General features: G+C 66.0%; 61 protein-coding genes (1 of these 61 running past the window's edge). 42 read left to right on the forward strand and 19 right to left on the reverse strand.

The features are described from left to right. A partial coding sequence (locus ACH49N_RS00005) for a carboxyl transferase domain-containing protein (protein WP_358270721.1) occupies window positions 1-797 on the reverse strand: 797 nt, incomplete at its 3' end. A 104-nt stretch (window positions 798-901) separates the two neighbouring features. On the opposite strand from ACH49N_RS00005, the gene ACH49N_RS00010 reads away from it, so the two are divergent. The 5 genes from ACH49N_RS00010 to ACH49N_RS00030 are packed head-to-tail and all read left to right on the forward strand — an operon-like array spanning window position 902 to window position 4973. Further along, on the forward strand, window positions 902-1762 hold the full coding sequence (locus ACH49N_RS00010; RefSeq protein WP_159925841.1) for a biotin--[acetyl-CoA-carboxylase] ligase: 861 nt from the start codon (window positions 902-904) through the stop codon (window positions 1760-1762). A 16-nt stretch (window positions 1763-1778) separates the two neighbouring features. After that, entirely contained in the window at window positions 1779-2336 is a 558-nt protein-coding gene (locus tag ACH49N_RS00015; RefSeq protein ID WP_250764961.1) for an HdeD family acid-resistance protein, read from the forward strand. Window positions 2337-2352: 16 nt separating this feature from the next. After that, window positions 2353-2910, forward strand: coding sequence for a PH domain-containing protein (locus ACH49N_RS00020; RefSeq protein ID WP_358270719.1), 558 nt, complete (start codon window positions 2353-2355; stop codon window positions 2908-2910). Between the two features lie 39 nt (window positions 2911-2949). After that, a complete protein-coding gene (locus tag ACH49N_RS00025) occupies window positions 2950-3630 on the forward strand; it encodes a response regulator transcription factor (protein WP_109331309.1) in 681 nt (226 codons plus the stop codon). A gap of 8 nt (window positions 3631-3638) precedes the next feature. Next, window positions 3639-4973, forward strand: coding sequence for a HAMP domain-containing sensor histidine kinase (locus ACH49N_RS00030; RefSeq protein WP_358270718.1), 1335 nt, complete (start codon window positions 3639-3641; stop codon window positions 4971-4973). A gap of 15 nt (window positions 4974-4988) precedes the next feature. Here the strand turns inward: ACH49N_RS00030 and ACH49N_RS00035 are convergent, their stop codons facing one another. Next, the gene (locus ACH49N_RS00035) at window positions 4989-5531 is read right to left on the reverse strand and encodes a GtrA family protein (RefSeq protein WP_109331307.1); all 543 of its coding nucleotides are present in this window, start codon (window positions 5529-5531) and stop codon (window positions 4989-4991) included. Between the two features lie 131 nt (window positions 5532-5662). Between ACH49N_RS00035 and ACH49N_RS00040 the strand changes: the two genes are divergently transcribed. Continuing rightward, window positions 5663-6922 (forward strand): 5-(carboxyamino)imidazole ribonucleotide synthase, encoded by a 1260-nt coding sequence (locus tag ACH49N_RS00040; RefSeq protein ID WP_358270716.1) that lies wholly within the window; start codon window positions 5663-5665, stop codon window positions 6920-6922. Beyond that, window positions 6906-7433, forward strand: coding sequence for a 5-(carboxyamino)imidazole ribonucleotide mutase (gene purE / locus ACH49N_RS00045; protein ID WP_159925851.1), 528 nt, complete (start codon window positions 6906-6908; stop codon window positions 7431-7433). The genes ACH49N_RS00040 and purE overlap by 17 nt, the downstream gene beginning before the upstream one ends. Before the next feature lie 81 nt (window positions 7434-7514). Here purE and ACH49N_RS00050 read toward each other — a convergent pair whose 3' ends face one another. Beyond that, window positions 7515-7976 (reverse strand): DUF559 domain-containing protein, encoded by a 462-nt coding sequence (locus ACH49N_RS00050; RefSeq protein WP_358270715.1) that lies wholly within the window; start codon window positions 7974-7976, stop codon window positions 7515-7517. Window positions 7977-8480: 504 nt separating this feature from the next. Here ACH49N_RS00050 and ACH49N_RS00055 point away from each other — a divergent pair. Continuing rightward, window positions 8481-8861, forward strand: coding sequence for a hypothetical protein (locus ACH49N_RS00055; RefSeq protein WP_201453458.1), 381 nt, complete (start codon window positions 8481-8483; stop codon window positions 8859-8861). Here ACH49N_RS00055 and ACH49N_RS00060 read toward each other — a convergent pair. Together ACH49N_RS00060 and ACH49N_RS00065 are read right to left on the reverse strand one after the other, a co-directional pair. Continuing rightward, window positions 8846-9565, reverse strand: a complete 720-nt coding sequence (locus ACH49N_RS00060) for a TIGR03089 family protein (protein ID WP_358270713.1) — start codon at window positions 9563-9565, stop codon at window positions 8846-8848. The genes ACH49N_RS00055 and ACH49N_RS00060 overlap by 16 nt on opposite strands. A 23-nt stretch (window positions 9566-9588) precedes the next feature. Beyond that, complete coding sequence (locus tag ACH49N_RS00065; protein ID WP_358270778.1) at window positions 9589-11043, reverse strand: LCP family protein; 1455 nt, start codon at window positions 11041-11043, stop codon at window positions 9589-9591. A gap of 126 nt (window positions 11044-11169) precedes the next feature. On the opposite strand from ACH49N_RS00065, the gene rfbD reads away from it, so the two are divergent. Genes rfbD through ACH49N_RS00080 form a run of 3 tightly spaced genes read left to right on the forward strand, consistent with a single transcriptional unit; the run spans window position 11170 to window position 14022 of the window. Further along, window positions 11170-12018 carry a dTDP-4-dehydrorhamnose reductase gene (gene rfbD, locus ACH49N_RS00070; RefSeq protein ID WP_358270711.1) on the forward strand — a complete coding sequence of 283 codons (849 nt, stop codon included), beginning with the start codon at window positions 11170-11172 and terminating at the stop codon, window positions 12016-12018. Window positions 12019-12052: 34 nt separating this feature from the next. Next, on the forward strand, window positions 12053-12946 hold the full coding sequence (locus tag ACH49N_RS00075; protein ID WP_109331288.1) for a glycosyltransferase family 2 protein: 894 nt from the start codon (window positions 12053-12055) through the stop codon (window positions 12944-12946). Then, on the forward strand, window positions 12943-14022 hold the full coding sequence (locus tag ACH49N_RS00080) for a sugar phosphate nucleotidyltransferase (protein WP_159925857.1): 1080 nt from the start codon (window positions 12943-12945) through the stop codon (window positions 14020-14022). Before ACH49N_RS00075 ends, ACH49N_RS00080 begins: the two co-directional genes overlap by 4 nt. A 50-nt stretch (window positions 14023-14072) precedes the next feature. On the opposite strand, the gene ACH49N_RS00085 is transcribed toward ACH49N_RS00080, so the two are convergent. From ACH49N_RS00085 to cofD, 3 genes are read right to left on the reverse strand one after another with little or no spacing between them, the layout of a single operon-like run. Next, window positions 14073-14621 (reverse strand): NUDIX domain-containing protein, encoded by a 549-nt coding sequence (locus ACH49N_RS00085; protein WP_317764665.1) that lies wholly within the window; start codon window positions 14619-14621, stop codon window positions 14073-14075. Between the two features lie 10 nt (window positions 14622-14631). Further along, entirely contained in the window at window positions 14632-15972 is a 1341-nt protein-coding gene (locus ACH49N_RS00090; RefSeq protein WP_358270709.1) for a coenzyme F420-0:L-glutamate ligase, read from the reverse strand. After that, the gene (gene cofD, locus ACH49N_RS00095) at window positions 15969-16955 is read right to left on the reverse strand and encodes a 2-phospho-L-lactate transferase (protein ID WP_358270708.1); all 987 of its coding nucleotides are present in this window, start codon (window positions 16953-16955) and stop codon (window positions 15969-15971) included. The genes ACH49N_RS00090 and cofD overlap by 4 nt, the downstream gene beginning before the upstream one ends. A gap of 466 nt (window positions 16956-17421) precedes the next feature. On the opposite strand from cofD, the gene ACH49N_RS00100 reads away from it, so the two are divergent. Continuing rightward, window positions 17422-17682 carry a WhiB family transcriptional regulator gene (locus tag ACH49N_RS00100; protein WP_201453656.1) on the forward strand — a complete coding sequence of 87 codons (261 nt, stop codon included), beginning with the start codon at window positions 17422-17424 and terminating at the stop codon, window positions 17680-17682. Here the strand turns inward: ACH49N_RS00100 and ACH49N_RS00105 are convergent, their stop codons facing one another. Continuing rightward, entirely contained in the window at window positions 17683-18174 is a 492-nt protein-coding gene (locus ACH49N_RS00105; RefSeq protein WP_358270706.1) for a metallopeptidase family protein, read from the reverse strand. 80 nt (window positions 18175-18254) lie between these two features. Between ACH49N_RS00105 and ACH49N_RS00110 the strand changes: the two genes are divergently transcribed. From ACH49N_RS00110 to secA, 17 genes are all read left to right on the forward strand, one after another. Further along, window positions 18255-18650, forward strand: a complete 396-nt coding sequence (locus ACH49N_RS00110) for a DUF3499 domain-containing protein (protein WP_109331273.1) — start codon at window positions 18255-18257, stop codon at window positions 18648-18650. Between the two features lie 115 nt (window positions 18651-18765). Continuing rightward, on the forward strand, window positions 18766-20133 hold the full coding sequence (locus ACH49N_RS00115) for a phosphomannomutase/phosphoglucomutase (protein WP_358270705.1): 1368 nt from the start codon (window positions 18766-18768) through the stop codon (window positions 20131-20133). 85 nt (window positions 20134-20218) lie between these two features. Next, window positions 20219-21292, forward strand: coding sequence for a tobH protein (locus ACH49N_RS00120; RefSeq protein WP_358270704.1), 1074 nt, complete (start codon window positions 20219-20221; stop codon window positions 21290-21292). Continuing rightward, window positions 21292-22524: a mannose-6-phosphate isomerase, class I gene (manA, locus tag ACH49N_RS00125; protein WP_317764662.1), complete on the forward strand. Its 1233-nt coding sequence runs from the start codon at window positions 21292-21294 to the stop codon at window positions 22522-22524. Before ACH49N_RS00120 ends, manA begins: the two co-directional genes overlap by 1 nt. Window positions 22525-22660: 136 nt before the next feature. Beyond that, window positions 22661-24169 carry an amino acid permease gene (locus ACH49N_RS00130; protein ID WP_358270702.1) on the forward strand — a complete coding sequence of 503 codons (1509 nt, stop codon included), beginning with the start codon at window positions 22661-22663 and terminating at the stop codon, window positions 24167-24169. 197 nt (window positions 24170-24366) lie between these two features. Continuing rightward, window positions 24367-25590: an alkane 1-monooxygenase gene (locus ACH49N_RS00135; protein WP_358270701.1), complete on the forward strand. Its 1224-nt coding sequence runs from the start codon at window positions 24367-24369 to the stop codon at window positions 25588-25590. Next, a complete protein-coding gene (locus ACH49N_RS00140; protein ID WP_159925871.1) occupies window positions 25587-25772 on the forward strand; it encodes a rubredoxin in 186 nt (61 codons plus the stop codon). Before ACH49N_RS00135 ends, ACH49N_RS00140 begins: the two co-directional genes overlap by 4 nt. Beyond that, window positions 25769-25951, forward strand: coding sequence for a rubredoxin (locus ACH49N_RS00145; protein WP_109331265.1), 183 nt, complete (start codon window positions 25769-25771; stop codon window positions 25949-25951). Before ACH49N_RS00140 ends, ACH49N_RS00145 begins: the two co-directional genes overlap by 4 nt. Before the next feature lie 76 nt (window positions 25952-26027). Then, a complete protein-coding gene (locus ACH49N_RS00150) occupies window positions 26028-26654 on the forward strand; it encodes a TetR/AcrR family transcriptional regulator (RefSeq protein ID WP_109335204.1) in 627 nt (208 codons plus the stop codon). 84 nt (window positions 26655-26738) lie between these two features. Next, on the forward strand, window positions 26739-28223 hold the full coding sequence (gene ahcY / locus ACH49N_RS00155) for an adenosylhomocysteinase (protein ID WP_250764877.1): 1485 nt from the start codon (window positions 26739-26741) through the stop codon (window positions 28221-28223). Between the two features lie 56 nt (window positions 28224-28279). After that, window positions 28280-28978, forward strand: coding sequence for a dTMP kinase (locus ACH49N_RS00160; RefSeq protein WP_250764874.1), 699 nt, complete (start codon window positions 28280-28282; stop codon window positions 28976-28978). A gap of 45 nt (window positions 28979-29023) precedes the next feature. Continuing rightward, window positions 29024-29701, forward strand: a complete 678-nt coding sequence (gene mtrA, locus ACH49N_RS00165) for an MtrAB system response regulator MtrA (protein WP_005240059.1) — start codon at window positions 29024-29026, stop codon at window positions 29699-29701. Continuing rightward, complete coding sequence (gene mtrB / locus ACH49N_RS00170) at window positions 29698-31512, forward strand: MtrAB system histidine kinase MtrB (RefSeq protein WP_358270698.1); 1815 nt, start codon at window positions 29698-29700, stop codon at window positions 31510-31512. The genes mtrA and mtrB overlap by 4 nt, the downstream gene beginning before the upstream one ends. Next, window positions 31509-33299, forward strand: a complete 1791-nt coding sequence (gene lpqB / locus ACH49N_RS00175; RefSeq protein WP_358270697.1) for an MtrAB system accessory lipoprotein LpqB — start codon at window positions 31509-31511, stop codon at window positions 33297-33299. Before mtrB ends, lpqB begins: the two co-directional genes overlap by 4 nt. A gap of 45 nt (window positions 33300-33344) precedes the next feature. After that, complete coding sequence (locus tag ACH49N_RS00180) at window positions 33345-34043, forward strand: ComF family protein (RefSeq protein ID WP_159925879.1); 699 nt, start codon at window positions 33345-33347, stop codon at window positions 34041-34043. A 212-nt stretch (window positions 34044-34255) separates the two neighbouring features. Beyond that, entirely contained in the window at window positions 34256-34939 is a 684-nt protein-coding gene (hpf, locus tag ACH49N_RS00185; protein ID WP_159925881.1) for a ribosome hibernation-promoting factor, HPF/YfiA family, read from the forward strand. 151 nt (window positions 34940-35090) lie between these two features. Beyond that, on the forward strand, window positions 35091-37958 hold the full coding sequence (secA, locus tag ACH49N_RS00190; RefSeq protein ID WP_358270777.1) for a preprotein translocase subunit SecA: 2868 nt from the start codon (window positions 35091-35093) through the stop codon (window positions 37956-37958). A gap of 9 nt (window positions 37959-37967) precedes the next feature. Here secA and ACH49N_RS00195 read toward each other — a convergent pair whose 3' ends face one another. Then, window positions 37968-38489, reverse strand: coding sequence for an Rv3235 family protein (locus ACH49N_RS00195; RefSeq protein WP_358270695.1), 522 nt, complete (start codon window positions 38487-38489; stop codon window positions 37968-37970). A gap of 104 nt (window positions 38490-38593) precedes the next feature. Between ACH49N_RS00195 and ACH49N_RS00200 the strand changes: the two genes are divergently transcribed. From ACH49N_RS00200 to ACH49N_RS00225, 6 genes are all read left to right on the forward strand, one after another. After that, window positions 38594-39031, forward strand: coding sequence for an HAD-IA family hydrolase (locus ACH49N_RS00200; protein WP_159925885.1), 438 nt, complete (start codon window positions 38594-38596; stop codon window positions 39029-39031). After that, a complete protein-coding gene (locus ACH49N_RS00205; RefSeq protein ID WP_159925887.1) occupies window positions 39025-40446 on the forward strand; it encodes a wax ester/triacylglycerol synthase family O-acyltransferase in 1422 nt (473 codons plus the stop codon). Before ACH49N_RS00200 ends, ACH49N_RS00205 begins: the two co-directional genes overlap by 7 nt. 30 nt (window positions 40447-40476) lie before the next feature. Continuing rightward, complete coding sequence (locus ACH49N_RS00210) at window positions 40477-40986, forward strand: DUF6912 family protein (protein WP_358270693.1); 510 nt, start codon at window positions 40477-40479, stop codon at window positions 40984-40986. Between the two features lie 108 nt (window positions 40987-41094). Continuing rightward, entirely contained in the window at window positions 41095-42210 is a 1116-nt protein-coding gene (locus ACH49N_RS00215; RefSeq protein WP_109331255.1) for a ferredoxin reductase, read from the forward strand. A 64-nt stretch (window positions 42211-42274) separates the two neighbouring features. Then, the gene (locus ACH49N_RS00220) at window positions 42275-43531 is read left to right on the forward strand and encodes an acyl-CoA desaturase (RefSeq protein ID WP_159925891.1); all 1257 of its coding nucleotides are present in this window, start codon (window positions 42275-42277) and stop codon (window positions 43529-43531) included. A gap of 111 nt (window positions 43532-43642) precedes the next feature. Beyond that, window positions 43643-44881: a fatty acid desaturase gene (locus ACH49N_RS00225; protein WP_159925893.1), complete on the forward strand. Its 1239-nt coding sequence runs from the start codon at window positions 43643-43645 to the stop codon at window positions 44879-44881. Between the two features lie 34 nt (window positions 44882-44915). On the opposite strand, the gene rsgA is transcribed toward ACH49N_RS00225, so the two are convergent. Then, window positions 44916-45905 (reverse strand): ribosome small subunit-dependent GTPase A, encoded by a 990-nt coding sequence (gene rsgA / locus ACH49N_RS00230; protein WP_358270775.1) that lies wholly within the window; start codon window positions 45903-45905, stop codon window positions 44916-44918. Next, window positions 45902-47218 carry a 3-phosphoshikimate 1-carboxyvinyltransferase gene (gene aroA / locus ACH49N_RS00235; RefSeq protein WP_358270690.1) on the reverse strand — a complete coding sequence of 439 codons (1317 nt, stop codon included), beginning with the start codon at window positions 47216-47218 and terminating at the stop codon, window positions 45902-45904. The genes rsgA and aroA overlap by 4 nt, the downstream gene beginning before the upstream one ends. A 101-nt stretch (window positions 47219-47319) precedes the next feature. Between aroA and ACH49N_RS00240 the strand changes: the two genes are divergently transcribed. After that, window positions 47320-48072 carry an SOS response-associated peptidase gene (locus ACH49N_RS00240; protein WP_358270688.1) on the forward strand — a complete coding sequence of 251 codons (753 nt, stop codon included), beginning with the start codon at window positions 47320-47322 and terminating at the stop codon, window positions 48070-48072. Here the strand turns inward: ACH49N_RS00240 and ybaK are convergent. Beyond that, window positions 48059-48553, reverse strand: a complete 495-nt coding sequence (ybaK, locus tag ACH49N_RS00245) for a Cys-tRNA(Pro) deacylase (RefSeq protein WP_358270686.1) — start codon at window positions 48551-48553, stop codon at window positions 48059-48061. The genes ACH49N_RS00240 and ybaK overlap by 14 nt on opposite strands. 123 nt (window positions 48554-48676) lie before the next feature. On the opposite strand from ybaK, the gene ACH49N_RS00250 reads away from it, so the two are divergent. Together ACH49N_RS00250 and rsrA are read left to right on the forward strand one after the other, a co-directional pair. Next, window positions 48677-49411 (forward strand): sigma-70 family RNA polymerase sigma factor, encoded by a 735-nt coding sequence (locus tag ACH49N_RS00250; protein ID WP_109335199.1) that lies wholly within the window; start codon window positions 48677-48679, stop codon window positions 49409-49411. Further along, complete coding sequence (gene rsrA / locus ACH49N_RS00255) at window positions 49408-49689, forward strand: mycothiol system anti-sigma-R factor (protein ID WP_159925901.1); 282 nt, start codon at window positions 49408-49410, stop codon at window positions 49687-49689. Before ACH49N_RS00250 ends, rsrA begins: the two co-directional genes overlap by 4 nt. A gap of 71 nt (window positions 49690-49760) precedes the next feature. Here the strand turns inward: rsrA and ACH49N_RS00260 are convergent, their stop codons facing one another. Continuing rightward, complete coding sequence (locus tag ACH49N_RS00260) at window positions 49761-49835, reverse strand: 50S ribosomal protein bL37 (protein WP_022597109.1); 75 nt, start codon at window positions 49833-49835, stop codon at window positions 49761-49763. Window positions 49836-49927: 92 nt separating this feature from the next. Between ACH49N_RS00260 and ACH49N_RS00265 the strand changes: the two genes are divergently transcribed. Further along, window positions 49928-50143, forward strand: coding sequence for a biotin/lipoyl-binding carrier protein (locus tag ACH49N_RS00265; RefSeq protein ID WP_005240095.1), 216 nt, complete (start codon window positions 49928-49930; stop codon window positions 50141-50143). 24 nt (window positions 50144-50167) lie between these two features. Continuing rightward, the gene (locus ACH49N_RS00270; protein WP_159925903.1) at window positions 50168-51679 is read left to right on the forward strand and encodes a sensor histidine kinase; all 1512 of its coding nucleotides are present in this window, start codon (window positions 50168-50170) and stop codon (window positions 51677-51679) included. Between the two features lie 114 nt (window positions 51680-51793). Here ACH49N_RS00270 and ACH49N_RS00275 read toward each other — a convergent pair whose 3' ends face one another. Next, window positions 51794-52048: a WhiB family transcriptional regulator gene (locus tag ACH49N_RS00275; RefSeq protein WP_005240099.1), complete on the reverse strand. Its 255-nt coding sequence runs from the start codon at window positions 52046-52048 to the stop codon at window positions 51794-51796. Window positions 52049-52288: 240 nt separating this feature from the next. Beyond that, window positions 52289-53242, reverse strand: coding sequence for a diacylglycerol kinase family protein (locus ACH49N_RS00280; protein ID WP_358270683.1), 954 nt, complete (start codon window positions 53240-53242; stop codon window positions 52289-52291). A gap of 75 nt (window positions 53243-53317) precedes the next feature. On the opposite strand from ACH49N_RS00280, the gene ACH49N_RS00285 reads away from it, so the two are divergent. After that, window positions 53318-53731, forward strand: coding sequence for a hypothetical protein (locus ACH49N_RS00285; RefSeq protein WP_109331244.1), 414 nt, complete (start codon window positions 53318-53320; stop codon window positions 53729-53731). Between the two features lie 4 nt (window positions 53732-53735). Here ACH49N_RS00285 and ACH49N_RS00290 read toward each other — a convergent pair whose 3' ends face one another. Beyond that, the gene (locus tag ACH49N_RS00290) at window positions 53736-54215 is read right to left on the reverse strand and encodes a GNAT family N-acetyltransferase (RefSeq protein WP_159925907.1); all 480 of its coding nucleotides are present in this window, start codon (window positions 54213-54215) and stop codon (window positions 53736-53738) included. After that, complete coding sequence (locus tag ACH49N_RS00295; protein WP_250764841.1) at window positions 54212-54826, reverse strand: acid phosphatase; 615 nt, start codon at window positions 54824-54826, stop codon at window positions 54212-54214. Before ACH49N_RS00295 ends, ACH49N_RS00290 begins: the two co-directional genes overlap by 4 nt. 69 nt (window positions 54827-54895) lie before the next feature. Between ACH49N_RS00295 and ACH49N_RS00300 the strand changes: the two genes are divergently transcribed. Beyond that, window positions 54896-55693 carry a ParA family protein gene (locus tag ACH49N_RS00300; protein ID WP_159925909.1) on the forward strand — a complete coding sequence of 266 codons (798 nt, stop codon included), beginning with the start codon at window positions 54896-54898 and terminating at the stop codon, window positions 55691-55693. On the opposite strand, the gene ACH49N_RS00305 is transcribed toward ACH49N_RS00300, so the two are convergent. Then, a protein-coding gene (locus ACH49N_RS00305) for an SDR family oxidoreductase (protein ID WP_358270680.1) crosses the window boundary here: on the reverse strand, window positions 55665-55925 show its end. It continues 570 nt past the right edge of the window; 261 of the gene's 831 nt are visible here — the last part of the coding sequence; its start codon lies off the right edge, out of view — the gene reads right to left on this strand; its stop codon occupies window positions 55665-55667. The two genes, ACH49N_RS00300 and ACH49N_RS00305, sit on opposite strands and share 29 nt — an antisense overlap.

Raw genomic sequence — 55925 nt, forward strand, 5'->3', positions numbered from 1 at the left:
GGCAGGTAGGACAGCAGGTCCTTGACGTAATCCAGGGCGTCTTGTTCGCCGGAGGCGACGTAGTGGGCGACGCCGGATTTGACCATGTGGGTGTGTGCGCCGCCCAAATCTTCCATGGTGACGTCTTCGCCGGTGACGGTTTTGATCACGTCGGGGCCGGTGACGAACATCTGGGAGGTTTTATCGACCATCACGACGAAGTCGGTGAGGGCGGGGGAGTAGACGTGGCCGCCGGCGGCGGGGCCCATGATCAGCGAGATCTGGGGGATCACGCCGGAGGCCTGGACGTTGCGGTGGAAGATTTCGCCGTATAACCCGAGGGAGACGACGCCTTCCTGGATGCGGGCGCCGGCGCCTTCGTTGATGCCGATCAGGGGGCGGCCGGTCTTGAGGGCGAGGTCCATGACCTTGACGATTTTTTCGCCGTAGATTTCGCCGAGGGAGCCGCCGAAGACGGTGGCGTCCTGGGAGAAGACGCACACGTCGCGGCCGTCGATGGTGCCGTAGCCGGTGACGACGCCGTCGCCGACGGGGCGGTTGTCGGCGAGGCCGAAATTCACGCTGCGGTGGCGGGCGAGGGCGTCGAGTTCGACGAAGCTGCCGTCGTCGAGCAGGGCGGTGATGCGTTCGCGGGCGGTGAGCTTGCCCTTGGCGTGGACCTTCAGGGCCGCTGCTTCACCGCTGGGGTGCTGCGCCTCGGCCTGACGATTACGCAGGTCGGCGAGCTTTCCCGCGGTCGTGTGAATATCGGGCGTGCTCGCCGACTCCGGCGCGCTCGGCTCCTGAACAGTGGTCATGACAGGTCAGCTTAACGAGAGTGGCGGGGCCGTGGCCAAGGGAGGTGGGCGTCCGAACGCGGCTACTGACCAGTACATTTTCGGGCCCACCATAGGCTGGAGAAATGTGGACTGATCTGAACCGACCCCCGCTCGACGCCGACGCACTGCGTAAAGCCCTCGTCCGCGGCGACGACGAAGGATCCGCCGGCGGCGATCCGCGCGCGTTCTGGTCGCGGCTGGACGTCGTGCAGGAGACCGGTTCCACGAACGCGGACCTCCTTGCGCGGGCTGCCCACGCGGACTGTGACCGGCACGTCCTGCTGGCCGAATTTCAGGGGAGCGGGCGTGGGCGCCACTCGCGCGCCTGGGTCAGCCCACCCCAGGCGCAGATCGCCGTCTCCGCGCTGCTGACGATGCCTGGCATGAGCGTCGGCGACATGGGCTGGCTGCCGTTGCTGACCGGAGTTGCGGTGGTCGACGCGGTGCGCGCCGTCGCGAAGGTGCCCGCCGAGTTGAAGTGGCCGAACGACGTGCTGATCGACGGCCGCAAGGTGGCCGGAATTCTTGCCGAAGTGGCCACCACGACGCCTGATCCGGCGGTCGTCGTCGGAATCGGGATCAACGTCACCCTCGCCCGGGACGAGCTGCCCGTTCCACACGCGACGTCGTTGTTGCTCGAAGGCGCGGAGGTCACCGACCGGAACACACTCGTGCGAGCGGTGCTGCGCGCCATCGCGGATCGGTGGCAGCAATGGCACGACACGAACTGGGACGTCACCGATCTCGCGGACGCCTACCGTGCCCGCTGCGGCACACTCGGTCAGCGGGTGCGCGCAGAATTGCCTGGCGGCACCGAACTTCTCGGGATCGCGACGGACATCGACACCGAAGGGCGGGTGGTGATCGCGCCGGACGGCCGAGCCGACACGGTCGCGGTCTCCGCGGGCGACATCACACATTTGCGTCCGGTGCGCATGGAGTGATGCCACACTGTGGTACATGAGTACCTCGAGTCCCGAATCGGCCGACCTCACCGTTCGGCGCACAATGACCGGTCTCACCGTGGTACTCGGACTGCTGACACTGGGTCTCGGGGTCGCGGTGCTGGTATGGCCGGACGTCACCCTCACGGTGGTCGCCGTCCTCATCGCCATCCAGTTCTTCGGTTTCGGTCTGGTGCAGATCATCCGGGCGTTCGCCGACGTCGACGCGGGCGGGGCCGCTCGAACGCTCGTCGGCGTATCCGGTGCGCTCGCAATACTTCTGGCGTTCCTGGTGCTGCGGAGCCCGCTCCAGACGGTGGTGATCATCGCCCTCGTCGTCGGTGCGTGGTGGGTGTTCCGTGGCGTGCTCGAGATTGTCGAGGGCGCGTCGGGAACTGCCGCGGACCGTGGGCTGAGCATCGTGCTCGGCGTCATCAGCGTCGTGGCCGGAGCGATCGTGCTGCTGCAACCCGAACTCTCGCTCGAGGTATTCGTCATCGTCGTCGGAGTATGGATGGTGCTGTACGGCATCGTCATCGTCATCACCCCGATTGTGCTGAGCCGTATGCGGTGAGGGCAGACTCTTCCGTATGGGATACCCCGAGGATGCCCTCGCCGACGACGAGGAACTCTTACTCCATCGTCATCCGCACTGGAAGATGTTGCTGCTGCCTGCCGTCACCCTGGTAGCGGCAACGGCCGTTGCAGGATTCGCGCTCGGCTTCGTCGGGAACAAACTCGACGGGTCGTCGCTGAACGTCGCAATGATCGTGGTGGTCGCGCTCTGGCTCGCGGTCGTGATCTGGCGATGCCTGGCGCCGTTCCTCAGCTGGAAGTCCACACACTTCATCGCCACCGACCGTCGGGTACTCATCCGGCACGGCGTGCTGACCCACACAGGCATCGACATTCCGATGGGACGAATCAGCAACGTCCAGTTCCGGCACGGCCTGCTCGACCGGATGCTGCGTACCGGCACACTGGTCATCGTCTCGTCCTCCGACGACCCGCTCGAGTTCGACGACATTCCCGACGTGCAGCGTGTCCACTCGCTCCTCTACCACCAGGTGTTCGACGCGATGGATCTGCACCGTGGTCGCGAGCGCGAAGACCCTCGCGGGGACGTCGATCCCGGCAAAGGCTGGTAACCGGTCACAGCTGTTCGCGCATCTCCGTACCCTGTGTAGGTGACTGCCGTATTGCTTGCCGAAGATGACGAAGCCATTGCCGCCCCGCTGTCGCGGGCACTGGGTCGGGAGGGATACGACGTCACCATCGAGCACACGGGGCCGGCGGCGTTGGAACAGGCGCTCGACGGTGCGTACGACCTGTTGATCCTCGACCTCGGATTGCCGGGAATGGACGGTCTCGAGGTCTGCCGGCAAGTCCGCGCCCACAGTTCGGACCTGGCGGTGCTCATGCTCACCGCCCGCACCGACGAAGTGGATTTCGTCGTCGGTCTCGACGCCGGCGCCGATGACTATGTCGGCAAGCCGTTTCGGCTGGCGGAGCTGATGGCGCGGGTCCGTGCCCTCCTGCGTCGCCGCGGCGGCGGCGAGGATTCCGTCGTCGAGGTCGGGGGCATCCGTCTCGAACCGGCCGCCCGGCGAGTAATGGTGAACGGCGCCGAAATTGCGCTGGCCAACAAGGAGTACGAACTGCTTCGGGTCCTGCTCGAGCATGCGGGACAGGTGGTCTCGCGCGACACCATCCTCGCGGAGGTGTGGGGCGACGTCGAACTGCGAGGGTCCAAGACGCTGGACATGCACATGTCGTGGCTGCGCCGAAAGATCGGTGACGAGGGGCCCGCCGCCGAACGACGGATCGCGACGGTCCGCGGCGTCGGTTTCCGGATCAACACCGACTAGGCCGGTTCGTGCGCCGCAGAATTCTCCAGTCGATCCTCGCTGTCGTCATCCTCACGGCGCTACTGCTCGGTGTCCCGCTGATCTACACCGCCTGGTTGTGGGTGGAGGACTTCACCCGCAGTGACCTCCAAATTCGCCTCGACCGGATGGCGACGGAAATCATCGCCCAAGAAGGTGCGGACGGTGTCGTGGAGGGGGCCCTCGACATCGATTCGCTGCGTCTTCTGACCCCATCGGACGGCCGGTTGGTGGTGGTATATCCGACCCCCGACGACGGCGCCGCCCGCGTCGATATCGGGGAACCCGTCGTCCCCTCACCGCTGGTCGAGTCGCTGGCGATGGGCACGTCCGGTTCCCTGCGCCTCGAGGTGCCGTCCGACGAGATGCGCACTCAGCAACGCCAGGCGGTGGGCGCCGTGGCGCTGCTGGTCCTGGTGTCGGTCGCAGCCGGAACCGTGGTCGCGGTCGTCACGGCCAACCGGCTCGCCGACCCGCTGCGGGACGTGGCCGGCCGCGCTGCCCGTCTCGCCGAGGGCGATTTTCGCCCGGACAGTCGTCGCCACGGCATTCCCGAACTGGACAGGGTGTCCGATGTCCTCGATTCCGCCACTGTCGAGATCGCCGGCAGGCTGCAGCGTGAGCACGCCCTCGTCGCCGATGTGTCGCACCAGTTGCGCAGCCGCCTGACCGCTGTGCGCCTGCGCCTCGACGAACTGTCGGAGCACTCCGACCCCGCTGTCGTGGTCGAGGCGGACGAGGCGATGGCGCAGGTGGACCGCCTCACCGTCGCGATCGACGAACTGGTGCGCTCCTCGCGTAACAGCGGTACCGAAAACCATGTCTCCGTGATCCGGGAACTCGGCGTCGTCATCGCCGACTGGAAGCGGCCTTTCGAGGATGCCTCTCGCGACCTGGTGCTACGCGGTGATGCCACGGTGATGGCGTCGACGACGGGCTCACGGCTGCGTGAGGCCGTCGCGGTGCTCGTCGACAATGCCCTCATGCACGGCGCCGGCACCTGCACTGTCGCGGTGCGGCTGATTCACGGGCAGACGCTCAGGGCGGCGGGTCCGGATACTTCCATCCGCGAAGCGACGGTGTGCGTGGAGGTCTCCGACGAAGGCGACGGGGTGAGCAACGACCTCGCGCCGCACATCTTCGACCGCGGGTTCTCCGGGGCCGGATCCACCGGAGTCGGGCTCGCGCTGGCCAGGGCGCTGATAGAGGCCGACGGGGGCCGGCTCGAGTTGCAGCGGCGCCGGCCGGCGTTGTTCGCGATCTTCGTCCCGGTCGCGCGGGAGCACGTGCCGACCCGGGTGGCCGGGATCAGGGAGCCACGGTAGGAGCGCTCCCTCGGCTCAAGCGTGGCCGATTTCTTCCTCGGCGGCCTCGTCGACCAGATCTGGATCGATGCGGACAGTCTGTTCAGGGAAGGCGAACCGGCGCAGCGCCCAGAACCGGAAGACCATCTGCAGAAGATTCCCGATGATGTAGTTGAGCACGAAGTCGACGATCACCAGAGTGGTGAGATTTTCCTGGTTGGCACGGATATCGAAGACGTTGTTGGCGGTCCACAAGGGTGCAGCGGCGATGAGAACTCCGATGCCACTGATGGTGAAGAACAGCAACGCCTCGTGGTGGCGCTCGCGTCCACCGCGATTTTTGAAGGACCATTCGCGGTTGAGGATGTAGCTCAGCACCGTCGCCAGGACGCCGGAAAGAACCTTCGCGACGACCGGCTTCTCTTCCAGGATCGTGAGGCTGAGCGAGTAGAAGATGGCCAGGTCGAACACCATGGTGGTGCCGCCGACGATGGCGAACTTGATCAGTTCGTGATGCCGCAACGCGAGAGCCCGGAAAGGCTGGGGTACGCGTGCAAGGACACCATCGACGAATGACACAACGGAGAAGTTTACGAAAGCAGGACGCAATACCACTAACTGGCGGTGAAATCATCAGGAGAATCACAGAAAGTGACGTGCTACCACCTCGGCGCGGGGACCCGGCACCGGACGTGACAAACTTATGACCCGTGACCGGCAACTCTGACTCCTCACCGCGTCCCACGACCCCCCGCGATCTGCACGCCGGGCAACCCGTCGTGACGATGATCGGCGGTGGCCAACTCGCGCGGATGACGCACCAGGCCGCGATTGCGCTCGGCCAGACGCTGCGCGTGCTCTCGGGTGCGCTCGACGAACCTGCCGCACAGGTGAGCCCCGACGTCGTTCTCGGCAGCCACACCGACCTGAACGCGCTGCGTGAGGCGGCAGTCGGTTCGCATGCGCTGACCTTCGACCACGAGCACGTCCCGACCGAGCACCTCGACGTCCTCGTCGCCGAGGGTGTCAATGTGCAGCCGCCGCCGCAGGCGCTGGTGTATGCGCAGGACAAGCTGGCGATGCGTCGCAAGCTCGGCGAGCTCGGTGCGCCCGTCCCGGCCTTCGCCGAAGTGACGTGGGCCGAGGACGTCGTGAAGTTCGGCGCGCAGCACGGATGGCCGCTGGTGATCAAGGCCGTCCGCGGCGGATACGACGGCCGGGGTGTCTGGATCACCGACGATTCGGACGAAGCCGAGCGCATCGTCACGCAGCAACTCGACAACGGTGTCGCCCTCCTCGTGGAGGAGAAGGTCGACATGCGCCGCGAACTGTCGGCGATGGTGGCACGGTCACCGTTCGGCCAGGGGGCCACGTGGCCGGTCGTGGAAACCGTTCAGCGGCACGGCCAGTGCGCCGTCGTCCTGGCTCCGGCTCCGCAGCTGCCCCAGTCCCTCGCCGCAGCGGCAGAGGGATTGGCGTTGCGGCTCGCCTCCGAACTCGGTGTGGTGGGCGCCATGGCGGTAGAGCTCTTCGAAACCTCCGACGGCACCCTCGTGGTCAACGAACTGGCGATGCGCCCGCACAACTCGGGCCACTGGACCATGGACGGCGCCCGCACCTCGCAGTTCGAGCAGCATCTGCGTGCCGTCCTCGACTACCCCCTCGGTGATACCGCGCCGATCGCGCCGCTCACCGTCATGGCGAACGTCCTCGGGGCGCCCACCGCTCCGGAGATGAGCATGGACGAACTGGTCCACCACCTGTTTGCGCGGATGCCCGACGCCAAGGTGCACCTCTACGGCAAGGGCGAACGCAAGGACCGCAAGATCGGCCACGTCAACATCGTGGGCGGCCCCGGGTCCGTCGACGACCCCCAGTACGTGGCCGCGGTGCGAGAGCGGGCCGAGCGGGCGGCGCATTGGCTTTCACACGCGGAATGGACCGACGGATGGGATGTACACGGTGAGTGAATCGGCAGCACAGCAGGGCGCGCAGGTCGGGCTCATCATGGGCAGCGACTCCGACTGGCCCACCATGGAAGCCGCCGCGGAGGCCCTCGCGGAGTTCGGTGTCCGGTTCGAGGTCGGTGTCGTCTCCGCCCACCGCACACCGCAGCGGATGCTCGACTACGCGAAGTCCGCTGCCGGTCGCGGCGTCAAGGTGATCATCGCCGGTGCCGGCGGCGCCGCGCATCTGCCCGGCATGGTCGCCTCGGCCACCCCACTGCCCGTCATCGGTGTGCCGGTTCCGCTGAAGTACCTCGACGGCATGGATTCCCTGCTCTCGATCGTGCAGATGCCTGCGGGCGTTCCCGTCGCGACGGTCTCCATCGGCGGAGCCCGTAATGCGGGTCTGCTCGCCGTCCGCATCCTCGGTGCCGCCGACCCCACCCTGCAACGGCAGATGGCCGCGTTCCAGGACGGGCTCGAATCGATGGTTCTCGACAAGGACAAAGCCCTGCGCGAGAAGCTCCTCGGCTGAGTTCGTACTGAGCCGCCACTATGTGGTTCTGCGTGGCCGAAGCGGCCCTCGATGGGCAAGGAGTGGCGGCTGAGTGCACTGTCAGCGCCGACTGCGGCGGCGCCGACGCACCGCAGTGACGATCTCGTCGGCGATCACATCGGGATGCGCCAGGACGTCGTAGGCCGCGAAGCGGAGCACCATCCACCCCTCCCTGACGAGCCAATTTTGACGCCGTCGGTCGTTCCGGAACACCTTCGGGTCGCTGTGGAATTCGCGGCCGTCGACCTCGACGACGATCCGCGCCTGCTCATCGACGAAATCACCCGAGTACGGACCGATTGGGTGGTTGGCCTCGAGCGGACAACCGCGGAGGCTGAGCTCTCTACCGAGTACCCGCTCGGGTTCCGACGCGGCGCGGATGGCCGCGTGGCGTAGAAGCAGCCGTGCTGCGGGTGCGCCGTGCCGACCGCGGTGGGTGATGCAGAGGTCCCGGAATTCGTCGGGATCGACGCTTCGGTTGAGTTCGGTGTCGACAAGCGACGCGACGTCGCGCTCTGGCATGACGACGGCGCAGTCGAAGAGCGCTCGAGCGGACGAGACCACAAGGGAGCAGCGACACCATCGATACCGACGATGTCGGGAGGTCGCGGCGGTACAGCCGTAACCAGTCCGGGGGCGTCACGCGGAGCGCCCTGGGGATCGTCGCCTCGACGACCACCGGCTCGGGTAACCACCCGTAGAGCCAGGCTGCTGTGCGGTGACTCAGGACCCCGTCCGGGCGCCACTCGGACAATGCGGCGCACCGGATATACGTGTCGGGTTCGACGAGGGAGTACACCGATGGCAGGACGCGGTGGTAGCGGCCACTCCGGCACCGGGCGGCGATCGTGCTGCGCGGGATTCCGGCGTCGGTCAGTTCCTTCAGGGGACGAATGCTTGTGGTCATGGTCGACAGCATCGCGGTGACCGCTGGGTCACTCCTGCGGGGAACTGGGACTTCCGGTTGGTCTGTGGATGGGCGTGATGTTGTGGATGAAGCTCGCCGCAAGCACCTATCCTCCACGGATGAGACGCAGTCGTGGGATCGCGGTCATCCGTGCGTCACGGGGGAATGCACAGTCGGCGGCGATCACCCGCTTGGCGTTGGTGTATGGGCGGGCGTGGGGTGGACGGATTGCCTTCGACGACGAGTTCGGCATCTTCGTGTGCAGCGGTATGAGGGGCGGTTTCGCGCGTGGGGGCACCACCATCGGTGGCGCGTTTCTCACGGGCCGGATGCCGGCGCGTCCGCTACTGCGACACGAGTCGGTGCATGCCGACCAGTGGGCGACGTACGGGTGGACCTTCGGGCTGCGGTACCTGTTCGAGGAGTTACGGCACCCCGGGAGGCGCAATAGATTCGAAATCGCCGCGGGACTGGCGGACGGTGGCTACCGCGTCAGCTGACGCGTGATTTTCTCGGTATCGATCCGCCGCGCGTGAGCCGACGGGTCTGCGTTGGCCACCTGCACCAGCGACGCGCCGGCCGCGAAGACGGCGATCAGCCCGCCGATCAGTGCATCGGGCGAATCCCAATCGGCATCGGACGACACCCGATCCGTCGACGTGATTCCCTGCGCGTCGGCCGACGCTCGTGCGGCCTCGAGAACGTCGTCCACGCCGGCCCCGGCGAGCGCCGGTCCGGCGACGGTCGGCCGGAACTGGTCGCCGTGGACACGGACGGAGGTGGCGTAGTCGTTAATGCCGACCGGGAGATCGGGGACGGGGCGTCCGAATGCGTCGAGAGAAAGCACCGCGACCTCGGGTACGTCGTCGACGTCGTCGAGACGGTCCACCGACACAAGTGCGACTTCCGCCCGCTCGTCGGGCTCGAGGACGACCTCGGCCCCAGCCCACCAGGCACCGAGGAGGACTGCGGCGGTCTGCCAGTGCGCGGGAAGCAGCACGCACACCCGCGCTCCCGGTTCGAGGGCGAACTCGTCCCGCAACAGATTGGCGGTCTTCGCGGCCCAGTTGGTCAGGGTGAGCGCGGAGAGTTCGACCCGTTCGCCGGTGGCGTCGTCGTAGAACGTCACTCGTGGACCCGCCGGGTCGCTCGCCAGGATGGGGTCGAGAAGGGCATCGGTCAGCGTGCGGGAGGCATGGTTCATGGACACAGCTCGTTTCTCGTTCTCTAGTTCACGCAGCGCGGGCCGGAGGAGCCGGCGTCGATGGGCGGGCCGGACGGTGCCGGAGTGGGCGAGGTGCCTGCCGCGGAGGACGTGCCGGCGGTCTCGGTAGTTCCGCTCGTGGCGGTGGTCTCCGCAGAGGTCGGGCCGTCGTAGTCGTCGGACAGCACCACGCGAACCGAGCCTTCGGGCAGAGACGAATCGGTGTCGGTGGGCAGCCCACCGAGTGCCGATGCAACCGCCTTGGCGCTGTCGTCGTCCGCGGAGTGGGCGAAGACCGTGGTGGAACTCACCGAGGTGCCGGTGTAGTTACCCACCTCACCCTGCACGTAGCCCAGCGCGGTGAGCGCATCGGAGACACCGGTGGCGAGGCCCCCGATGTCGCTGGCGTTCGCGACATCCACGGTCACAGAGGACGCGTCGATGTTCGGTGTGGTGGTGGTCGGGTCCTCCGAGTCGCTCGGTTCTTCACCGACGAGACCCGCCACATACTTCTTCACGGCCTTCGGATCGACCTCGACGATCGACTCGCCGTAGTCGGTCATGCCGTTGAGATCGGCCACCGGAATGGTGTCGAACTGCACCTTGCCACCGGCGAGGTCCTGCAGTTGGGTGGCGAATTCGATGATGTCCCAGTCGTCGTCGAGTACGACGGAACGCTGGACCGCAGCGCTCAGTTCGTTCAGCTTGCCCGGATCGCTGAGAGTTTTCGCGGACAGAACCTTGCCGACAAGCGACGCCATGAACACCTGCTGGCGCACGATGCGGTCGAGGTCACCGCGGGGGAGGTCGTGGCGTTGCCGGACGAAGCTCAACGCGTCGGCGCCCTTCAGCGACTGCTCACCAGAGGGGAAATGTGCCCCGGACATGTCCTCGTCCACCGGCTCGTTGAGGCACACGTCGACGCCGCCCACCGCGTTGGTCAGGAGGACGAATCCGAGCAACCCGACCTCGGCGTAGTGGTCGACGGTGATACCGGTCAATTCCGCGACCGATTTGATGAGTGCCTCCCGGCCGGACTCCGTCGACTGCTCCTCGGCCTCCTCATCGGTCGCGCCGCCCTCGACGAGCTTCAACCGTTCCGTTTCCTTGGTGGCACCGTATGCCGCATTGATCTTGGATTTGCCGATTCCCGGAACAGTGACGTAGGAGTCGCGGGGGATGGAAATGGCGGTGGCGGAACTGCCGTCGTTCGGGACGCGGATCAGGACGATGGTGTCGGTATTGGACGCCACCTCCTCGCCGGCCCGCAGCGAATCGAGTTCCTCCTGGGACAACGGGTTGCCGTGCGCGTCGGTGCGGCTGTCCGTACCCACCATGAGGATGTCGACGGCGCCGTCGGCGCTTCCGCCGAGTCCGAGACCGCCCGCCGTCGCCAGATTGTTCCGCAAGGAATCGATGCTCCGCCACGCGAAGCCCGTGACGACGAGTGCGAGCACCGACAGCACGGCCGCCGCGATGTGGACGGGATGCCGGCGCGTCCTCGGGGGGTCGCCCGGAACGGGTTGCTCGTGTGACACGCAACCAGGCTACTGGTCGGCGCGTTCGGAGTCGGGACGCGGCGATCGGCGTGCCAGACTGACCGCGTGACGGAAATACTGGTGACCGGTGCCCGGGGACAACTGGGCAGACACCTTGTCCGATGCGCGGAGGCGGCAGGAATCACGGTGCGCGGCGTGGGATCGGACGAACTCGACATCACCGACCGCGGCGCCGTGGACGCGCAGGTGGAGAGCGGATCGGTCGTGATCAACTGCGCTGCGTACACCGCAGTGGACGCCGCCGAATCCGACGAGGCGACGGCACTCGCCGTCAACGAGCGAGGCCCGGCGAATCTCGCGGCGGCGTGTGCCCGTGCGGGTGCGCGGCTGGTGCACGTCTCCACCGACTACGTGTTCGCCGGCCAGGCGGACACGCCGTACGAGGTGGATTCGCCGACCGGGCCGGCGACAGCGTATGGGCGCACCAAACTGGCGGGTGAGCGCGCTGTGCACGCAGCGCTTCCCACCGCCCACGTCGTGCGGACCGCGTGGGTCTACAGCGGTGCGGGTTCCGATTTCGTGGCCACCATGCTCCGCCTCGAACGTGAGCGCGACACGATCGACGTGGTGAACGATCAGGTGGGTTCGCCCACCTTCGCCGGGGACCTCGCGGCCGCCCTCCTGGAACTGGTACTGCGCACCGATGTCACGGTCCCGGTGCTGCATGCCACCAACGCAGGGAAGGCCAGCTGGTTCGACCTCGCCCGGGCGGTTTTCGAGGAGGCAGGGGCCGACCCGGAGCGGGTTCGCCCATGCTCGAGTACGCAGTTCGTGCGCCCCGCCCCGCGCCCGGCGTTCTCTGTTCTGTCACAGAACGCCTGGGTAGGCGCAGGGCTCACACCTATGCGGCCGTGGCGTGACGCCTTGCGCGCAGCGCTGACAACGGTCGTGTGAGGCGGAGCGCGCCGGAACGGCTACGCTTGCCCGCGTGAGTTCGAAGCTGGCCGTGGTGACGGTGACCTATTCGCCAGGCGAGCATCTGGAGCATTTCCTGGACACTCTCGCCGAGGCGACGAAAGAAGAGCCGCAGGTCGTGATGGCCGACAACGGTTCGACGGACGGCGCTCCCGAGGCTGCGGATAAGGCGTACGACCATGTGCGCCTGTTACGCACCGGCGGGAACATCGGTTACGGCGGTGCCGTCAACCGGGCTGTGGCGGAGATCGACGAAGAGATCGAGTTCGTCGTCGTGGCCAATCCGGATGTTCGGTGGGCGCCCGGATCGATCGACGTTCTTCTCGCGGCTGCGGAGCGGTGGCCACGGGCGGGAGCCCTCGGTCCCCTCGTGCTCGAACCCGACGGAAGCGTGTATCCCTCGGCGCGCCAGGTGCCCGACCTGGTGTCGGGGGCAGGCCACGCGGTCCTGGGCACGGTGTGGCCGTCCAATCCCTGGACCGCCGGTTACCGCCAGGAGAACGAGTCGCTCAGCGAGCGCGCGGTCGGCTGGTTGTCCGGTTCATGCCTGCTGATGCGCCGGGCGGCATTCGATTCGATCAACGGTTTCGACTCCCGCTACTTCATGTACATGGAGGATGTCGATCTCGGTGACCGGCTGGGCAAGGCGGGGTGGCTCAACGTCTACGTCCCGTCGGCCGAGGTCACGCACGCCAAGGGGCATGCAGCCGGGAAGCATCCCGAATTGATGTTGCCTGCCCATCACCAGAGTGCCTACCGCTTCCAGGCAGACCGGCACCCGCACTGGTGGCAGGCGCCGTTGCGGTGGGCCCTCCGGGGAGGATTGGCGGTGCGGTCGAGGTTGGCGGTGGCCGCGGCAGTGCGCGAACGACACAAGAATGACCAACGAGGGGGCGACGTCCGATGACAGGTGAACAGAAGACCGATGCAGTGGTGCTGGTGGGGGGCAAGGGCACTCGGCTTCGCCCGCTGACGTTGTCGGCGCCCAAGCCGATGCTGCCGACGGCAGGTCTGCCGTTCCTCACCCACCTGCTCGCGCGTATCGCGGCGGCGGGAATCAACCACGTCGTCCTGGGCACGTCCTTCAAAGCGGAGGTGTTCGAAGAATACTTCGGTGACGGGTCGAAGCTGGGTCTCGAGATCGACTACGTCACGGAGACCGAGCCGCTCGGAACCGGTGGCGGCATCCGCAACGTGCTTCCGAAACTGCGCGGTGAGAACACCATGGTGTTCAACGGTGACGTGCTCGGCGGCACCGACCTCGGCGGGATCCTCGACACACACCGAACCACCGAAGCCGACGTCACGCTGCACCTCGTGCGGGTGGGCGATCCGCGGGCGTTCGGTTGCGTTCCCACCGACGCGGACGGACGCGTCACGGCGTTCCTGGAGAAGACTCAGGACCCGCCGACAGACCAGATCAACGCTGGCTGCTACGTGTTCAAGCGCGACATCATCGAACAGATCCCATCCGGACGGCCGGTGTCGGTGGAGCGCGAGGTCTTCCCGGCTCTGCTGGCGGAGGGCGCCCGAGTGTACGGGCACGTGGACTCGTCGTACTGGCGTGACATGGGCACTCCGGAGGACTTCGTCCGCGGCTCGGCGGACCTCGTCCGGGGCATTGCCCCCTCGCCGGCACTCGACGGGCCCCGCGGCGAATCCCTGGTTCACCCAGGAGCGGGTGTCGCCCCGGGTGCCTTGCTGATCGGCGGCACGGTGGTCGGCCGGGGGGCCGAGGTCGGGGCGGGTGCACGCCTCGACGGCGCCGTGCTGTTCGACGGTGCGGTCGTCGAGGCAGGGGCGACCGTGGAACGGTCCATCATCGGTTTCGGTGCGCGCATCGGTCCGCGGGCTCTGGTCCGCGATGCGGTGATCGGCGACGGAGCCGACATCGGTGCCAGGTGTGAGCTGTTGCGTGGGGCCCGGGTGTGGCCGGGTGTGACGCTTCCCGACGGCGGAGTGCGGTTCAGCACAGACGTGTGAAAGGCGTAGGCACACAGGACTACTGCGCCACCTGGCGCAGGTAGTCCTGCTCAGCGCAGCCCGGCGAGATGGACCAGGTGGTCGATCGTCGACTTCTCCGCGGCGGGCGGCAGCGCGTCCACCGGCCACCAGCGCAGGTCTGTGGATTCGGAACTGCGCACGATGTGTGCGTCGGGCCGGGCTCGTACGAGGAAGCGCAGATCGAGATGGCGGGTCGGCTGTCCCAGTGAACAGGTGATGGGATGTGTGTGCGCCGAAAGCAATTCGGGGTCGATCCGTAGATCTGGAATACCCGACTCTTCGCAGGCCTCGCGCAGGGCCGCGTCGACGACGGTCTCGTCGGTGGCCTCGCAGTGCCCGCCCAGCTGGATCCACCGGCCGACACGGGGATGCAAGGTGAGGAGGACGTGGCAGCCGCCTTCGTCCAGCACCAACGACGACGCCGTGATGTGACCCGGGGCGTGCTCGCGAAGGCAGCCGAGGGGTGCGGAACCGAGGAACGCAAGCATGGTGTGGCGTAACGATTCGTCGCTCTCGCTACCTGTTTTCCAGGACTCGAGTACCTCGGTCGCAGACCGGTGCAGAGATTCGGCGCTCATGTTGCGGCGATCACCGTTCGAGCAGGGCGTCGGCGGGGTCGGGGACATCTCGCGGCGCGAGCGGCTCCGGGGGATGGCCGATCGCGACGGCACCGAGAGGCTGCCAGTCGGCGGGCAGTTCCAGGACGCTGCGCACGACGTCGGCGGCGAATATTGTCGAGCCGATCCAGCAACTGCCGATCCCCTTGACGGCCAAGGAGACGAGCAATCCCTGCACAGCCGCGCCGACGGCCACGGTGAACATCGTGGATTCGGCCGTTTGCCTGCGCGCGTCGGGATAGCTGTGGGCGCCGTCGGGAACACAGAAGGGGATGACGACCTCGGGGGCGTCGAAGAGAATGTTCCCCCGCGCTACCCGGGCTTCGACGGCCGCCGCGTCCATGCCGTCGGAGGTGAGGTCGGCCCGCCACTGATCCCGCATGCGGGACAGCAGTTCGTCCCGGATCGCGCGGGTCCGGATCCAGACGAACCGGACCGGGCGAGTGTGGTGCGGCGCAGGAGCGGTGAGCGCTTCGGAGATCGAGGCGCGAACGGCGTCGGCGTCGACAGGCTCGTCGGAGAACTGCCGGATCGAGCGCCGCAGCAGAAGGGCCTCGGATCGGCCCTGAGCCAGCGATTCGGCGGTGCCGAGCCAGAACAAGTCTTCCGGTCCGCGCCGGATCAGATCCGCCCCGCGGGACCCGTCGTCGCCGACGTCGAGGCCACGCACGACAGCGACGGGCACGCCGCCGAGCTTTCCCTTCACGAGATCGCCTGCCGCGGCGATCTCGTCGGCGATCGCCACTTCGGTGACGATCAGCTCGTTGCCCTGGCCGTCGCGGGCCCCGGCATACGCGTGCAGGACGGGAAGACCGGCCGCACCGATCGCGGCATCGATCTGACCATTACGCCACGCCCGTCCCATCGTGTCGGTGACGACGACAGCGACGGTGACACCGAGGGCGGCCTTGATCGCGTCCCGGAGACCACGAGCGCTGCGGTCCGGATCCTCGGGCAGCAGAGCGAGTTCGGACCCCTCGACGTTCGAACCGTCGATCCCCGAGGCCGCTTGGACGATCCCGAGGCGATTCTCGGTGATCAGTGTGCGTCCCTTCCTGGCGACGATGCGGACGGCTTCCTGCTCGACGAGGCGCCGCCGGGCGGCGTCTCGTTCGTCGGGATCGGTGGGGGAGGCGACGATGCGGCCCTCCACTTTGGAGAACACCTTGCTGGTGACCACCAGCACGTCACCGTCGCGAAGCCACGATGCCGCCGCAACCACGGCGGCGGCGAGATCGTCGCCGGGGCGGAACTCGGGCAGACCGAGGACCGGCAGGATTTCGAGCGGGCCGCCCGGCGCGTGATCGTTCACAGCGGCACCCCTGCCACGTCCAGGGCGGCCCGGACCATTGCCGCGGTCGCGTCGGGGTCGGTCATGATCAACGGCACACTCCGGACCTCGACCCCGGGAACGTCGGCGGTGTCGGTGTGGTGGACCAGCCAGCCGTCGAGGATTCCGGTCCCGCTGCGCGCCCCGTAGTAGCGCCCGATCGCCTCCGCCGACGTCTCGACCCCGATGACGTCCAGGCATTCGTCCGCCATGCCGCGCAACGGCTTTCCGCCGATGATCGGGGAGACGCCGACCACCTTCGCGGCGGTCGTGCGCAACGCCCCGCGGATGCCCGGGACGGCGAGGATCGCCCCGATGCTGACCACCGGATTCGACGGGGCGAGCAGGACGATGTCCGCGGACTCGATCGCCTCCACCACTCCGGGGGCGGGCTTCGCTTGCTCGGCTCCGATGTGCGCGAAACTGTGTGTCGGGACCTGGGCGCGGTGCCGGACCCACCATTCCTGGAAGTGGATTGCGCGCTGCTCACCGTCTTCCGGATCCGTGATGACGACATGCGTCTCACTGCGGTCGTCGGTGACCGGCAACAGGGCGACACCCGGCTGCCAGCGATTGCACAGGGCCTCGGTCACAGCCGACAACGGGTACCCTGTGCGCAGCATCTGGCTGCGAATCAGGTGTGTGGCGATGTCGCGGTCGCCCAGACCGAACCAATCGGGTTTGGCACCGTACGCCGCGAGTTCCTCCTTGGCGTTCCAGGTCTCTCCCGCATGACCCCATCCACGCTCGGTGTCGATGCCGCCGCCGAGGGTGTACATGCAGGTGTCCAGGTCGGGGCAGATGCGCAGGCCGTGCATCCACACGTCGTCACCGACATTGACGACAGCGGTGATCCGAGGGGTGGGTGAGTCGCCCTCCTGCGCCCCGTCGGTGCCGAGGAGTCTGCGTACGCCTTGCAGGAATCGAGCCCCACCGACTCCGCCAACCAATACAGTCACGTTCACGAAGCAAAGCCTAGGCGGTGCTCCGGCGGAGGCGGTCGGCCGCTTCCCTCCGCGAATTCGAGCGCGAAATAGTAATGGACATTTTCGGCTTAGCTTGACCGCGACACGCTGGGCGTGTCTAATCACAAATATGTCATTCCGACGTTGTAGGCGTGGAATCGCTTGCAGCGGGGATCAATTCGAACGGTTGTTCGAACGGATGGCAGGGGTGTTCGGTTCGGGGTACGTGAACGATCGAAATTTTCTGCGCTATCACAGGTGAGGAGGCGGAGCGATGCCCAATGAGCAGGTCGAGTCGGAGACTCGCTGGAGCACAGTAAGCGACGAACCGCAGACCAATTCCGAAGCAGGCGCAGCAGACGGCGTCTGTGTTCAAGAAGTCTGTGTGCAAGAAGACAAGGTAAGTGAGAATCCGGTGCGACAACTCGTCGCGCAGGAGATCGAGACGGCGGGCACTCGCCCGGCGTTGAGCGTGGTGACGGGTTTCGACCATCTTTTCGAGACCATCGAGGATCAGTGGCAGGAACGCGCGCTGTGCGCACAGACCGATCCTGAGGCCTTCTTCCCGGAAAAGGGCGGCTCCACGCGGGAAGCGAAGCGAATCTGCTTGGGCTGTGAAGTCAAGGACGAGTGCCTGGACTACGCGTTGGCCAACGACGAGCGGTTCGGCATCTGGGGTGGCCTGTCGGAGCGCGAGCGCCGTCGGCTCAAGCGGGGGATCGTCTAGTCAGTCCTCGTCGCCCGGCAGATCGGGGTCGATGATTTCTGGTTCGACGCCGAGGTAGGTGCTCACCTGCTGTACGAGCACGTCGTGCACCAGGTCGGTCAGATCGTCCGGGTCTTTAGCACGCTGTTCGAGCGGACGGCGGAACAGGACCACCCGCGCGCGGGTAGCGGTGCCGTGCCGGTCGATGCCCGCGGGTATCAGCCGCGACAGCGGCACCGGTCCGTCCGCCACGACCTCCGGCGGCCAGTTCACCGAATCCGGATCGAGCGCATGAATTTTCGGGACCTCGTCCACGGCGATGTCCAGCTTTGTGAGGCGCTCACGCCACTGTGCGTCGATCGGCGCAAACGCTTCGAGCACCACGAGATCGAATTTCTCCGCGCGACTGCGCCGTGCGGGCGCGTCGGGCGGGAACACCGACCCGCGAATTCCGCGTCCCCGACGGTCGACTGATCGGGTGGTCACCGGACGCCTGCGTCGTGCTCTGGACATGGACTGGACATTACGACAGCCGCACACTCTCGGTGTGTCCGAGTAGGTGCCGGGCCTCCGTGGGGCTAGGCTCCCTAGCTGTGAGATCTCTGCGTCGATGCTGCCGCCCCGGGTGCAAGAACCCCGCTGTCGCGACGCTCACGTACGTCTATTCGGATTCCACCGCTGTCGTGGGTCCTCTGGCCACCGTCGACGAGCCTCATTCCTGGGATCTGTGCGACACCCACGCTTCGCGGATCACCGCACCGAAGGGGTGGGAACTGGTCCGGTACGAGGGCGGATTCTCCTCGAGCACGCCGGACGAGGATGATCTGACCGCATTGGCGGAGGCCGTGCGCGAGGCCGGGTTGGGCGAGCGCGGGCGTTCCGAACGAGCCGCCTCCGCCGAAGAACGTGCCGACACCGGCATGCACACCCCACCGGTCCGAACCGGTCGCCGTGGTCACCTGCGGGTTCTTCCCGACCCGGCCAACTGACTTCCCGTTCGTCCGTCCTTGGCGTGAGCGCCGTCTCGCGGTTGCCGGGACGTGCCCGCGCCGGGCAGGCATTAGGCTGGCGCCAGCACTGGTGCTCGTAAAGGAGAAAACAGAAGTGGCGCGATCAGCCGAGTCCGTACATGCCGTGATCAAGGCTTACGACGTGCGTGGTGTGGTCGGTGAACTCATCGATGCCGCGTTCGTCCAGGATGTCGGCGGCGCCTTCGCGCGACTCGTGCGCGACGACGGGGCGAAAAAGGTGGTCGTCGGCCACGATATGCGGGCATCTTCCCCGGACCTCGTGAAGGCCTTCGCCCACGGTGTCACCGCGCAGGGTGTCGACGTGGTTCTCATCGGCCTGGCGTCGACCGACCAGTTGTATTTCGCGTCGGGGCTGTTCGACTGCCCGGGTGCGATGTTCACTGCGAGCCACAATCCCGCCGAGTACAACGGGATCAAACTCTGCCGTGCCGGAGCCAAGCCGGTCGGTCAGGAGACCGGCCTGGCGACGATCGCCGCCGAGGTGATCGAGGGAGTTCCCGAGTTCGACGGAGCGCCCGGCGCGGTGACGGACGAGGACGTACTCGAGCGGTACGCGAGCTTCGTCCGCGGCCTGGTGAATCTCGCCGACATGCGACATTTGAAGGTCGCGGTCGATGCGGGGAACGGGATGGGTGGGCACACTGTGCCTGCCGTGCTCGAGCCCATGCCGGTGACCGTGGAACCGCTGTTCTTCGAACTCGACGGCACGTTCCCCAACCACGAGGCGAATCCGCTCGACCCCGCCAATCTGGTCGATCTGCAGGAGCATGTGCGGAAGACGGGTGCCGACATCGGTCTGGCATTCGACGGTGACGCCGACCGCTGCTTTGTCGTGGACGAGCTGGGAAATCCCGTTTCGCCGTCGGCGGTGACGGCCCTCGTCGCCGAGCGGGAGCTGGCGAAGGAGCCCGGCGCCACCATCATCCACAACCTCATCACGTCGCGGGCGGTCCCGGAATTGGTCACCGAGCTGGGCGGGTCGCCGGTGCGCACAAGGGTCGGCCATTCCTTCATCAAGCAACAGATGGCGGAGACCGGTGCGGTCTTCGGTGGTGAGCACTCCGCGCACTATTACTTCCGCTCGTTCTGGGGCGCCGACTCGGGGATGCTGGCGGGACTGCACGTGCTCGCTGCGCTGGGGGAGCAGGAGCGTCCGTTGTCCGAGCTGATGGCCAAGTACGAGCGGTACGCGGCCTCCGGGGAAATCAACTCCACCGTCGCCGACGCCGCGGAGCGCACCGCCGCAGTCGTGTCTGCGTTCGCCGATCGCAGCACGGGTATCGACCGGCTCGATGGCGTGACCGTCGATCTGGCCGGCCGTGCCTGGTTCAATCTGCGGGCGTCCAATACCGAACCGCTGCTACGGCTCAACGTGGAAGCGCCCACGGCGGAAGACGTAGACGCACTCGTTACCGAGATACTGGGCATCGTCCGATCCTGACTGCCATAGTTGGAATAACAGGTTTTGCACGCACACAAGTTTCGATGAGGCTTGTTCCGAGAAAAGAGAAAGGGGGTGCGGTGTCATGACAGCGCCGACGCCCCTGTTGGATCTCGACGACGGTGACGCACTGGTTGCCGCGGACACCGTGGGAGTCCTTCGGTCCGCGGCGATGGGCGGCGCCCAGATCCGGGCCACCAGAGCCGCCGTCGAGGAGGGGGTTCTCGAACGCCTGCACGGTCTTCGGCCGCGCAGTGTGGTGGTGGTGACCGGCTCGGGACGGGCCAGCCGTGGCGCGGCGATCCTCACGGCGGTCCTCGCCGAACGGATCGGGTTCCCGCTCGTCCGTGCCGCCAGTACGCCGGTATGGGTCGGACCCCTCGACGTGGTCGTGGTGGCCGGCGACGACGCCGGTGATCCTCGACTCGTGCAGGCCATCGATGCGGCGGTGCGCCGGGGCGCCGAGGTAGTGGTGGCTGCACCCGATGAGGGGCCTCTGCAGGCGGCCGCGGCGGGGCGCGTGCTGATGTTCGCGCCCAGGGTTCGGGCTCTGACCCGTCATGGTCTGCTGCGATACTTCGCGGTCCTCCTCGCGGTCCTGCGCGTGGTGGGATCGGAGCGGTGGGGCGACGAGGTGCCCGATCTCGAGCAGCTCGCCGACGCCGTCGACAGCGAAGCCCTCCGCGATCGACCGACGAACGCGGTCTTCCACAATCCGGCGAAGTCTCTCGCCTCGCGGATGCAGGGACGACGAGTCGTACTCACCGGCGGCACGGAAAGCGCGATGGAACTGGCGCGTCACGGCGCCGAGGCGCTACTGCACGCGGGCCGGGTGGCAACCGCGTCCGAACTGTCGGACGTCCTGAGTGCGGCGAACACATTCCGTGCGCCGGCGGCCGTTCCCGATTCGATCTTCCACGATCCGGAACTCGACGGCCCGCCCTCCGCCAGTCCTGTCCGCACCTTTGTCTTCTCGGCCGAGGCCGAGCTGATGCTGACCGAACGCAAGACCGCGGTGCTGGGGGACGCCGACATCGTCGTCGCAGCTTCCGACGAGGGCCCTTCGCCGTCGCAGCGGTCGGAACTCGAGCAGGCAGCGGTCCTCGTGGGGCGGCTCGACATGACTGCCGCATACCTGCAGCTGATCGGCGGTATCTAGTGCACCGACTCGAAGGTGCGCTCCGATCCTATGCATGGGGATCGCGCACCGCTATCGCTGAGCTGCGCGGACTGCCCGTTCCGACGGCACATCCGGAGGCGGAACTGTGGCTCGGTGCTCATCCGGCGGATCCCGCACGCGTCGTCACCGACGAAGGGGAGCGGTCGCTCCTGGACCTGGTGCGCACCGAGCCGGAGCGCCAACTCGGCCGCCGCAGCGTCGACACCTTCGGCGAACGCCTTCCGTTCCTCCTCAAACTGCTTGCCGCCGAGGAGCCGCTGTCGCTCCAGGCGCACCCGAGTGCGGAACAGGCCCGCGAAGGTTTCGCGCGCGAGAACGAGCTGGGCATCCCGCTCGGATCCTCGATTCGCAACTACAAGGACGACAGTCACAAACCGGAGCTCGTGGTCGCGCTGAGCCGGTTCGACGCTCTGGCCGGTTTCCGGGATCCGAAGCGGACGGTGGAGCTGCTAGACGCGATCGCGGTGCCCGAACTCCAGCCCTACGCCGGGCTCATTGCGGGGCAACCCGACTCGGACGGGTTGCGTGCCCTGTTCACCACCTGGATCACTCTGCCCCAGCCCGTCCTCAGTGCGCTGATGCCGCGTGTGCTCGACGGGTGCGTCGAGTATCTGTCAGGAGCCAAGGACGGTGACTTCGTTGCCGAGGTCCGAACCGCACTCGAGTTGAGTGAGGTGTATCCCGGTGATGCGGGCGTCCTCGCCGCTCTCCTGCTGAACAGGGTCACCCTCGAGCCTGGGCAGGCGCTCTATCTCGACGCGGGGAACCTCCACGCGTACCTGCACGGGATGGCCGTGGAGATCATGGCGAACTCCGACAACGTTCTCCGCGGTGGACTCACTCCCAAGCACGTCGACGTTCCCGAACTCCTCCGGGTGCTCGACTTCGATTCCGTCGACATCCCTGTCCTCGAGGCCGAGGAGTTGCCCGGCAGCGCCGAGGCCATGTACGTCTCGCCCGCTCCCGAATTCTGTTTGACGAGGATCGATCTGTCGTCGAACGGTGCTGTCGAACATCGCTTCCGGACGGAAGGTCCGCAGATTCTGCTCTGCACCGCGGGTTCGGTTCAGGTGGCGTGCGGTAGCGAGCGCCTCGATGTGGAACAGGGCAGTGCAGTCTGGATCGCCGCGGAGGACCCCGACGTGTCGGTGACCGCGACATCGGACCGAGTCCAGCTGTTCAATGCGAGAGTCGGCGCACCCATCGCGTAGCCTGTGAGCCGCCTTTGCGGACCGAGGTCCGGGTGCGACGAGCGGTTCCGGCGGCCGTCGCATCTACCTCGAACCCGACCTGTTCAGGGCCGCCGAAGCATAGGCTGAACCGCAACTTTCGAATGAGGAGGCTGATGTGGCCATCCAGGACAAAGGCAGTGGACCGGAGGTGAGCGGTCGCGCCAATGGACTGTTCCGGACCAAGTCGATCGAGCAGTCGATCCGCGACACGGACGAGCCCGAGACCAAGCTCCGGAAAGACCTCACGGCGTGGGACCTCACGGTGTTCGGTGTCGCCGTCGTCATCGGTGCCGGCATCTTCACCCTTACCGCCCGGACCGCCGGGAACGTCGCGGGACCTGCAGTGTCGGCGGCGTTCGTGATCGCCGCAATCGCGTGTGGTCTCGCGGCACTGTGCTATGCCGAGTTCGCGTCGACCGTTCCGGTGGCAGGCAGTGCATACACCTTCTCGTACGCGACGTTCGGTGAGTTCGTCGCCTGGATCATCGGCTGGGACCTCATCCTGGAGTTCGCCCTCGCCGCCTCGGTCGTCGCCAAGGGGTGGTCCCTCTATCTCGGCGAGGTGATCGGCAATCACACGCCGATCGCCCAGTTCGGGTCGTGGAAATTCGACTGGGGCGCGGTGCTGATCGTCGCGGTCATCACCGTTCTGCTCGTCACTGGTACAAAGCTGTCGTCACGCGTGTCGCTCGTCATCACGACGATCAAGGTGGCGGTCGTGCTCGTGGTGGTAGTGGTGGGCGCGTTCTATATCGAGAGTGACAACTATTCGCCGTACATCCCGCCGTCCGAGCCCGCCGAGACCGGTGAGGGTATTCACCAGTCGCTGTTCTCCTATGTGACGGGCGCCGGTGGCAGCACGTTCGGTTGGTACGGGCTCCTCGCCGCGGCCAGTCTCGTGTTCTTCGCATTCATCGGTTTCGACATCGTTGCCACTACCGCCGAGGAGACCAAGGATCCGCAGAAGGCTCTGCCCCGCGGCATCCTGGGCTCACTCGCGATCGTCACCGTTCTCTACGTCGCAGTCACCCTGGTTCTCACCGGGATGGTCGACTACACGGAGTTGGCCGGCGACACGTCCAATCTGGCTACCGCCTTCGACATTCACGGCATCACGTGGGCGAAGAATCTCATCTCGTTCGGTGCACTGGCCGGTCTGACGACGGTAGTAATGGTGCTCATGCTGGGCCAGACCCGGGTGCTGTTCGCCATGTCGCGTGACGGCCTGATGCCGAGGCGTCTCGCGCCGACCGGCAAGCACGGCACGCCGGTCCGCATCACCGTGCTCGTCGGTGTCGTGGTAGCTGTTCTCGCCGGCTTCTTTCCGATAGGCACCCTCGAAGAGATGGTGAACATCGGCACGTTGTTCGCTTTCGTCCTGGTCTCGGTCGGCGTCATCGTGCTACGCCGGACCCGGCCCGATCTGCCCCGTGGGTTCCGCGTCCCGCTGGTGCCGCTGGTGCCGATTCTCGCGGTACTGGCCTGCCTGTGGTTGATGTTCAACCTCTCCGTCGAAACATGGATCCGGTTCGTCGTGTGGATGTTGCTCGGCGTGATCATCTACTTCGCGTACGGCCGCAGGCATTCCATGATGGGCAGGCGCAGTCGCGGTGAGGTGATCTGACCCGCAACCCGCCTCGGGTATCCGGTCCGCCGGGAAAGCACCACGGTGCTTTCCCGGCGGATTTGTCTTGCCGCGACCTTCTTGATCGATCAAGTTTACAAAATGGTAGGTTTGTATAGATCAAGAACGGAAAGCCAGATATTGTCTACCTCATTGGTGACCTGCCTCACGTATGAGGTGAAAGCGAAGGAGCGGACATGGCAACACGTCCACAAGCGGAACCGGCGATACCGACCGAACAGTGGCGGGACAAGAAGCGCTATTTATGGCTACTGGGACTGATACCGCCCACTGCGGTGTTTCTCGCGATCGGCCTCGTGTGGGCCTCGGGTCGACTCGGTCTCGACGCGGTGGCGCCCGTGTGGTGGTGGATCGGTCCACTGCTGGTCTACGTCCTGCTGCCGATTCTGGACGTGTTCTTCGGTCCGGACGGCGAGAACCCGCCCGACGAGGTGATGGACCGGCTCGAGAACGACAGGTACTACCGGTACTGCACCTACGCCTACATTCCCTTCCAGATTCTCAGTCTCGTGACGGCCTGCTACCTATGGTCCGCGTCCGATCTCGGGTGGCTGGGTATCGAGGGTGGCCTCGGGGTGCTCTCGAAGATCGGCCTCGCGATCAGCATCGGCTGTGTGGCAGGAATCGGGATCAATACCGCACACGAGCTTGGCCACAAGAAGGACGAGCTCGAACGGTGGCTGTCGAAGGTGACCTTGGCGCAATCGTTTTACGGCCATTTCTACATCGAGCACAACCGCGGTCACCACGTGCGGGTAGCCACGCCCGAGGATCCCGCGAGTTCCCGTATGGGCGAGACCTTGTGGGCGTTCCTGCCGCGCAGCGTGTGGGGGAGCCTGACGTCGTCCTGGCGACTCGAGAAGGCCCGGCTGGACCGCCTGGACAAGGGACCGTGGACGATTCACAACGACGTCCTCAACGCCTGGGCGATGTCGGTGGTGCTGTTCGGCGCTCTGCTGGCAACGTTCGGCCTCGGCATCGCACCGTATCTGGTGATCCAGGCCGTCTTCGGCTTCTGCCTGCTCGAGACGGTCAACTATCTCGAGCACTATGGGCTGCGCAGGCAGAAGGCAGCCAGTGGTCGCTACGAACGTTGCACTCCCGAGCACAGCTGGAACAGCGACCACATCTGCACCAACATCTTCCTGTACCACCTGCAGCGACACAGCGATCACCACGCCAACCCGACCCGGCGTTACCAGACGCTGCGAAGCATGGACGGCGCCCCCAATCTGCCCAGCGGTTACGCGAGCATGATTACGCTCGCCTACTTCCCGCCGCTGTGGCGCAAGGTGATGGATCCCCGGGTCCTCGCTCACTACGACGGGGACGTCACCCGCGTCAACATCCACCCCGCGAAGCGCGCCGAGGTTCTCGCGAAGTACGGGGCCCGGGCATGAGCGCGTACCGCTGTCCGGTCTGTGAGTACGTCTACGACGAGGCGACCGGCGCACCCCGGGAAGGATTCCCCGCTGGCACGCAGTGGGATTCGATCCCCGAGGACTGGTGCTGCCCCGACTGCGGGGTGCGGGAGAAGCTCGACTTCGAGAAGGCGGCGACCACAACAGGAGGCACGACATGACCGAGTACAAGCTCTACCAGTGTGTGCAATGCGGGTTCGAATACGACGAGGCGCTGGGGTGGCCGGAAGACGGCATCGAACCCGGAACTCGTTGGGACGACATACCGGAAGACTGGAGTTGCCCGGATTGCGGCGCTGCGAAAGCGGACTTCTTCATGGTCGAGATCGAGCGGAGCTGACTTCCGGATGACAGTGCCCGGCGTGGCCACGTACCGGACGCACCGGCGTGCGGTGCCGGGCACTAATGTCGTGAGCATGACTTCGTCGCGTGTCAGAGTGACCTACCAGGAGGCCACGCGGCTGCTGCTGCGTCAGTCGGTGCTCGACGCCATGCGCGATCTGTTGTTCGAGAAGGACTGGTCCGACATCACGATGTCGGACGTCGCGGCCGGTGCCGGGGTAAGCAGGCAGACCCTGTACAACGAATTCAAGTCCCGTCAGGGGCTTGCGGAGGCATACGCCCTTCGGTTGGCGGACGAATTGGTCGATGCGGTCGACGAGGCGCTGGTCGCCCACGTCGGGCAGGGGCGAGCCGCACTGCTGTCGGGCTTCACCGCGTTCTTCGCCGCGAGTCTCTCCGATCCGCTGGTGCAGTCGCTGCTACGCGGTGAGACCAAACCGGACCTGCTGCGGTTGATCACGACCGAGAGTGCACCCATCATCGAGCGTGCATCGACCCGGCTGGCAGAAGTTTTCCACCGTAGCTGGGTGCGAGCGAGTGTGGTGGACGCGGGAATTCTGAGTCGCGCCATCGTGCGGCTGGCTATGAGTTACATCTCGATGCCCCCCGAGTCGGAGGCCAACGTTGCCGAGGATCTCGGTGCTCTTCTCGGACCTTTCGTGGACAGGGCAGTCGACGGGGCCGATCGGTTGGAAGGCTGAGTCCGCGGACGGTCGTCTGAGTGTCACCCTTCGGCGGCCGTACCGATAGCCTTGATCGAAACAGCAGCCAACCAGGAGAGGCAGATGACGACCTCAGTTTCAACCACGCCCGTGGCCGAGAGCCGTAACGGGATCGATTTCAAGGTGGCGGACCTTTCGCTCGCGGAGTTCGGCCGCAAGGAGATCCGGCTCGCCGAGCACGAGATGCCGGGACTGATGGCGCTTCGCCGCGAGTACGCGGAGGTGCTCCCACTGAAGGGCGCACGCATCTCCGGATCGCTGCACATGACGATTCAGACCGCAGTTCTCATCGAGACGCTCACCGCGCTGGGCGCCGATGTCCGCTGGGCATCGTGCAACATCTTCTCCACCCAGGATCACGCCGCTGCCGCCATCGTGGTCGGTCCGCACGGGACGCCGGAGGAGCCGAAGGGAACCCCGGTCTTCGCGTGGAAGGGCGAAACACTCGAGGAGTACTGGTGGGCCGCCGAGCAGATGCTCACCTGGCCGGACGCCGACAAGCCGGCGAACATGATCCTCGACGACGGCGGCGACGCCACGATGCTCGTCCTCAAGGGTGCGCAGTTCGAGAAGGCCGGCGTCGTGCCCCCCACCGACGACGACCAGGATTCCGACGAGTACAAGGTCTTCCTCAACCTGCTGCGCCGCTCCCTCGAGGCCGACAAGGGCAAGTGGTCGAAGATCGCCGAATCCGTGCAGGGTGTCACCGAGGAGACCACTACCGGAGTTCTGCGCCTGTACCAAGTCGCGGCTGCCGGTGAGCTCACCTTCCCGGCGATCAACGTCAACGACTCGGTCACCAAGAGCAAGTTCGACAACAAGTACGGCACCCGCCACTCGCTGCTCGACGGCATCAACCGCGGTACCGACGTCCTGATCGGTGGCAAGGCCGCGCTGGTCTGTGGCTACGGCGATGTCGGCAAGGGCTGCGCCGAGGCGCTCCGCGGACAGGGTGCGCGCGTCGCAGTGACCGAGGTCGACCCGATCAACGCGCTGCAGGCGCTCATGGACGGCTTCGAGGTGAAGACGGTCGAGCAGGCCATCGGCTGGGCGGACATCGTCATCACGTCCACCGGCAACAAGGACATCATCACCTTCGAGCACATGAAGCAGATGAAGCACCAGGCCATCCTGGGCAACATCGGTCACTTCGACAACGAGATCGACATGGCCGGTCTCGAGCGATCCGGCGAGGTGACCCGTATCAACATCAAGCCCCAGGTGGACGAGTTCCGCTTCGGGGACGGTCACTCGATCATCGTGCTGTCCGAAGGACGACTCCTGAACCTCGGCAACGCCACCGGCCACCCGTCGTTCGTGATGAGCAACAGCTTCTCCAACCAGGTCATCGCTCAGATCGAGTTGTGGACCAAGCCGGACGAGTACGACAACGAGGTGTACCGGCTGCCCAAGCACCTGGACGAGAAGGTCGCGAAGATCCACGTCGAGGCACTCGGTGGCACGCTCACCAAGCTCACCAAGGAGCAGGCGGAGTACATCGGCGTCGACGTCGAGGGACCGTACAAGCCAGAGCACTACCGCTACTAGAGATGATGGCGTCCCCCGGTCCGCTGCGTGCGGGCCGGGGGATAGCCTTCTTCCCCGTGGGAACCACTTCTGTCGGAACGCTCGTAGCGCTCGAAGGCCTCGACGGCGCAGGCAAGCGGACACTGGTCACGGCCGTCCAAAAGCGACTTGACGAGGCGGGGCTCCGGGTCGGCACCCTCGACTTCCCTCGATACGGTCGCTCCGTCCATGCCGATCTGGCATCGGAGGCGCTGAAGGGGGCACACGGCGATCTCAGCGGATCGGTGCACGCGATGGCGGTGATGTTCGCCCTCGACCGGTCCGGCGCGATCGCGGAGATGTCCGAACTGCTCGCCGGCTGCGACATCGTCCTCCTCGATCGCTACGTGGCGTCCAACGCCGCCTACGGGGCCGCTCGGTTGCATCAGGGCGCAGACGGCGAATTCGTGGACTGGGTACGGGAGCTCGAATTCGGTCGCCTGGCACTGCCCCGGCCCGACCTCCAGCTGTACCTCGATGTGCCCGTGGCTCTGGCCGAACAACGTGCGCGCGGACGTGAGTCGGAAGACGCGAGCCGGGCGCTCGATGCCTACGAGCGCGACCGCGGGCTGCAGGAACGCACCGGTGAGGTGTACCGACAACTGGCCGCGGCCGACTGGATGTCGCCGTGGTGGGTGCTGTCCCCGGACACCGATCCACTCACGCTCGCCGAAAACCTGGCACTCTTGAATGACGGCACGGGACGCCGTGGCGAGAAAGAACACGGCACGCCGTAACGGCGAACGGGCTGTTACGGGCTCCGAAGATGCAACGATAGGGACATGAAGCCAAGGATTCTGGTTGTCGACGACGACACTGCGCTCGCGGAGATGCTCACGATCGTTCTCCGCGGCGAAGGTTTCGACCCGTACGTGGTGGGGGACGGGACCCAGGCGCTCACCGCAGTCCGGGAGACTCGCCCGGACCTGGTGCTACTCGACTTGATGCTGCCCGGGATGAACGGTATCGACGTGTGTCGGGTGCTCCGCGCCGACTCCGGTGTGCCGATCGTGATGCTGACGGCGAAGACGGACACCGTCGACGTGGTTCTGGGATTGGAATCCGGCGCGGACGACTACATCATGAAGCCGTTCAAGCCGAAGGAGCTGGTGGCGAGAGTTCGCGCGCGGCTTCGCCGGACCGAGGACGAACCCGCCGAACTGCTCAGCATCGCCGACATCGTCATCGATGTTCCCGCTCACAAGGTGAGCCGGGGCGAAGAACTGATTTCCCTCACACCCCTCGAATTCGACCTCCTGGTTGCGCTGGCCCGCAAGCCGCGGCAGGTGTTCACCCGTGAGGTTCTGCTCGAGCAGGTGTGGGGTTACCGTCATGCAGCCGATACCCGACTGGTCAACGTGCACGTTCAGCGTCTGCGCGCCAAAGTCGAGACTGATCCCGAGAATCCCGAAGTGGTTTTGACGGTCAGGGGGGTCGGCTACAAGGCCGGACCGCCGTGACAGGTGTTTCCCGATGGCGGCGTCGTGTCAACCGACGCGTATCGCCGATCCTTCGGTGGGGTCACTCACTGAGTAATACCCTCGCGCACACGTGGCGTCGCTCGCTGCAGTTGAGGGTGGTCGTGTCGACGCTGACGTTGTCGCTCATCGTCATCGTCGTCCTCGGAGTCGTGCTCACCAGCCAGATCACCGATCGGCTGCTCGAGACGAAGATCAACGCCGCGACCGAGGAGATGGACCGCGCTCGGAGCACGGTCGAAGGGCAGCTGGCCGGGGCCGAAGACACCAGTTCGCCCACCACACAGCTCGACGGCGCCCGCGCTGCCCTCACGAACAGGGAGCCGGACGCCGGTCAGGATTCCGGATCGGCAGGCACCTTCGACCCGGTGCTGATCGTGCCCGGTGACGAGTCGCGCGCGCCGACCTCGAGTGGTCCTGCCGATCAGATACCGGAGTCGCTGCGGGCGTTCGTGCAGGCCGGTCAGGTGAGCTACCAGTTCGCCACCGTGAACGACCCCGAGGGATACTCCGGTCCCGCGCTGATCGTCGGGAGCCCGACGGCCTCGGCCATCTCGACACTCGAGCTTTACCTCATCTTCCCGTTGGCGAGCGAGGACCGCAGCCTGTCGCTGGTACGCGGGACTCTGCTCGTCGGCGGCGCGGTGCTTGCCGTGCTCCTGGCGGCCATCGCGCTCCTCGTGGCCCGGCAGGTGGTCCTCCCGATTCGGTCCGCCTCCCGGATCGCGGTGCGGTTCGCCGACGGCCGTCTGAAGGAGCGCATGCCCGTGCGCGGTGAGGACGACATGGCCCGGCTGGCGATGTCGTTCAACGAGATGGCAGAAAGTCTGTCCAAGCAGATCACCCAGCTGGAGGAGTTCGGCAACCTGCAGAAGCGCTTCACCTCGGACATCAGCCACGAGCTGCGCACGCCGCTCACCACCGTGCGGATGGCGGCCGATCTCATCCACGACGGCAGTGACGAACTCGACCCCGTGCTCCGGCGCTCCTCCGAGCTACTGGTCGCCGAACTGGACCGGTTCGAGGGCCTGTTGGTCGATCTGCTCGAGATCAGCCGCCACGACGCCGGTGTCGCCGAGCTGGCGGCCGAGCAACTCGACCTGCGGATGTGCGCGCGAGCCGCCGTGTCCACGGTGCGGCACCTCGCGCGCGAGAGCGGGACGGAATTGATCGTCGACCTGCCGGACCAGGCTGTCATGGCGGAGGTGGATCCGCGCCGCGTCGAACGCATACTGCGCAACCTCCTCGCCAATGCCATCGACCACGGGGAGGGCAAACCGGTGCTCCTGCGTCTGCGTGCCGACGACAGTGCCGCAGCGTTCATCGTGCGTGACCAAGGTGTCGGGTTGCGGCCGGGCGAGGAGAAGCTTGTGTTCAATCGGTTCTGGCGGTCGGACCCCTCGCGAGTGCGCCGCTCCGGCGGCACCGGACTCGGACTGGCCATCAGTGTCGAGGACGCGAACCTGCACGACGGCCGGCTCGAGGCGTGGGGTGAGCCCGGTCAGGGGGCTTGCTTCCGGTTGACGTTGCCGAGGGTGCGGGGCCGGAAGGTGGTCTCGAGTCCGCTGCCGCTCAAACCCGGCACCGGCAAATACGTTCAGGGACAGCCTTTCCCGGGGGACACGTCGATGCCGCTGCGTAACGACAGCCCCGAAACCGCCGTCGACGAATCCCGGACCGTGCCGCAGAAACGCGAGTTGCCTGAACATTCCGGGCCCCCCGGGCCACGCGAGCGCGAGAGTGCCCACGTCGGCGATCGTGAAGGGTCGCATACAACGGAGCGGGACGGATGATGCGCTCGTCGTCGACGCCCGTGATCCGGTCGATCTGGGCTGCTGTGGTCGGAGCCGTGCTCGTCACGGTCGGTGGATGCGCCAGCCTGCCTGATTCGTCGACACCCCAGGCAATCGGCACGATCAACCGCGATTCGCCGGGATCGAGTGTGGCCGCACCCGCACCGGGCCGGGAACCGGACCTGCTCCTGCGCGACTTCTTCAAGGCCAGCACCGATCCGTCGAGCCGCCACCTTGCTGCACGGCAGTTCCTCACCCCCGGGGTGTCCGGCAGGTGGGACGATGCGGCGAGCGCCACCATCGTCGACAAGGTCGACGTTCTGCCCGAGGCCCGGTCTACCGATCGCGCGACCTACACCATCCGTGCCAACAAGGTGGGGCAACTGGAACCGGGCGGACTGTACGTCGCAGAAGAGGGAAGTTTCGAGACGAAGATCAGTCTGGAGATGCAGGGCGGGGAGTGGCGGATCTCGGAGCTGCCGTCCGGAGTGATTCTCGACCGGGCCCAGTTCCTCAACACCTATCAACGCAAATCGCTGTACTTCCTCGACCCTGCCGGGACGACGGTGGTGCCGGATCCACGCTGGGTGTCGGGCGCGCAGGACCAGATGGCGGCCCAATTGATGGGTCTGCTGATCGACGGGCCGAAGTCGGCACTCGCCCCGGCCGTGCGTAACGAGCTCGGCGAGGGTGTGTCGATCCGGGGACCGATCACGAAGGCGGACGGGCGCACCGCTCAGGTGGGTGTGGGGCTCGGAGGCATCCGGATCGATTTCTCCGGTGTACGGCCGATGGATCAGCAAGCGAAGGGATTGTTTGCGGCGCAGGTGATCTGGACCCTCGCGAACGCGGAAATCTCCGGTCCCTACGTGCTGCTCGCGGACGGTGAGCCCTTCGACGATCGTTTCCCCAACGGCTGGACCACCGCCGACGTCGCGTCGATGAATCCGTTCGCGACCTCGAGTGCCACGGTGGGTCTGCATGCCCTCCGCGACGGGTCGATGGTGAGTGTCACCGAGACCGGGGTGACCCCGGTGCCGGGATACTTCGGTTCGGCGCGGAGCATGCGTTCCCTCGCGCTGTCGCAGGACGGCAAACTCGTGGCCGCCGTCGCGGACACCGGACGTCCACCGCCCGAGCCGGCGAGTGCCCTGATGGTCGGCGCCTATGAGGACGGGGCGGCGTCCGTGCTCGAGGGGGGCGCGATAACCCGTCCGACGTGGGCGCCCGACAACTCGGCCATCTGGGCGGCGGTCAACGGCAATGCCGTGATCCGGGTGCTGCGCGAGCCCGGAACAGGGCGGACCTCGGTCGAGAACGTGGATGTGGGTGCTGTCACTGCACTGGGGTCTACCATCACCGAGCTTCGGCTCTCTCGCGACGGAGTGCGTGCGGCGCTCATCGTGGACGGCAAGGTGTATTTGGCCATCGTGGCGCAGAAGCCCGGTGGCGGGTACGCCCTCACCAACCCGCGCGCGGTGGCGATCGGCCTCGGAAGTCCGGCTCTGTCGCTCGACTGGAGCACGAGTGACACGATCGTCGTCGCGCGTGCGGCCTCGGATATTCCGGTGGTGCAGATCGCGGTCGACGGCTCACGGATGGACGCCCTGCCGAGCCGTAACCTCACGGCCCCGGTGGTGGCCGTGGACGCCTCGACGACGACGGAGTTCGTCGCCGATTCGCGCGCCGTCTTCCAGTTGAACAACAACGATCCGGCGGGGGATCGGTACTGGCGCGAGGTTCCCGGGCTGACGGGTGTGAAAGCGATACCGATTCTGCCGGGCTGATTCCGGTGGGGCGAGTCTGTCGGTGGGGGTGCGGAAGATGACGGCATGCGCATACTGCCCGGCTCACGGACGCTGCTCGATCTGATTCTGCCGGCAGAATGCGGTGGGTGCGCGGAGCCGGGCACGCAATGGTGCCAGGGCTGCGCCGCCGAGTTGGCCGACGATCCGATTCTCCTGCAGCCGCGGGTCGATCCGGGAGTCGCGGTGTGGGCGCTGGGACCGTACTCGGGTCCACGTCGCCGGGCGGTGATCGCTGCGAAGGAACGGGGCCGGCGCGACCTCGCGGTGCCGCTCGGTTCCGCTGTCGCGGGCGCACTCGCGCGGCTGCACCAATGGGGTGAACTGGCGCCGCCCGAGGTCGCGCCGGTGGTCCTCGTGCCCGCTCCCACGCGTTCGCGGGCGGCCAGGATGCGGGGTGGCGATCCCGTAACCCGGATTGCTGTCGCCGCGGTGGGAGCGTCCCGGGTGTGTCCGGCGCTGGCCATGCGCAGAGGGGTGCGTGATTCCGTCGGACTGTCCGCGGATCAACGTAGAGTAAACCTCGAGGGTGGTGTTCTCCTCACCTCGCGCGGCCACCGATTCGCACAGCATCTGTGTTCGGAAAGGTCTGCGGCGCAACGTAAGACGGTAGTTCTGATCGACGACGTCTCGACCACGGGGGCGACCGCGGCCGAGTCGATCCGGGTGCTGTCCGGCGCCGGCATTCCGGTTTCCTCGGTGGTCGTCCTGGCCGGAGTCGGCTGACCTCGCGGCGAGGCCGCGACAATCTCGGTGTCGGCTGCATGAAATTGCGCCGAACAGTGGCACTCGCGCGAGTTACGTACTAGCGTCGCGGACACACCCGAAACACAGGTAGGAGGTGGTACTTCGAACCTGGTGCCGGGCGGACCCCTTCCCGGCATTGCTCAAATCCGCCGCCGCCCATTTCGGGGCGGGGCCGTAATCGGGAGGTACGAGTGACGACCCCTTCGCAAGCTTCGGTTTTCATCGACGAACGCACCACGGATGCACAAGAGAAGACCGATGCCCCTAGCGCCGATATTGTCGTCAAGGGACGCAACGTCGAGGTTCCCGACCACTTTCGTGTGTACGTCTCCGAGAAGCTGTCGCGCCTCGAGCGCTTCGACCCCTCCATTTTCCTGTTCGATGTCGAACTACAGCACGAACGCAATCGACGCCAGAGGAAGAGCGCCCAGCGCGTCGAGATCACTGCCCGAGGCAAAGGGCCGGTAGCCCGAGCCGAAGCGTCGGCCGACAGTTTCTATGCAGCATTCGAGTCGGTCACCGCGAAGCTCGAGAGCAGGCTCCGCCGCACCAAGGACCGAAAGAAGGTCCATTACGGGGAGAAGACCCCGGTATCGGTGGCAGAGGCCACTGCAGCACTCGCCGAGGACGAGAGTCTCGGTATCAACCCCGACATCTCCCTCGACGGCCAGGAATCGCAGCCGCACGAGCACAGGCCGGGTCAGGTGGTGCGGACCAAGGAACACAAGGCCACACCGATGACCATCGACGATGCTCTGTACGAGATGGAGCTGGTAGGACACGATTTTTTCCTGTTCCACGACAAGGAGTCGGACAAGCCTTCCGTCGTCTACCGGCGGCACGCGTTCGACTACGGACTCATCCGCCTGGCGTGATCTGCACTCGTCCCACGTGACGGTGTGAGCGGTCGGTCTACTCGTCCGCACCGAAGAGCGCCTACCATGGAATCCGGCCGGGGTTCTCGGACCTCCGGCCGGATTTTGTGTGTCACCCACCCACCGCCGAAGATTGAGGACGAACAAGACTGTGCCGTCGCTGTCGCTATCCAAGCTGCTCCGTGTTGGTGAAGGTCGCATGGTCAAGCGGCTCAAGCACATCGCCGACCACGTTTCCTCGCTGTCGTCCGAGGTCGAAGACCTGACCGACGAGCAGTTGCGGGCGAAGACCGACGAGTTCCGCTCGCGGTACCGCGACGGTGAATTGCTCGACGAGTTGCTCCCCGAGGCATTCGCGGTGGCCCGCGAGGCGTCGTGGCGCGTCATCGACCAGCGGCACTTCCATGTGCAGATCATGGGTGGGGCTGCGCTGCACTTCGGCAACATCGCCGAAATGAAGACCGGTGAAGGCAAGACACTCACCTGCGTTCTGCCCGCCTATCTCAATGCCATCGCCGGCGACGGCGTCCACGTCGTGACGGTCAACGACTACCTCGCCAAGCGCGACTCGGAGTGGATGGGACGAGTTCACCGTTTCCTGGGTATGGAGACGAGTGTGATCCTGTCCGGAATGTCTCCCGCCGAGCGGCGCGCGGCCTATGCCGCAGACATCACCTACGGCACGAACAACGAGTTCGGATTCGACTACCTGCGCGACAACATGACGCACTCGCTGGACGATCTCGTTCAGCGTGGTCATGCCTTCGCCGTCGTCGACGAGGTCGACTCCATCCTGATCGACGAGGCCCGAACCCCCCTCATCATTTCGGGACCCGCCGATGCGTCGAGCAAGTGGTACGCGGAGTTCGCGCGTATCGCGCCGATGCTGAAGCGAGACGTCCACTACGAAGTCGACATCCGCAAGCGCACGATCGGTGTGCACGAAGCGGGCGTCGAGCTCGTCGAGGACCAGCTCGGTATCGACAACCTGTACGAGGCTGCCAACTCGCCGCTCGTGAGCTACCTCAACAACGCCATCAAGGCGAAGGAGCTTTACACGAAGGACAAGGACTACATCGTCCGCGACGGCGAAGTGATCATCGTCGACGAGTTCACCGGTCGTGTCCTCGTCGGTCGCCGCTACAACGAGGGCATGCACCAGGCGATCGAAGCCAAGGAGAAGGTGGAGATCAAGGCCGAGAATCAGACGCTCGCCACGATCACGCTGCAGAATTACTTCCGGCTGTACGACAAGCTGTCGGGCATGACGGGTACCGCCGAAACCGAGGCCGCCGAGCTACACCAGATCTACAACCTCGGTGTCATCCCGATCCCCACCAACCGGCCGATGGTCCGCGTCGACAACGGCGACCTCATCTACAAGACCGAAGAAGCAAAGTTCGACGCCGTCGTCGATGATGTGGTGGAGCGGCACGAGAAGGGACAGCCCGTCCTGATCGGAACTACGAGCGTCGAGCGGTCCGAGTATCTGTCGAAGCAGTTCACCAAGCGGGGCCTGCCGCACAACGTGCTGAACGCGAAGTTCCACGAGCAGGAAGCCACGATCATCGCCGAGGCCGGCCGGTCCGGGGCTGTCACGGTGGCAACCAACATGGCCGGTCGCGGAACTGACGTGGTGCTCGGCGGCAACCCCGACATCATCGCGGACATCGCCCTGCGTAAGCGGGGACTCGATCCCGTCCACACGCCCGAGGAATACGAGGCGGCGTGGGACGAGGTTCTCGAGCAGGTCAAGGCCGAGGTGAAAGCCGATGCGGACAAGGTCCGGGAAGCGGGCGGACTGTACGTACTCGGTACCGAGCGGCACGAGTCCCGGCGAATCGACAACCAGCTTCGTGGTCGCTCCGGACGTCAGGGCGATCCGGGCGAGTCCCGGTTCTACCTCTCGCTCGGTGACGAGTTGATGCGACGGTTCAACGGCGCGGCGCTCGAGTCGATCATGACCCGGCTCAACCTGCCCGACGACGTTCCGATCGAGGCGAAGATGGTTTCGAAGGCCATCAAGAGTGCGCAGACGCAGGTGGAGCAGCAGAACTTCGAGATCCGGAAGAACGTTCTCAAGTACGACGAGGTGATGAATCAGCAGCGCACGGTCATCTACAAGGAGCGCCGCCAGATCCTCGAAGGCGAGGACATGGAGGGCCAGGTCGAGAAGATGATCACGGACGTGGTCACCGCGTACGTCGACGGGGCCACTTCCGAGGGGTACGTCGAGGACTGGGATCTCGAACAGCTGTGGACCGCGCTGAAGACGCTCTACCCGATCGGCCTCGACTACAAGGAAATCGTCGGAGACGGCTCCGACGGTGAGGTGAAGGACGTCACCAGCGACGAACTCCGCGAGATGCTTCTCGAGGATGCACACCAGGCGTATGCACGCCGGGAAGCAGAAATCGACGCCGCGGCCGGTGCGGGTGCCATGCGCGAACTCGAGCGGCGGGTGCTGCTGAGCGTGCTCGACCGCAAGTGGCGCGAGCACCTGTACGAGATGGATTACCTCAAGGAGGGAATCGGTCTGCGTGCGATGGCGCAGCGCGATCCGCTGGTCGAGTACCAGCGCGAGGGTTTCGACATGTTCACCGGCATGCTCGAGGGCCTGAAGGAGGAGTCGGTCGGATTCCTGTTCAATCTGCAGGTCGAGGCCGCTGCGCCGCAGCAGGCGGCCGCCCCCGGCGTCAATGTGACGGCGTCCTCGGCGGCCGCGACGGCGTCCGCCTCGCCGACGCCCGCTCCTGCCCGCCCGCTGCCCACCCAGGAGGCGGCACGTCAGTCTCAGGGCACCGCTGCACCGTCCGCCCTGCGCGCGAAGGGACTGGACGAGGCAGAGCCGCGTGGCCTGACCTATTCGGGCCCGGCGGAGGACGGCAACGCCCAGCTCAGCCGCCGCGGCACCGGCAGCGACACCAACTCGGACCCAGGAACCCGGCGCCAGCGACGCGATGCTGCACGGTCGCAGTCGAAGGGCAAGAAGGCGCCGCGGTCCAAGCGCAAGCGCTGAGCCGCTTCGTCAGCCGACCACCATCGAGGTGACGATCCAGCCCGTGTCGGATTTCCGTTCGACACGGGCTGCGATCACGAACACCCGCGGTCCCCGTCCGTAGGTGCCGAACGCCTCGAGTGTGTTGTCGTCGAGTACCCGAAGGTGGACACGGAGCAGGGTTGCCACTCCGAGCCGTCTCGACGGTGACTCGGCAAGCGCGAGAGTCCGTGCCACGTCCAGCAGTGAGGGAACGACCACGGGCCGCAGCTGCCGCACGTTGCGCCGCCGATCCAGTACTTCCAGCACCAGCCGGAACGCGTGTTCGGTAAAGCGCTGTGCGTCGGGTGCGGCGCGAGGACGAGTGACGTCGGGCGAGGAGCGCGGCGAGGTGCCGGAGTGCGCCGAGCTACGCGCCGGTGACGAGTGACGGCCCCGACCCGGTGCTCGCCGGGTGCCGGACGACCCGGCTGGACCGGCCGCGCCCAGCGCCTCACCGGTCGGCGGTTCGTAGTTGGGCACGCGTGACAGGAACGTGTAGGACTCACTCATTTCTTCCCCCCGGTTTCGGCATGAGACGGCCGTCGTAGCGGTCATCCTTGCACGGATTCAGCGGTCGTGTCGCCGAACCCCGCAGGGAACCCTAGGGTGGGGTCGTGCGGGGATTGATTGTGGACGTCGGTGGTGTGCTCGTGGGCCCCGGTTCAGACTTCGACGGGCTGTCGGCGGTCCTCGCCGACGCGCGGCGTCGCGGCGTCCGGACCGCGATCCTGAGTAACGACCCCGGCGGTCCCGGGGGTGAGTGGTTGCGGGAACTCGGTGACGGCCGGCTGGTCGACCGGGTGGTGCTGTCCGGCGATGTCGGTGTGGCCAAGCCCGATCCGCGCATCTACCGGTTGACGGCCGAAGTGCTCGGCCTGGAACCGCGGGACTGTATCTTCGTCGACGACCTGGCGGTCAACGTTCGCGGTGCGGTGTCTGTCGGGATGGTGGGTGTGCACCACGTCGACGGCGTGGTGACCGCGAGCGAGCTGGCGGTGCTTCTCGACGTGGATCGAGACGGAATGCAAGGGGAACAGGCGTCGACATGGTGACGAGACTGACAACGCAGGACGCGTCGTTCTATTTTCTCGAGGCAAGTAGCACGCCGATGCACGTCGGTTCGCTCGCCATCTTTCGCAAGCCCCGAAATGGGTTGTCCTACGAGGAATTACTTCGTCTCGTCGAGGAACGCCTGAGTCTGGTGCCGCGGTACCGGCAGAAGGTGCGGGAGGTGGCGTTGGGATTGTCACGTCCGGTGTGGGTGGACGATCAGGATTTCGACATCGAGTACCACGTCCGGCGATCGGCGCTGCCGAAGCCGGGTTCGGACGCGCAGCTACATGATCTGGTCGCGCGCCTCACGTCGCGGCCGCTCGACAACACCCGCCCCCTGTGGGAGATGTACTTGGTGGAGGGCTTGTCGAACAACCGCTTTGCGATCTTCACCAAGTCGCATTCCTCCCTCGTCGACGGGGAGACGGCACCCGAAATCGGTCAGGTCATTCTCGATTCGGCGAAGACACGCAGACCCATGGCGGAGGAATTGTGGATGCCCAGCCCGGAGCCGAGCGAGACCACCCTCGTCGCCGGCGCCCTCGCCGACATCCTGGCGCGGCCCGGGGAGGGGTTGGCGTCGTTGCGAATGACCCTGAGCGGCATGGCGTCTGCGCTCGGCGAGACCGTGCGCGCGGTGGGGAAGTTGGCCGCTGTGGTGCGTACCGCCACACAGGTCGCGCCCGCGACCCCGCTGAATGCGACCATCTCCCGTAACCGGCGCTTCGCCGTGGTCAAGACCGAACTGGGGGATTACCGGAAGATCCGCGCACGGTATGGGTGCGAGGTCAACGACGTCATCCTCGCCGTGGTGTCGGGTGCCCTGCGGAACTGGTTGCTCTCGCGCGGCGAGCCGGTCGCCGAATCGACCACGGTGCGCGCCATGGTACCGATGTCGGTGTACGTCGACCCCGACACGGACGTAGACCTGGGCCAGCGTGGTGAGTGGTCGGATCCGCGGAGCATGGTGTCGTCGTTCCTCATCGACCTGCCCGTGGGGGAACCGAATGCGGTGGTGCGACTCTCACACGTGGCGCATGCGATGGAGGCGCACGCGAAGCAGAGTCGGCGCGTGACGGCTCAGACGCTCGTGCGGCTGTCCGGGTTCGCGCCTGCCACCCTGCACGCGATGAGTGCCCGTGCGGCGAGCAGCTTCTCGCAGCGGATGTTCAATCTGATGATCACCAATGCGCCCGGTCCGCAGATGCCGCTGTACGTCGGCGGAGCGCGCATGCTCGAGATGTACCCGGTGTCGCCGCTGCTGAAAAATCAGACATTGAGCATTGCGCTGACCTCTTACGACGGCAACGTCTACTACGGTTTGAATGCAGACCGTGATGCGATGGCCGATGTGGACGTGGTGGCGGCGCTGCTGTACCAATCTCTCGAGGAGTTGTTGGATGCCAGCCGGTGAAAAGTCCGCGTTGCGAATGACGGGTGACACATGACGAGGGTGTATGTTCCCGCGACCATCGAGATCCTGCACGAGCTGGTGACCGAGTCGAAGTTCGATCCGATGAGCCGGACCGCGTTTGCTGTCACCGCCACGCTGCGTGAGGCTTACTCGTCGGGTGACGACGAGGAGCTGGCCGAGGTGGCGATGGGTGAGGCCGCGCGGGCTTCGCTCCGGCTGATCGCGGGCCGGTTGTCAGAGGGCGGCGACGGCGTCCGTTTCCGGCGGGTGGTCGTGGCAGCAGACGTGGACGACGTCACACCGCGCCCCGATCTCGACGATGCCGTGGTGCGGTTGCCGGGGCCGGTGACTATTTCGCAGGTGGCGTCGGTCCATGTGGATCTGGCGGAGGCCGAACCGGACATCGAGCGGGCCGTCGCGGCGATCGACGAGGCGGACCTGGGCGATCCGGATGCGGAATTCGTGCTCGGCGACGCCGAGGATCACGTGCTCGCGTGGTATGCCACCCAGGAGATTTCCTTTCTTCTGGAATTGCTCTGACCTCAGGGTCGTCTCGAGAGGACCGCATCCCTACCTCGAGGTAACCTACGGTACCGTAAGTCGGTAACCTACGGTAGCGTAGGTCACGACGAGACAGGTGGAGGTCTGATGGGTCTGAAGGACTGGATCGAGGCGCCCGCAGCAGCGGTGGTGCCCGCCAAGCGGTCCAAACTCAATTGGTTGCGTGGTGCGGCAGCACGGCTCACGACGCCGTTGCTCCCGGACGATTATCTACATCTGGCCAATCCGCTGTGGTCGGCCAGGGAGCTGCGCGGCCAGATCGTCGACGTGCGCGCCGAGACGGCCGATTCCGCCACGATCGTCATCAAGCCCGGCTGGGGATTCGACTTCAACTACGAGCCCGGTCAGTACATCGGCATCGGACTTCACGTGGACGGCCGATGGCACTGGCGTTCGTATTCCCTCACGTCCCCGCCGAACTGGGACGACAAGCTCATCTCTATTGCGGTCAAGGCGATGCCCGAGGGATTCCTGTCGAGTCACCTCGTCAACGGCGTGCCGTCCGGGACGATCGTGCGACTCGCGACGCCTACGGGGAACTTCGCCCTGCCCGACCCCCCGCCGGAGCGAATTCTGTTCCTCACCGCCGGCAGCGGGATCACTCCGGTCATGGCCATGCTGCGCACGATGAACCGGCGCGGCCAGCTTCCCGACGTCTTCCACGTCCACTCGGCGCCCACCGATGCCGACGTGATGTTCGCGGACGAACTGACCCGCCTGCACGACGAACACGATGACTTCCGGTGCAAGATCCAGCTCACCCGCACCGAAGGCAAGTTTGCGCTGTCCTCCCTCGACGACGTGTGTCCGGACTGGCGGGAGCGGCAGACGTGGGCCTGCGGGCCGCTGCCGATGCTGGACGAAATCGAGACGCTGTGGCGGGACGAGGACATCGAGGATCGCTTGCACCTCGAACGGTTCGCGGTCTCCCGCGCGGACACCTCGGGTCAAGGCGGCACCGTGACCTTCGCCAAAGCGGACAAAGTGATGACGATCGACGGCGCCACCACCCTGCTCGAGGCCGGCGAGAAGGCCGGGGCACTGCTGCCCTTCGGCTGCCGGATGGGTATCTGCCAGACCTGCGTCGTGCCGATTCTGTCGGGACACGCCATCGATCTGAGGTCCGGGAAGCAGCACGCCGAGGGAGACCGCGTCCAGACGTGCATCTCGTCCGCGGCGGGTGACTGCACGCTCGACGCGTGAGCGTCGGCGTGTTGTTCATCTGTCTCGGCTATTCTCGGAGTCTCTGACCAGACGGAGGAGCACGGTGGCAATCACCGACATCAAAGAATTCTCACACCTCACCGAAGCGGACATCGAATCGCTCGGGCGGGAGCTGGACGCGATTCGGCTCGATGTGGAGGATTCGCGGGGCGTTCGCGACGCCCGCTACATTCGCCGAGCGATCCGGACCCAGCGGCTGCTGGAGCTCGGTGGCCGGCTCGCGTTGTTCGGAAGCAAGTACCGCCCGGCCTGGCTCGCCGGCACCGCCATGCTGTCCCTCTCGAAGATCATCGAGAACATGGAGCTCGGCCACAACGTGATGCACGGCCAGTGGGACTGGATGAACGATCCGGAGATCCACTCGATGTCGTGGGAGTGGGACCAGACGGGTCCGTCGGAGCATTGGAAGCGCGCCCACAACTACTCCCACCACACGTTCACCAACATCGTGGGAATGGACTCCGATGTGGGTTTCGGCATTCTCAGGATGACCCGCGACGAGGAGTGGCGGCCGATCAATCTGCTGCAGCCGATCGCGAATATCGTTCTGGCAGCTACCTTCGAATGGGGTATCGCGCTGCACGACCTCACGTTCGCGGCCGAGCTCGAGGGTGTGGAGAAGGGTCAGCTCAACTCGCAGGCGAACAAGGATTTCGCACGCAAGATCTTCCGTCAGGTCGGCAAGGATTTCCTTCTCTTCCCGGTGCTCGCGGGACCCGCATGGAAGTCGACGTTGTCGGCGAACACCACCGCCAATCTGGTCCGCAACCTGTGGGCGTACGTGGTGATCTTCTGTGGCCATTTCCCGGACGGTGCCGAAAAGTTCACCGTGGAGGAATACGAGAACGAAACCCGGCACGAGTGGTATCTGCGACAGATGCTCGGCAGCGCCAATTTCGATTCCGGCAAGGTCATGGGTTTCATGAGCGGGAACCTCAGCTACCAGATCGAGCATCACCTGTTCCCTGATCTGCCCAGCAACCGCTACCCCGAGATTGCGGTGAAGGTGCGGGCGCTGTGTGAGAAGTACGACCTGCCTTACACGACGGGCTCGCTGGCCAAGCAGTACCTGCTGGCGTTGCGCACCATCCACAAACTTGCGCTACCCGACTGGATGCTCAAGGCGACGGCGGACGACGCTCCGGAGACCTCCTCGGAGCGCAAGTTCCGCGACGCCCGCGACGCTGGTGCCGCCATGGTCGAAACACTGCGTACGGACCCCGTGACGGGGCAGCGCCGAGGTCTGCTGTCTGCCCTCCGAGCCCGCGCTGAGGCCAAGATTCCTCGCCGTCGACGGTGATTTCCCTCACACCTACGCTGAGGTAACCTACGGTGTCGTAACTTACGGTACGGTAGGTCATGTCAGCGCCTACGGGTGTGAACTGTCGACCCAGCCAGGAGGAGGTTCCCCATGGCGATTGCAGACGTCAAGGAATACGCACATCTCACCGAAGCCGACATCGAGGCGCTCGGACGCGAGCTGGATGCGATCAGGCGCGATATCGAGGAATCTCGCGGTGAACGTGACGCACGGTACGTCCGCAATACCATTCGGTTGCAGCGGTCGCTCGAAATCGGTGGCCGGGCCGTTCTCTTCGCGAGCAAGCGCCGCCCGGCCTGGTTGGCGGGCACCGCCATGCTCGCCCTCTCGAAGATCATCGAGAACATGGAACTCGGCCACAACGTGATGCACGGTCAGTGGGACTGGATGAACGACCCGGAGATCCACTCCACCTCGTGGGAGTGGGACGTTACGGGGCCGTCCGCCCATTGGAAGCAGACTCACAACTACATTCACCACAAGTACACCAACGTCCTCGGTATGGACGACGACGTGGGATACGGGCTTCTGCGCGTCACCCGTGATCAGCGGTGGAAGCCGTTCAACACCGGCAACCTCGTGTACAACACCTTGCTGGCACTGTTCTTCGAATACGGCATTGCGGCCCAGCACCTCGAGCTCGGCAAGGTCGCCAAGGGGCGGGTGCCGAAGGAGGAGACTCAGCGCAAGCTCCGCGAGGTCGGCGAGAAGATCGGCAAGCAGCTCCTCAAGGACTATGTCGTGCACCCGGCGATCACCGGCCCGGCGTGGAAGAGCACGCTGACGGCCAACGTGAGCGCCAACATGATCCGCAATGTGTGGACCAACGCCATCATCTTCTGCGGTCACTTCCCGGACGGCGCAGAGAAGTTCACCAAGGCGGATATCGACAAGGAAACGCCCGCCGAGTGGTACCTGCGCCAGATGCTGGGTAGCGCAAACATCGAGGGCGGCAAGGTCATGGACTTCATGTCCGGCAACCTCAGCTACCAGATCGAGCATCACCTGTTCCCCGATCTGCCGAGCAACCGTTACGCCGAGATCGCGGTCCGCGTTCGTGAGCTGTGCGACAAGTACGACCTGCCGTATACGACGGGACCCTTCCTCGTGCAGTACGCGAAGTCGTGGCGCACCATCGCCAAGTTGTCGCTGCCGAACAAGTACCTCAAGGCCACGGCGGACGACGCACCGGAAACCGCGTCGGAGCGCAAGTTCGGTGGAAAGACCACAGCCACAATCGATCCCGTGACCGGCCGTCGGCAGGGGCTCCGCAGCGCGATCCAGCGCTCACGCGGGCGCCGCGGCCTGCGTGCGCTGTTGTCGCGCTAGAAGAAGTTTTCACCGGGCGCGGTTCGCCCCTTCGTCACCACGCTTCGTTGGAAGCGATCGCGGTGAGGAGGTGGCGGACCGCGTCGACGCGTCGGGCCGCTTTCCCTTCGAGCTGATCGAGCGCGCACTCCGGATCGGCGGGCGGGCCCAGATGGGTGCACCCGCGCGGGCAGTCTTCGATCGCCGCGGCCAGGTCGGAGAAGGCGGCCACCACATTCTCGGGGGAGATATGGGCAAGCCCGAACGACCGGATTCCGGGGGTGTCGATCACCCATCCACTCGTCGGTAGGGACAGCGCGACGGACTGTGTCGAGGTGTGCCGCCCCTTCCCGACCCCGGACACCACACCCACCGCCCGATCGGCGTCCGGAACGAGCCGGTTGACCAGCGTGGACTTGCCCACACCGGAATGACCGATCAGTGCGGTGAGCTTTCCCGACAACATGGTCATGACGTCGTCGACGGGATCGTCTCGTCCGGCGACCACCACGGGAACATCGAGATCCGCGAAAGCGCTGGCGAATTCCTCGGGCGGCTCGAGGTCGCTCTTGGTGAGGCAGATGATGGGGTTCAGCCCGCCGACGTAGGCGGCGACCAGCGCACGCTCGACGAAACCGGTGCGCGGTGGGGGATCGGCGAGCGCAACCACGATCAGCAACTGCTGGGCGTTGGCGACGACGATCCGCTCGTACGGATCGGTGTCGTCGGCCGTCCGCCGCAGAACGGTGGAGCGCTCGGCCACCCGCACGATCCTGGCGAGAGTGTCGGGCTTGCCGGAGAGATCGCCCACTACGCTGACCTGGTCTCCCACCACGATGGGGGTGCGGCCCAATTCCCGGGCGCGCATGGTGACGATCAGGCGGTCCGGATCGCCGCCCAGTACGCAGCCCCACCGTCCCCGGTCCACGGACACCACCATGGCGGACTCCGCGCTCAGGTGCTCCGGTCGTGTCTTGGTCCGTGGCCGCGTCCCCCTACCCGGACGGACCCGCACATCGGACTCGTCGTACTCGCGGCGGCTCAGAAGCTCGCCTTCCGACCGGTGCCCGCAGCTGCGGTCACCATTGCGGCCCAGAGGTTTTCGAAGCCCGGCAGCGTTTTGGCCGTGGTGCCCACGTCCTCGACCGTCATGTCGTCGACGACGAGTCCGATGATGGCGCCTGCCGTCGCCATCCGATGATCGGCGTAGGAGTGCCAGGTCCCGCCGTGCAGCGTTGTGGGAACGATGGTGAGACCGTCCTCTGTTTCGGTGACGTTCCCGCCGAGCGCGTTGATCTCGGTGGAGAGCGCTGCCAGCCGGTCGGTCTCGTGACCGCGCAGGTGCGCGATTCCCCGCAGATGGGAGGGCCCTTCGGCCAGGGCTGCAAGGGCGGCGACGGTGGGAGTGAGTTCGCCGACGTCGTGCAGGTCGATGTCGATTCCGGTCAGTGTGCCCGGTCCGGTGACCGTCAACTCGTCGCCGTCGAGCCGCACTTGCGCACCCATGGCGAGGAGAATCTCGCGTATCGCATCACCGGGCTGCGTTGTGCGGCTGGGCCATCGTGGCACCGTCACCTCTCCGGAGGTGACGGCGGCGGCCGCGAGGAAGGCCGTGGCGTTCGACAGGTCCGGTTCGATCGCCCAATCGACGGCCCGGATCACGCCCTGGCTCACCCGCCACGTGTCGGCGTCGCCGCCGCTTGCCGGCGTGGACACCGCGACACCGGCTGCGCGCAGCATCTCGACGGTCATTTCGATGTGAGGCATCGAGGGAACGGACTTGCCGTCGTGATGCACGGTGACACCTTCGTCGAACGCAGCCGCAGACAGCAGCAGGCCCGAGACGAATTGTGAGGAACCGGACGCGTCGATCGTGACGTGTCCGCCTCGGAGTGAGCCGCGGCCTTCGACGGTGAACGGCAGTGCGTTCCCGTCGATGTCCGCGCCCAGCCCGCGCAGGGCGTCGAGAATGGTGCCCAAGGGTCGCGTGCGGGCCTGTTCGTCCCCGTCGAACCGGACAGTGCCCGACGCGAGTGCCGCCACCGGTGGCAGGAAGCGCATGACCGTGCCCGCCAGACCGCACTCCACCGATCCACCGCGGAGGGGTCCGGGGGTGACCTCGAGCGTCGTGGTGTCGTCCTGTTCTTCGACAGTGGTCCCGAGAGTGCGGAGAGCGTCGATCATGAGGTCGGTGTCGCGACTGCGGAGCGCACCGCGCAAAGTCGAGGGGCCCTGCGCGAGCGCGGCGAGGATCAGTGCACGGTTGGTGATGGATTTCGATCCGGGCAGGACAACCGTCGCAACGACGGGCTCTTCGGCGCGGGGGGCTTTCCACAGGCTCAGGCTCACGGTCTCCATCTTCGCCTACGCGAGGGGTGAGGGACACGGCTGGGCGGCGTGTCGGGTGGGTGGATGGACGGCTCGGCCCGGTGTCGGTTGTCTGTGCCACTCTGGTGGGTATGTGTGGCAGGTATGCGACCACTGCGGATCCGGCAACGCTGGCGACCGACCTCGATGCCATCGACGAGGTGGGGGAGGAGCCGGGTCGACCGGATTTCAACGTCGCCCCGACCACCGAGGTACTCACTGTCCTCGACCGCCACGACGCGCGTCGTGTCCGGCGGATGAGATGGGGGCTCGTCCCGCCGTGGTCGAGGAAAGTCGGCGACGGACCCGTCCTGTTCAACGCCCGCGCCGACTCGATCGACAAACCCGCGTTCCGGAACGCATTCACCCACACGCGGTGTCTGGTGCCGATGGACGGGTGGTTCGAGTGGAAGAACGAACCCCCGGGCGGCCAGGGACGGGCGTCGGGCCGAACCGAGAAGATTCCGTACTATCTGTCGCCGCAGGACGGTTCCCGCCTGTACGTGGCAGGGCTGTGGTCCGTATGGCACGACCGGTCGGTGCGCGACCCCGCACCTGTCCTGAGTTGCGCCATCGTCACGGTCGACTCCGCTGCCCAGTTGGCGGATGTGCACGACCGGATGCCGCTCGTGTTGCCGCGCGATCGGTGGGACGCCTGGCTCGATCCTCGGCAACCCGCGTCGGCCGATCTACTGACGGTCTCGACCGAGGCCATCGCCGACATCGGGATCCTCCGGGTGTCGACGCGAGTGAACAGCGTCCGGAACAACGGACCCGAGCTACTCGAGCCCGATCCGGGCACGCCCGACGAAGCACGGGCAGGAGAGCAACTCAGCCTGCTGTGACGGCGGCGACCACCGCTCCGCTCAGCCGCACCAGGTCGGCCGGCGCGAGTTCGATCTCCACACCCCGGCGTCCCGCACTGCACAGCACCCGATCCCACTTCATGGCGGAGGTGTCGATCACGGTGGGAAGGATCTTCCGCTGCCCGAGCGGCGAGATGCCGCCGAATACGTAACCCGTCGACCGCTCCGCCTCGCTCCGATCGGCCATCACGGCTCTACCCGCCCCGAGTGCCGCCGCTGCGGCCTTCAGCGACAGCATGTCCGGCACCGGCACGACCGCGACGGCGAGCTTGCCGGTGTCGAGTTTGATCACGAGGGTCTTCAGAATCTGATGGGCCGCGACCCCTACCGTTTCGGCGAGCGCGTCGACGGCCTCGGAGCCGTACGACTCGGCGCGCGCGTCGTGCGCATAGGTGTGTATCCGGTGCGCGACGCGCTGTTTACCGAGCAGGGTGGTCGCGGGGGTCGCAGTTCCGGCCATGGATGAACACTGTGCCATCTCCTCCCGGCGGCCTCAGGAGTACGTCCCGGGAACACAGTCGGGGGCAGCCGTGTTGGTACGGGCAGAAGCAAGCGTCCAGTGAAGGGAGTGGTCCTACTCGTGATGGCCACGGTAGCGGAGCCCACGTCGCGTCTGCAGTTGGCGGTAACCTTGACGCCCACGGCGACCGAAGGGATCAGCGTGCACGAACATGACCGTCCGAAGGCAGACCGACCCGAGCCCCAGGACGAGTTGATCGCGCGTTTCGAAAGGGACGCGCTTCCACTTCTGGATCAGTTGTACGGTGCTGCGCTGCGGATGACGCGCAACCCTGCGGATGCCGAAGATCTGGTGCAGGAAACGTACGTGAAGGCATACACGGCATTCCGGTCGTTCCGTGAGGGCACCAATCTCAAGGCCTGGCTGTACCGGATCCTGACCAACACCTACATCAACTCGTACCGGAAGAAGCAGCGGCAGCCCGCGCAATATCCCACCGACGAGATCACGGACTGGCAGCTGGCCGCGACGGCAGAGCATTCGTCCACCGGTTTGCGGTCCGCCGAGGTGGAGGCGCTCGATGCCCTTCCCGACGACGACATCAAGGAGGCGCTGCAGGCGCTGCCGGAGGAGTTCCGGATGGCCGTCTACTACGCCGATGTCGAGGGATTCCCGTACAAGGAGATCGCCGACATCATGGGTACCCCCATCGGGACCGTGATGTCGCGTCTGCACCGCGGACGTAAGCAGCTGCGCGGTCTGCTGAGTGACGTCGCACGTGAACGCGGCTTCAACCGGGGTGACGGGGAGCTGCCGGCCGAGGCAGCCGTAGGTGCGGATCAGGAGGTTTCCCGGTGAGCGAGCAGGACGAATTCGAGCAGCTCGACTGCTCCGCGGTGATCGCCGACGTCTGGCTGATGCTGGACCGCGAATGTGATGCAGCCGCGCGCGCGCGGCTGCAGCGGCATCTCGACGAGTGTGGCTCCTGCCTCGAGGCCTACGGGATCGAGGAGAAGGTCAAGAGCTTGGTGAGCCGCAAGTGCGGTGGCGAGCACGCCCCCGAGAGCCTGCGCCAGCGGCTCTCCGTCGAGTTACGGCGGACCATCCTGATCACCGAGACCGAACGCGAGGCTTAGGGCTTCAGACAAGCAATCAGGGGCCGGAAAGCGTGCTGCTTTCCGGCCCCTGATGTGCGTTCTACGGCGCGTCAGGCGTTGGGACGCTTGCCGTGGTTGGCGGCGTTGCCCTTGCGACTGCGCTTCTTGCGACCACGCTTACCCATGAGTAGATCTCCCTTCTTTTCACTACAGTGTTCCACGTGTGGTTGGGTGTCTGTGCAACAGGGCTTTCTCGACCCCGGGAGTAAGGATCACGATGGCAGAAGACGTGCGCGCCGAGATGGTGTCGACGGTGTATCAGGTTGTGGTCAGTGCGGGTGACGAGGTGAAGGAAGGCGACACCCTCGTCATTCTGGAGTCCATGAAGATGGAGATTCCCGTCATCGCCGAGGAGCCCGGCACCGTCACCTCCGTGGACGTCAAGGTCGGCGATGTGATTCAGCAGGGCGACCTCATCGCCGTCATCTCGTGAGCTGACCCGAAGTCGCCTCAGCCGATGTCCACCCTGAGCGATCTGCTCGCCGAGCACACCGATCTTCCCGGGTCCGCTGTCGATCACCTGCAGAGAGTGGTCGGGGAGTGGCAACTCCTGGCCGATCTGTCGTTCGCCGACGTGCTGCTGTGGGTCGAGGATTCTGCCTCCCCGAAAGAAACGCGGACGGTGATCTGCGTCGCCCACTGCCGGCCCACCACCGCGTCGACCGCGTATCCCGAGGACGTCGTCGGAACGGTGGCCTCGGAGTCCCAGCATCCGCAGGTGTTGCAGGCCCTCGTCGAGGAGCGGGTGGTGCGGCCGACGGATGGTGGCACGCATGCCGGTCTGCCGCCGCGGGGCGAGGCCGTCCCGGTGCGCTGGGGCGGCGAGGTGATCGCGGTACTCAGCCGGGACACGAACCTGTCGCATCAGCGGGCGCAGAGCCCGCTCGAAGTGGCCTACCTCGACTGCGCCGAAGACCTGTGCCAGATGATCAGCGACGGCACCTTCCCGATCCGGGAGTCGCGGTCGGACACCAATTCCAGTCCCCGCGCCGGCGACGGCTTCATCCGCCTCGACACCGAGGGTCGCGTCGTCTATGCCAGCCCCAACGCGTTGTCCGCCTATCACCGCATGGGTCTGAGCTCCGACCTGGTGGGACGCAACCTGGCGGCCACGACGCGGTCACTGGTCACCGACCCGTTCGAGTCGCAGGAGGTTGCGGGCTATATCCGCGACACTCTGGCAGATATCCCCGGCAGGCGGATGGAGATCGAGGCGCGGGGAGCGACGGTGCTGCTGCGTGCGCTGGTCCTCAAGCCCGGCGGTAAGCGGGTGGGCGCTGCCGTCGTCGTACGCGATGTCACGGAAGTCAAGAGGCGCGATCGAGCGCTCCTCAGCAAGGATGCGACGATCCGTGAGATTCATCACCGGGTCAAGAACAATCTGCAGACTGTCGCCGCCCTGCTCCGATTGCAGGCGCGACGCACCAACAACGAGGAAGCGCGCCAGGCGCTGACGGAATCCGTGCGCCGGGTCACCTCGATCGCGCTCGTGCACGACACGTTGTCGATGTCCGTGGACGAGGAAGTGAACCTCGACGAGGTCGTCGACCGGCTGGTGCCGATCCTGTCCGACGTGGCAACCGTGAGCACACCCATCAAGGTCCGGCGTGAGGGAAGTTTGGGAGTGTTCTCCGCGGAACGGGCCACACCGCTCGTCATGGTCCTGACCGAACTCGTGCAGAACGCCATCGAGCACGCCTTCGAGCCCGGTGCACCAGGGACGGTCACGATGCGCGCCGAGAGGTCCGCACGCTGGCTCGACGTGGTTATCCACGACGACGGGAAGGGCCTGCCGCCCGGTTTCAGCCTTGAACGTTCCGATCGTCTCGGCCTGCAGATCGTCCGGACACTCGTGGCCGCAGAACTGAACGGTTCCCTGGGCCTGCACCCGGGAACGGACGGCGGAACGGACGCAGTGCTGCGGGTTCCGCTCGGCCGCCGCGGTCCTCGCTACTGGAACGCGACGTGACGGCCCACAAAAGCAAGAGGGTGCACAAAGCAAGAGGGTGCACAAAGCAAGAGGGTGCACAAAGCAAGAGGCCCGGCACCATGTGGTGCCGGGCCCGTCTTCCTCGAAGTACTTCTATACGGTCGTGCGGGCCCGCGTGCGCGCGTTACGGCGCTTGAGTGCGCGTCGCTCGTCTTCGCTCATGCCGCCCCAGACACCGGCGTCCTGGCCCGACTCGAGAGCCCAGGACAGGCATTCGGCGGTGACCGGGCAGCGGTTGCAGACAACCTTGGCATCGGCGATCTGCGCGAGAGCCGGACCGCTGTTGCCTACGGGAAAGAACAACTCGGGGTCTTCGTCGCGACAGATTGCCTTGTGGCGCCAGTCCATCCTTCTGCTCCTTAACTGGGTGCGTAATGCACCGTTTTGTCTTGGTGAGTTCATCTGTGCGTAGAGAATGTTTCCGCACTGTTGCTTGTGAATGCTTTCACGAACTGGCGGGATGTCAATAGAAATCCGCCGCACCGTGGGGGAACTCACTTTCTAAGGTCGCCCTATGAGGCGCGCCGTCCTTTGTACCCCATGGCAGCCCGGCCCGCGAGGTGGAAAACCCGATTTCTCGAGGTCTGCTCAGGATTTGGGCGCAACCACGTCCAGGGCCTCCGGCACCGACACGAACTCCACGTCGTTGCACAGGCCGATGTAATCGCCGTCCATCTGCAGTCCGATCGGCCGGGACGCCGAGATCCGCACCGACGGCACGTCGTCGACCCTGATGAGCTTCTTCGCGCGCGGACTGGCACCGGGGGTCAACAACTGGCGGGCAACACGAAGTGTGGTGACGATCGACGTGGAGGTCATGGCGAAGACGCCGAGCCCACTGTCGTAATTCGTGTCCGGGTTGGTGTGGACCTCCCGTTTGTTCAGATACGTCCACGGACTGGCATTCGACACGAATGCGTAGTGGACGCCCTCGACCCGTTCCTGCCCGGGAACGTGCACCGTGAGCGTCGGCTCCGCGTTCTTCGACCGGAAGAAGACCCGGACCGCTGCCCGCACGTACTGGGCGGGCGTGGCCGGTCGGCCGTTCTTGCGGTGGGCGTCCACGGCCTCACACACCGCGGCGTCCCACCCGAGACCCGCGTTGAACGCAAACCAGCGGTTGTCGCAGTGGGCCAGACCGATCCTGCGCAGCTCGCCGCGCGCCAGCAGGTCGATGAGCTGGTTGGTGGCATCGACAGGATCGGCGGCGATGCCGAGGGACCGGGCGAACACGTTCGCCGAACCTCCGGGTACGACGGCGATCGGCGGAACCAGTCCCACCGACTCGACTCGTGTCGACCCCGGCGGGGGAGTACCCAGGAGGCCGTTGACGACTTCGTTGACGGTGCCGTCGCCGCCGTGGACGATGATCAACCCCATTCCGTCCACACAGGCCTGCTGCGCAAGTTCGGCGGCGTGGCCGCGGTGCGTCGTGTGCACCACCGTCAATCGCACTCTGCTCGACAGTGCATGAGCGAGGAGGTCGCGCCCGGCGGGGGTCGTCGAGGTGGCATTCGGATTGACGATCAGCAGCGCGCGCACAGGGACCAAGACTAGTGGGGCGTTGTGTGTCACCGTCCCGAGCCTGCCGGCGTCTCGGTGTTCTAGGCTTGCCGCGTGCCGAAGCCGCCTCTCAGCCAGTCCACGCCCGCAACGGTCCGCTCCGCGGGTGCACTGGTGTCGCTCGAGGGTGCCGTCGCCGTCGGGGTGGCCGTCGTGCTGGTTGTGCGTGGGCTGCTCGGTCACGATCAGAGTGTGAGCAGCGGCTACGGAACCGCGGCATGGTTCGCCATCCTCGGTGGCGCAGTGCTCGCCGCGGGCGTGGCGTTGATCTTCGGCAGGCGCTGGGGTCGGGCCATCGCGATCGTCGCGCAGTTGCTCCTGCTCCCGGTGGCGTGGTCGCTTCTCACCGATTCACACCAACCCGTGTTCGGTGTCCTGCTCGGGGTCGTGGTGATCGGTGCTCTCGGCTGCCTGTTCAGCAGCCCCACGTCGAAGTGGATGGCCGCCGAATACGGTCAGGACGAATGACAGCTCAGCTCACCTCGGATGCCAGCTTTCCGAGCGGGTCCCCGGTGAGCCGGTAGGTGGTCCACTCGTCCTGAGGATGAGCGTCGAGCGATTCGTAGAACTCGATCGACGGAGTATTCCAATTGATCACCGACCACGACAGTCGCGTGTAGCCGTTGTCGATGCACTCCTTGGCGAGTGTGGCGAGCAGCGCTTTGCCGTGCCCGGCACCTCGTTCGGAGGGGCTGACGAACAGGTCCTCGAGGTAGATACCGTGGGTGCCGTCCCACGTGGAGAAGTTGCGGAACCAGACTGCGATGCCGACCACGCGCCCGTCGTCGCTCTCGGCGACGTGCGCAAAGGTGGACGGCTGCGGTCCGAAGAGCGCGTCCTGCATTTGCTCTGCCGTGACGGTGCACGCGTCGCGCGCCTTCTGGTGTTCGGCGAGCTCGTAGATCATGGCCGTGATGGCAGAGACGTCCTCGGGTCGTGCGCGTCTGATCATCGGGAACCTTCCTCGATCGTCACGTTGTGAGTGACCAGTTGTTGTGCGCCGTGCTCGAAACCCAGTATCGAGTAGGCGCCGGGCGACAGTGCGAATCGGCGCCCCTCGCTGACCGGCAGATCCGCCCACCGCGCGATGAGGGCGCGAGAGAAGTGGCCGTGCCCGACGAGGATCACGTCGCGGTCGGGAAGCTGCGAATGGGCAACCGAGAGGACGAGATCGCATCGGGCGTGAATCTGCTCCGCCTGTTCTCCGCGCGGACAGGGATGAGTCCACACCGTCCAGTCGGGCACCTTCGTGCGTATGTCCGGCGTCGTCAGGCCCTCGTAGGCGCCGTAGTCCCATTCGACGAGCGCGTCCCACGTGCGGTGGATCTTCAGTCCCGCGAGCTGAGCGGTGTCCTGGGCGCGGCGGCGGGGGCTGACGATCACGAGTGGGTTGCGCAGTCGCAGAGCGTCGAGTGCGGTGCCCAGCGTCCGGGCCTGCCGTTCGCCCACGTCGGTGAGCGGGATATCCGTGCGACCTGTGTGTTTACCGGAACGCGCCCATTCTGTCTCGCCGTGCCGGAGGAGGACGATCCGACGTTCTGACGGCGAATCACTCGGTGGCATTGATCCATCATGTCAGTCGAATCGCGTGTAAGGCTCGCCTCGAGGGGCGAAGTAGGACAGGATCGAGCCGTGACAACGGTTCTTGCAGTGGCAAATCAGAAGGGTGGGGTCGCCAAGACCACCACCGTCGCTTCTCTGGGTGCGGCGCTCGTTGCGCTGGGCAACAAAGTCTTGGTGGTCGATCTCGATCCGCAGGGATGTCTGACCTTCTCCCTGGGCCACAATCCTGACCGTCTCGAGGCCTCGGTCCATGAGGTGCTGACCGGCGATCTTGCTGCGAAGGATGCCGTGATCCCCACCGAGGACGGTGTCGATCTGCTTCCTGCCACGATCGACCTGGCCGGTGCGGAAGCGTTGCTCCTGATGCGGCCTGGCCGCGAGTTCGCCCTCAAGCGTGCTCTGGCATCGCTTCTGGACGACTACGACACCGTCATCATCGACTGCCCGCCGTCGCTCGGGGTGCTCACGCTCAACGGTCTCACTGCTTCACAATCGGTGCTGGTCCCGCTGCAATGTGAAACGCTCGCTCATCGCGGTGTGGGCCAGCTGCTGCGGACGGTCCGGGAGGTCCAGCAGATCACCAATCCCGACCTCGTGCTGCTCGGTGCGCTGCCCACGCTCTACGACGCCCGGACGACGCACAGTCGCGACGTACTGTCCGATGTGTCCGACAGATACGATCTGCCGGTCCTGTCGCCGCCGATTCCGCGGACCGTCCGGTTCGCGGAGGCGACGGCGTCCGGCGCCACCGTTCTGGCAGGGCGCAAGAACAAGGGTGCGCAGGCCTATCGCGACCTGGCGGACAACCTGGCGAAGCACTGGGCCGGGTCCGAGCTGGTCACGTTCTCGACTGGAAGTGCCGAGTAAGGTCCTCAGGGGTCGGGTTCCAGGCCGCGGGCCAATCCTGTTGCCGGAGTAGTGCATCGGTGCCGCCGTCGGCGAAAACGACACTTCCGCAGAGGAGTGTGGAGCCCGGTCCCACCAGGAACTCGACCACGTCTGCGATCTCCTCGGGCCGGCCGCGGCGTCCCAGTGGTACGGGGTAGAAATAAAGGGCTTTCGCCAGCTCGGGGTCGAGGTCGGGTCCGTTCGTCATCGG

The organism is Rhodococcus sp. NPDC019647, assembly GCF_044389235.1.
In the GTDB taxonomy this organism is placed as follows: Bacteria; Actinomycetota; Actinomycetes; order Mycobacteriales; family Mycobacteriaceae; genus Rhodococcus_F; species Rhodococcus_F oxybenzonivorans.

Excerpts from the sequence above, each read along its gene's own strand:
- ACH49N_RS00010 (WP_159925841.1), top strand. The coding sequence starts at position 902 with ATGTGGACTGATCTGAACCGACCCCCGCTCGACGCCGACGCACTGCGT.
- ACH49N_RS00015 (WP_250764961.1), top strand. The coding sequence starts at position 1,779 with ATGAGTACCTCGAGTCCCGAATCGGCCGACCTCACCGTTCGGCGCACA.
- ACH49N_RS00020 (WP_358270719.1), top strand. The coding sequence starts at position 2,353 with ATGGGATACCCCGAGGATGCCCTCGCCGACGACGAGGAACTCTTACTC.
- purE (WP_159925851.1), top strand. The coding sequence starts at position 6,906 with ATGTACACGGTGAGTGAATCGGCAGCACAGCAGGGCGCGCAGGTCGGG.
- ACH49N_RS00050 (WP_358270715.1), bottom strand. The coding sequence starts at position 7,976 with ATGCCAGAGCGCGACGTCGCGTCGCTTGTCGACACCGAACTCAACCGA.
- ACH49N_RS00055 (WP_201453458.1), top strand. The coding sequence starts at position 8,481 with ATGAGACGCAGTCGTGGGATCGCGGTCATCCGTGCGTCACGGGGGAAT.
- ACH49N_RS00060 (WP_358270713.1), bottom strand. The coding sequence starts at position 9,565 with ATGAACCATGCCTCCCGCACGCTGACCGATGCCCTTCTCGACCCCATC.
- ACH49N_RS00080 (WP_159925857.1), top strand. The coding sequence starts at position 12,943 with ATGACAGGTGAACAGAAGACCGATGCAGTGGTGCTGGTGGGGGGCAAG.
- ACH49N_RS00085 (WP_317764665.1), bottom strand. The coding sequence starts at position 14,621 with ATGAGCGCCGAATCTCTGCACCGGTCTGCGACCGAGGTACTCGAGTCC.
- ACH49N_RS00105 (WP_358270706.1), bottom strand. The coding sequence starts at position 18,174 with ATGTCCAGAGCACGACGCAGGCGTCCGGTGACCACCCGATCAGTCGAC.
- ACH49N_RS00120 (WP_358270704.1), top strand. The coding sequence starts at position 20,219 with ATGACAGCGCCGACGCCCCTGTTGGATCTCGACGACGGTGACGCACTG.
- ACH49N_RS00135 (WP_358270701.1), top strand. The coding sequence starts at position 24,367 with ATGGCAACACGTCCACAAGCGGAACCGGCGATACCGACCGAACAGTGG.
- ACH49N_RS00140 (WP_159925871.1), top strand. The coding sequence starts at position 25,587 with ATGAGCGCGTACCGCTGTCCGGTCTGTGAGTACGTCTACGACGAGGCG.
- ACH49N_RS00145 (WP_109331265.1), top strand. The coding sequence starts at position 25,769 with ATGACCGAGTACAAGCTCTACCAGTGTGTGCAATGCGGGTTCGAATAC.
- ACH49N_RS00150 (WP_109335204.1), top strand. The coding sequence starts at position 26,028 with ATGACTTCGTCGCGTGTCAGAGTGACCTACCAGGAGGCCACGCGGCTG.
- ahcY (WP_250764877.1), top strand. The coding sequence starts at position 26,739 with ATGACGACCTCAGTTTCAACCACGCCCGTGGCCGAGAGCCGTAACGGG.
- mtrA (WP_005240059.1), top strand. The coding sequence starts at position 29,024 with ATGAAGCCAAGGATTCTGGTTGTCGACGACGACACTGCGCTCGCGGAG.
- lpqB (WP_358270697.1), top strand. The coding sequence starts at position 31,509 with ATGATGCGCTCGTCGTCGACGCCCGTGATCCGGTCGATCTGGGCTGCT.
- ACH49N_RS00180 (WP_159925879.1), top strand. The coding sequence starts at position 33,345 with ATGCGCATACTGCCCGGCTCACGGACGCTGCTCGATCTGATTCTGCCG.
- ACH49N_RS00195 (WP_358270695.1), bottom strand. The coding sequence starts at position 38,489 with ATGAGTGAGTCCTACACGTTCCTGTCACGCGTGCCCAACTACGAACCG.
- ACH49N_RS00205 (WP_159925887.1), top strand. The coding sequence starts at position 39,025 with ATGGTGACGAGACTGACAACGCAGGACGCGTCGTTCTATTTTCTCGAG.
- ACH49N_RS00210 (WP_358270693.1), top strand. The coding sequence starts at position 40,477 with ATGACGAGGGTGTATGTTCCCGCGACCATCGAGATCCTGCACGAGCTG.
- ACH49N_RS00215 (WP_109331255.1), top strand. The coding sequence starts at position 41,095 with ATGGGTCTGAAGGACTGGATCGAGGCGCCCGCAGCAGCGGTGGTGCCC.
- ACH49N_RS00225 (WP_159925893.1), top strand. The coding sequence starts at position 43,643 with ATGGCGATTGCAGACGTCAAGGAATACGCACATCTCACCGAAGCCGAC.
- aroA (WP_358270690.1), bottom strand. The coding sequence starts at position 47,218 with ATGGAGACCGTGAGCCTGAGCCTGTGGAAAGCCCCCCGCGCCGAAGAG.
- ACH49N_RS00240 (WP_358270688.1), top strand. The coding sequence starts at position 47,320 with ATGTGTGGCAGGTATGCGACCACTGCGGATCCGGCAACGCTGGCGACC.
- ybaK (WP_358270686.1), bottom strand. The coding sequence starts at position 48,553 with ATGGCCGGAACTGCGACCCCCGCGACCACCCTGCTCGGTAAACAGCGC.
- ACH49N_RS00250 (WP_109335199.1), top strand. The coding sequence starts at position 48,677 with ATGGCCACGGTAGCGGAGCCCACGTCGCGTCTGCAGTTGGCGGTAACC.
- ACH49N_RS00265 (WP_005240095.1), top strand. The coding sequence starts at position 49,928 with ATGGCAGAAGACGTGCGCGCCGAGATGGTGTCGACGGTGTATCAGGTT.
- ACH49N_RS00270 (WP_159925903.1), top strand. The coding sequence starts at position 50,168 with ATGTCCACCCTGAGCGATCTGCTCGCCGAGCACACCGATCTTCCCGGG.
- ACH49N_RS00275 (WP_005240099.1), bottom strand. The coding sequence starts at position 52,048 with ATGGACTGGCGCCACAAGGCAATCTGTCGCGACGAAGACCCCGAGTTG.
- ACH49N_RS00290 (WP_159925907.1), bottom strand. The coding sequence starts at position 54,215 with ATGATCAGACGCGCACGACCCGAGGACGTCTCTGCCATCACGGCCATG.
- ACH49N_RS00295 (WP_250764841.1), bottom strand. The coding sequence starts at position 54,826 with ATGCCACCGAGTGATTCGCCGTCAGAACGTCGGATCGTCCTCCTCCGG.